General features: G+C 36.1%; 47 protein-coding genes, 1 tRNA gene and 1 pseudogene (2 of these 49 only partly in view). 31 read left to right on the top strand and 18 right to left on the bottom strand.

Going from position 1 to position 57,671, the window contains the following annotated elements:
• The 3 genes from IW18_RS01270 to dinB form a co-directional block, all read right to left on the bottom strand.
• Positions 1-221: the beginning of an SOS response-associated peptidase gene (locus IW18_RS01270; protein ID WP_041515750.1), read on the bottom strand. 403 nt of this gene lie to the left of the window's left edge; 221 of the gene's 624 nt are visible here — the first part of the coding sequence; the start codon lies at positions 219-221; the stop codon falls past the left edge of the window.
• 292 nt (positions 222-513) lie between these two features.
• Positions 514-3,567 (bottom strand): DNA polymerase III subunit alpha, encoded by a 3,054-nt coding sequence (locus IW18_RS01280; protein ID WP_041515752.1) that lies wholly within the window; start codon positions 3,565-3,567, stop codon positions 514-516.
• Positions 3,568-3,570: 3 nt separating this feature from the next.
• Positions 3,571-4,752, bottom strand: a complete 1,182-nt coding sequence (gene dinB / locus IW18_RS22855; protein ID WP_084607889.1) for a DNA polymerase IV — start codon at positions 4,750-4,752, stop codon at positions 3,571-3,573.
• A gap of 433 nt (positions 4,753-5,185) precedes the next feature.
• On the opposite strand from dinB, the gene IW18_RS01290 reads away from it, so the two are divergent.
• The gene (locus IW18_RS01290) at positions 5,186-5,635 is read left to right on the top strand and encodes a response regulator (protein WP_041515754.1); all 450 of its coding nucleotides are present in this window, start codon (positions 5,186-5,188) and stop codon (positions 5,633-5,635) included.
• Positions 5,636-5,711: 76 nt separating this feature from the next.
• Here IW18_RS01290 and IW18_RS01295 read toward each other — a convergent pair whose 3' ends face one another.
• Entirely contained in the window at positions 5,712-6,005 is a 294-nt protein-coding gene (locus tag IW18_RS01295) for a DUF6965 family protein (RefSeq protein ID WP_041515755.1), read from the bottom strand.
• 369 nt (positions 6,006-6,374) lie between these two features.
• Here IW18_RS01295 and IW18_RS01300 point away from each other — a divergent pair, with 369 nt between their 5' ends.
• Positions 6,375-7,889 (top strand): MauE/DoxX family redox-associated membrane protein, encoded by a 1,515-nt coding sequence (locus tag IW18_RS01300; protein ID WP_041515756.1) that lies wholly within the window; start codon positions 6,375-6,377, stop codon positions 7,887-7,889.
• 102 nt (positions 7,890-7,991) lie between these two features.
• Positions 7,992-8,267, top strand: a complete 276-nt coding sequence (locus tag IW18_RS01305) for a hypothetical protein (RefSeq protein WP_041515757.1) — start codon at positions 7,992-7,994, stop codon at positions 8,265-8,267.
• A 68-nt stretch (positions 8,268-8,335) separates the two neighbouring features.
• Here the strand turns inward: IW18_RS01305 and IW18_RS01310 are convergent, their stop codons facing one another.
• Genes IW18_RS01310 through IW18_RS01320 form a run of 3 tightly spaced genes read right to left on the bottom strand, consistent with a single transcriptional unit; the run spans position 8,336 to position 15,418 of the window.
• The gene (locus tag IW18_RS01310; RefSeq protein WP_041515758.1) at positions 8,336-10,957 is read right to left on the bottom strand and encodes an alpha/beta hydrolase family protein; all 2,622 of its coding nucleotides are present in this window, start codon (positions 10,955-10,957) and stop codon (positions 8,336-8,338) included.
• Positions 10,958-11,004: 47 nt separating this feature from the next.
• A complete protein-coding gene (locus tag IW18_RS01315; protein WP_041515759.1) occupies positions 11,005-12,384 on the bottom strand; it encodes a RagB/SusD family nutrient uptake outer membrane protein in 1,380 nt (459 codons plus the stop codon).
• A 10-nt stretch (positions 12,385-12,394) separates the two neighbouring features.
• Complete coding sequence (locus IW18_RS01320; protein WP_041515760.1) at positions 12,395-15,418, bottom strand: SusC/RagA family TonB-linked outer membrane protein; 3,024 nt, start codon at positions 15,416-15,418, stop codon at positions 12,395-12,397.
• Between the two features lie 664 nt (positions 15,419-16,082).
• Between IW18_RS01320 and IW18_RS22565 the strand changes: the two genes are divergently transcribed.
• From IW18_RS22565 to IW18_RS01350, 6 genes are all read left to right on the top strand, one after another.
• On the top strand, positions 16,083-16,403 hold the full coding sequence (locus tag IW18_RS22565; protein ID WP_052480038.1) for a helix-turn-helix domain-containing protein: 321 nt from the start codon (positions 16,083-16,085) through the stop codon (positions 16,401-16,403).
• A gap of 546 nt (positions 16,404-16,949) precedes the next feature.
• On the top strand, positions 16,950-18,098 hold the full coding sequence (locus IW18_RS01330; protein WP_041515761.1) for a hypothetical protein: 1,149 nt from the start codon (positions 16,950-16,952) through the stop codon (positions 18,096-18,098).
• A 136-nt stretch (positions 18,099-18,234) separates the two neighbouring features.
• On the top strand, positions 18,235-19,170 hold the full coding sequence (locus tag IW18_RS01335) for a phage exclusion protein Lit family protein (protein WP_041515762.1): 936 nt from the start codon (positions 18,235-18,237) through the stop codon (positions 19,168-19,170).
• Between the two features lie 34 nt (positions 19,171-19,204).
• Positions 19,205-19,879, top strand: coding sequence for a hypothetical protein (locus IW18_RS01340; protein WP_041515763.1), 675 nt, complete (start codon positions 19,205-19,207; stop codon positions 19,877-19,879).
• Positions 19,876-21,480, top strand: coding sequence for a recombinase family protein (locus IW18_RS01345; RefSeq protein ID WP_240475521.1), 1,605 nt, complete (start codon positions 19,876-19,878; stop codon positions 21,478-21,480). Before IW18_RS01340 ends, IW18_RS01345 begins: the two co-directional genes overlap by 4 nt.
• A 211-nt stretch (positions 21,481-21,691) precedes the next feature.
• The gene (locus tag IW18_RS01350; RefSeq protein WP_052480039.1) at positions 21,692-21,973 is read left to right on the top strand and encodes a hypothetical protein; all 282 of its coding nucleotides are present in this window, start codon (positions 21,692-21,694) and stop codon (positions 21,971-21,973) included.
• A gap of 348 nt (positions 21,974-22,321) precedes the next feature.
• Here the strand turns inward: IW18_RS01350 and IW18_RS01360 are convergent, their stop codons facing one another.
• From IW18_RS01360 to IW18_RS01385, 6 genes and pseudogenes are all read right to left on the bottom strand, one after another.
• On the bottom strand, positions 22,322-23,629 hold the full coding sequence (locus IW18_RS01360; protein ID WP_041515765.1) for a site-specific integrase: 1,308 nt from the start codon (positions 23,627-23,629) through the stop codon (positions 22,322-22,324).
• A 290-nt stretch (positions 23,630-23,919) separates the two neighbouring features.
• Positions 23,920-24,000, bottom strand: a tRNA-Tyr gene (locus IW18_RS01365).
• A gap of 519 nt (positions 24,001-24,519) precedes the next feature.
• Positions 24,520-24,906 (bottom strand): annotated as a pseudogene (locus IW18_RS23130) (peroxiredoxin family protein); the annotation flags it as partial.
• An 18-nt stretch (positions 24,907-24,924) separates the two neighbouring features.
• Entirely contained in the window at positions 24,925-25,686 is a 762-nt protein-coding gene (locus tag IW18_RS01375; RefSeq protein ID WP_041515767.1) for a DUF4369 domain-containing protein, read from the bottom strand.
• Positions 25,687-25,945: 259 nt separating this feature from the next.
• The gene (locus tag IW18_RS01380) at positions 25,946-26,386 is read right to left on the bottom strand and encodes a KTSC domain-containing protein (RefSeq protein WP_041515768.1); all 441 of its coding nucleotides are present in this window, start codon (positions 26,384-26,386) and stop codon (positions 25,946-25,948) included.
• 353 nt (positions 26,387-26,739) lie between these two features.
• Positions 26,740-26,991, bottom strand: a complete 252-nt coding sequence (locus IW18_RS01385) for a hypothetical protein (protein WP_041515769.1) — start codon at positions 26,989-26,991, stop codon at positions 26,740-26,742.
• A gap of 87 nt (positions 26,992-27,078) precedes the next feature.
• On the opposite strand from IW18_RS01385, the gene IW18_RS01390 reads away from it, so the two are divergent.
• From IW18_RS01390 to IW18_RS01435, 11 genes are all read left to right on the top strand, one after another.
• Positions 27,079-27,621, top strand: coding sequence for a hypothetical protein (locus IW18_RS01390; RefSeq protein ID WP_041515770.1), 543 nt, complete (start codon positions 27,079-27,081; stop codon positions 27,619-27,621).
• Positions 27,621-27,767 (top strand): hypothetical protein, encoded by a 147-nt coding sequence (locus IW18_RS23135; RefSeq protein ID WP_089075917.1) that lies wholly within the window; start codon positions 27,621-27,623, stop codon positions 27,765-27,767. The genes IW18_RS01390 and IW18_RS23135 overlap by 1 nt, the downstream gene beginning before the upstream one ends.
• Before the next feature lie 119 nt (positions 27,768-27,886).
• Positions 27,887-28,114: a hypothetical protein gene (locus IW18_RS01395; RefSeq protein ID WP_041515771.1), complete on the top strand. Its 228-nt coding sequence runs from the start codon at positions 27,887-27,889 to the stop codon at positions 28,112-28,114.
• Positions 28,104-28,484, top strand: a complete 381-nt coding sequence (locus IW18_RS01400; protein WP_041515772.1) for a YchJ family protein — start codon at positions 28,104-28,106, stop codon at positions 28,482-28,484. Before IW18_RS01395 ends, IW18_RS01400 begins: the two co-directional genes overlap by 11 nt.
• Before the next feature lie 106 nt (positions 28,485-28,590).
• A complete protein-coding gene (locus tag IW18_RS01405) occupies positions 28,591-29,709 on the top strand; it encodes a vWA domain-containing protein (protein WP_041515773.1) in 1,119 nt (372 codons plus the stop codon).
• Between the two features lie 150 nt (positions 29,710-29,859).
• Positions 29,860-31,323 (top strand): AAA family ATPase, encoded by a 1,464-nt coding sequence (locus IW18_RS01410; protein WP_041515774.1) that lies wholly within the window; start codon positions 29,860-29,862, stop codon positions 31,321-31,323.
• 323 nt (positions 31,324-31,646) lie between these two features.
• Complete coding sequence (locus IW18_RS01415; RefSeq protein WP_041515775.1) at positions 31,647-32,240, top strand: 2OG-Fe(II) oxygenase; 594 nt, start codon at positions 31,647-31,649, stop codon at positions 32,238-32,240.
• A 188-nt stretch (positions 32,241-32,428) separates the two neighbouring features.
• Positions 32,429-32,806 (top strand): hypothetical protein, encoded by a 378-nt coding sequence (locus tag IW18_RS01420; RefSeq protein WP_041515776.1) that lies wholly within the window; start codon positions 32,429-32,431, stop codon positions 32,804-32,806.
• Positions 32,807-32,853: 47 nt separating this feature from the next.
• A complete protein-coding gene (locus IW18_RS01425; RefSeq protein ID WP_041515777.1) occupies positions 32,854-33,705 on the top strand; it encodes a DMT family transporter in 852 nt (283 codons plus the stop codon).
• Between the two features lie 437 nt (positions 33,706-34,142).
• Positions 34,143-35,429, top strand: a complete 1,287-nt coding sequence (locus IW18_RS01430) for a Glu/Leu/Phe/Val family dehydrogenase (protein WP_240475522.1) — start codon at positions 34,143-34,145, stop codon at positions 35,427-35,429.
• Between the two features lie 154 nt (positions 35,430-35,583).
• On the top strand, positions 35,584-36,807 hold the full coding sequence (locus IW18_RS01435; protein WP_041515778.1) for a sterol desaturase family protein: 1,224 nt from the start codon (positions 35,584-35,586) through the stop codon (positions 36,805-36,807).
• A gap of 208 nt (positions 36,808-37,015) precedes the next feature.
• Here the strand turns inward: IW18_RS01435 and IW18_RS01440 are convergent, their stop codons facing one another.
• A complete protein-coding gene (locus IW18_RS01440; protein ID WP_041515779.1) occupies positions 37,016-38,614 on the bottom strand; it encodes a DUF6377 domain-containing protein in 1,599 nt (532 codons plus the stop codon).
• A gap of 483 nt (positions 38,615-39,097) precedes the next feature.
• On the opposite strand from IW18_RS01440, the gene IW18_RS01445 reads away from it, so the two are divergent.
• The 6 genes from IW18_RS01445 (at position 39,098) to IW18_RS01470 (ending at position 48,866) form a co-directional block, all read left to right on the top strand.
• Positions 39,098-39,622 carry a DUF5004 domain-containing protein gene (locus tag IW18_RS01445; protein WP_041515780.1) on the top strand — a complete coding sequence of 175 codons (525 nt, stop codon included), beginning with the start codon at positions 39,098-39,100 and terminating at the stop codon, positions 39,620-39,622.
• Between the two features lie 9 nt (positions 39,623-39,631).
• A complete protein-coding gene (locus IW18_RS01450) occupies positions 39,632-40,714 on the top strand; it encodes a hypothetical protein (RefSeq protein ID WP_041515781.1) in 1,083 nt (360 codons plus the stop codon).
• Between the two features lie 21 nt (positions 40,715-40,735).
• Positions 40,736-43,756, top strand: coding sequence for a SusC/RagA family TonB-linked outer membrane protein (locus IW18_RS01455; protein WP_084607894.1), 3,021 nt, complete (start codon positions 40,736-40,738; stop codon positions 43,754-43,756).
• A 25-nt stretch (positions 43,757-43,781) separates the two neighbouring features.
• Positions 43,782-45,293, top strand: coding sequence for a RagB/SusD family nutrient uptake outer membrane protein (locus IW18_RS01460; RefSeq protein ID WP_041515783.1), 1,512 nt, complete (start codon positions 43,782-43,784; stop codon positions 45,291-45,293).
• Positions 45,294-45,576: 283 nt separating this feature from the next.
• Entirely contained in the window at positions 45,577-46,821 is a 1,245-nt protein-coding gene (locus tag IW18_RS01465) for a glycoside hydrolase family 71/99-like protein (RefSeq protein WP_041515784.1), read from the top strand.
• A gap of 26 nt (positions 46,822-46,847) precedes the next feature.
• Positions 46,848-48,866, top strand: a complete 2,019-nt coding sequence (locus IW18_RS01470) for a glycoside hydrolase family 97 protein (protein ID WP_041515785.1) — start codon at positions 46,848-46,850, stop codon at positions 48,864-48,866.
• A 250-nt stretch (positions 48,867-49,116) separates the two neighbouring features.
• Here the strand turns inward: IW18_RS01470 and IW18_RS01475 are convergent, their stop codons facing one another.
• Positions 49,117-50,034: a hypothetical protein gene (locus IW18_RS01475; protein WP_041515786.1), complete on the bottom strand. Its 918-nt coding sequence runs from the start codon at positions 50,032-50,034 to the stop codon at positions 49,117-49,119.
• 171 nt (positions 50,035-50,205) lie between these two features.
• On the opposite strand from IW18_RS01475, the gene IW18_RS22570 reads away from it, so the two are divergent.
• The 3 genes from IW18_RS22570 to IW18_RS01490 all read left to right on the top strand — a co-directional run bounded on the left by IW18_RS22570 (position 50,206) and on the right by IW18_RS01490 (position 53,506).
• On the top strand, positions 50,206-50,670 hold the full coding sequence (locus IW18_RS22570) for a MarR family winged helix-turn-helix transcriptional regulator (protein ID WP_052480042.1): 465 nt from the start codon (positions 50,206-50,208) through the stop codon (positions 50,668-50,670).
• A gap of 82 nt (positions 50,671-50,752) precedes the next feature.
• Positions 50,753-52,171 (top strand): MATE family efflux transporter, encoded by a 1,419-nt coding sequence (locus IW18_RS01485; RefSeq protein WP_041515787.1) that lies wholly within the window; start codon positions 50,753-50,755, stop codon positions 52,169-52,171.
• 147 nt (positions 52,172-52,318) lie between these two features.
• Positions 52,319-53,506, top strand: a complete 1,188-nt coding sequence (locus IW18_RS01490; RefSeq protein ID WP_041515788.1) for a hypothetical protein — start codon at positions 52,319-52,321, stop codon at positions 53,504-53,506.
• 4 nt (positions 53,507-53,510) lie between these two features.
• On the opposite strand, the gene IW18_RS01495 is transcribed toward IW18_RS01490, so the two are convergent.
• Together IW18_RS01495 and IW18_RS01500 are read right to left on the bottom strand one after the other, a co-directional pair.
• A complete protein-coding gene (locus tag IW18_RS01495) occupies positions 53,511-53,945 on the bottom strand; it encodes a DUF6526 family protein (RefSeq protein ID WP_041515789.1) in 435 nt (144 codons plus the stop codon).
• A gap of 276 nt (positions 53,946-54,221) precedes the next feature.
• Entirely contained in the window at positions 54,222-54,704 is a 483-nt protein-coding gene (locus IW18_RS01500) for a DNA-deoxyinosine glycosylase (RefSeq protein ID WP_041515790.1), read from the bottom strand.
• 197 nt (positions 54,705-54,901) lie between these two features.
• Between IW18_RS01500 and IW18_RS01505 the strand changes: the two genes are divergently transcribed.
• Together IW18_RS01505 and IW18_RS01510 are read left to right on the top strand one after the other, a co-directional pair.
• Complete coding sequence (locus tag IW18_RS01505; protein ID WP_041515791.1) at positions 54,902-55,927, top strand: helix-turn-helix domain-containing protein; 1,026 nt, start codon at positions 54,902-54,904, stop codon at positions 55,925-55,927.
• A gap of 335 nt (positions 55,928-56,262) precedes the next feature.
• The gene (locus IW18_RS01510; protein WP_041515792.1) at positions 56,263-57,213 is read left to right on the top strand and encodes a bifunctional helix-turn-helix transcriptional regulator/GNAT family N-acetyltransferase; all 951 of its coding nucleotides are present in this window, start codon (positions 56,263-56,265) and stop codon (positions 57,211-57,213) included.
• A gap of 84 nt (positions 57,214-57,297) precedes the next feature.
• Here the strand turns inward: IW18_RS01510 and IW18_RS01515 are convergent, their stop codons facing one another.
• Positions 57,298-57,671, bottom strand: partial view of an NAD(P)/FAD-dependent oxidoreductase gene (locus tag IW18_RS01515; RefSeq protein ID WP_041515793.1) — the 3' portion only. It continues 826 nt past the right edge of the window; 374 of the gene's 1,200 nt are visible here — the last part of the coding sequence; its start codon lies beyond the right edge, outside the window; the stop codon is at positions 57,298-57,300.

Below are 57,671 nucleotides of genomic sequence, written 5' to 3' on the forward strand. Positions count from 1 at the left end.
TTTTTCCTGAACTCGATGTCCTTTGCCCAGGAAGGCAGCAATCCCCAGGTGTAATCCGTTGTGATCAGATGCGGAGAGGAATTTAGTATCACAGGGATATTTGGATGGGAGAACCCGTTTATAAAATCCGACTGCAGATAGGTTTCCTCATTGTCGAGTTCCGCATTAAAGCGTCTTTTGAGATCTTCTATGGAGGCATTCTGCTGGGTATAATAACACATAATATTCCGTTTTAAAGGCTGTTTTAAAAATGTCTTATCCTGATTCTAATTTGCCCTTTTAAGGGCTTTAGTCTTTTTCATACGGCTTAAGTTTGAATAAACGATCTTATGGAATCTTACCCAATAGACATTAAACGCATCGAAAGGCTTATTAAAGAAAATGAAAAGCGAAAACAAAAGCTTAGAAAAAGAAACAGCAGAAAACTGATGTACGGCATGCTTGTTTTCCTCTTTCTGTTTCTGCTTTTCTATCAAATTTAGTTCATTCTTAGGACATTGCATAACTAAATATTCAAAATTTCATTCTGTGGCGCGGCAGATTAATTTCGTGATCCTGCGGATAAGGCTGGCGGTGGGTGCTGCTGACATCCTGTTTGATATTGTGCTGTGTGGAATACCTTTTTTCCGAGTCCGAATATCTCGGATCAGGTATAAATGGCATTTTCGCCATTCTGGAAATGGTGATCGTAGGGAAATGATAGTCAACTTCCACTGTGCCCAAAAGCAGGTAGCATCCGCCTCCCTGAAAAGGATTATTTACAAGACTGTCCGGGAAATGCGCCGTATCAAAATAGGCTCCCTCATGATCGATCCATGTCCCGAAATACATATTGCCCCTTTTTGTAGGCACCTGTTTTGTCGAGATGAGATAGGCAAGCATGCGAACTTCCTTCTTATGGTATTTTAACAAATCCCGAACCATCACATCCCCTCGGTATCTGGTTTTGAGCAGATCAAAAACGGTGCAGGAAACCGGGAAATTCAAAAGCTCGATTTCATCAAAGGCATCCTCAAAAATCGAGCGCTCCAGAACAGGCAGCTTAAATTCCTTTGCAGGCTGTTCAATGAGCATAAGCCCGCGATTTGCTGGCTTGAAATTATTCATCAAAAGGCTTACCTGCACCAGAAGCTGGTTTTTGGTTTTTCCCGTAAAACGGAAAGCGCCGATAAAAATAAGTGTCTTTACATTCTCAATTCCCATCGGCACCCTGTTTATAAAATCTTCCAGCGATTTATAGATGCCGTTTCTCTCGCGCTCAGCAGCGATGAACAGCGATAGTTTGGAATCCAGGCCCTGCAGGTGCATAAATCCCAGATAGATATCGGTGCCGTAAAGAGCGGTCTCGTATCCGCTTTTATTCACGCAGGGGGTATGGATAACAGCGCCGGCCATTCTGGCTTCGTGCACATAGATTTCAGTTCTGTAGAACCCTCCCTGATTATTGATTACGGCAACCATAAATTCAATAGGGTAGTGCACCTTCAGATAAAGGCTCTGGTAGCTCTCCACGGCATAGGATGCGGAGTGGGCCTTACAGAAGGAATAGCCTGCAAAGGATTCGATCTGGCGGTAGATTTCCTGGCTCAGCGCTTCGGGATGCCCTTTTGCGGCCGCCGAAATAAAAAAATCGTCCTTCACTTTCTGGAGCGCCGCTTTAGAGCGTCCCTTGCCCGACATGGCACGCCTTAGGATATCGCCGTCCGCTGCCGACAGCCCGCCGTAATGCAGGGCAATTTTGATCACGTCTTCCTGATACACCATAATGCCGTAGGTTTCTCCGAGCTCCTTTTCAAAGACCGGGTGAAAGTATTCAAATTTTGACGGGTTGTTATGGCGGAATATGTATTCCTTCATCATTCCCGACTGCGCCACTCCTGGACGGATGATCGAAGAGGCAGCAACAAGGGTTTTATAATTATCGCATTTCAGACGGCGCAAAAGCCCCCGCATCGCAGGGCTCTCGATATAGAAGCATCCTATGGTTCTCCCTTCGGCCAGATAGACGTTTGCGGAGGGTTCGTTTTTTGAGATTCTCGTGTCGCGGATATTGATCCGGATTCCTCTGTTCTTCTCAATAATCTTCACGGTATCGTCAATATGCCCGATGCCCCGCTGGCTGAGGATGTCAAACTTGTCAAAACCGATATCCTCTGCCGTATGCATATCAAAGAGCACAATGGGGAATCCTTTCGGGGGCATTTCCAGAGGGGTGTAATTGGTCAGCGGCTCTTCGGAAATCAATATCCCGCAGGAATGCATGCTTCTCATATTGGGGTATTTTTCGAGCATCATGCCGTATTCCTGAACCAGCTTTACAATTGAGTTGGTCTGGTGGAGCTTCATTGGATTTTTCGCCAGCATATCCAGCTCGTCTTTAGGCAGGCCGAAGACCTTTCCGACCTCGCGGAAAATCGAGCGGTATTTGAATTCAACATTAGTCCCGCAGAATGCCACATAGTCGCTTCCGTATCGGTTTGAGATGTATTTCAGGATCACATCGCGCTCTTTCCACGACCAGTCGATATCGAAGTCGGGAGGGCTTTTGCGGTTCTCATTCAAAAAGCGCTCGAAATACAGGTCAAGCTCCAATGGGCAGATGTCGGTTATTCCCAGACAGTAGGCAATGATGCTGTTCGCGCCCGAGCCCCTTCCGATATGAAGGAAGCCGCAGAAGGTGCTGTAGCGTATGATGTCCCAGGTGATCAGAAAGTAGCCGCTGAATTCAAGGTCATTGATGACTTTCAGCTCTTTCTCCACACGCGCTTTTGCTTCTGCATTATGGCGCCCATATCTCCGTACCAGGCCTTCTTCGGCAAGGGTGGTCAGAAGGGCAATATCCCCTTTTTTACTTTTGGTGTAATGCCTTTTGTTTTTCGGACTTTCAAAATCGTACTGAAAATTACAGCGCTCGATGATATGCCTTGTATTCTGGATGATTTCGGGATAATCTTCATACAGTGCGATAAGTTCCGCTTCCGGAATCATCACATCCGATTTGCCGCACCAGTGGTCAGGTTCGAGTTTGGAGAGAAGCTCATTGAGGTCAACCGCGCGCAGGATCCTGTGCAGGTTGTATTCCCTTTTGGTGCGGAATACCACCGGCTGGAGGATCACCATTTCGGCGCGGCGTCTTCTCCACTGCGATACGACGAGCTTCTGCAGCTGGTCGGGACGTATGCCTATGTATTCATTATGCCGCAGCTCGTCGGGCGCATTTTCCAGAGGATAGATGATGAAAACATCCGAGAAGAACGGCGCTGTTTCGGGGAGCGGCTTCTTTTCAAAGTTATGTTCGGTCAGAAAGCGGTTCATCTGGGCGAGCCCCACGGCATTCTGCGCAAGGCCGATATAGCGCAATTTATGGCTGCAGCGGAATTCTATCCCGACAAGCGGTTTTATGCCTAGAGCCTGGCAGCCTTTTATAAAATCATAAATCCCTGTAACGGTATTGATATCGGTCAAGGCTGCCGCCGTGACACCGCAATCCGCTGCCTGCCTGATCAGATCATCCAGCGGTATGGTGCCGTAGCGCAGGGAATGGAATGAGTGGCAGTTGAGAAACATGATTTATTTTTTTCGTTTTAAAATTTCGTCTTTGTTATTGGACTTGAAAGATGCACCGGCGCATCTCATCACGGCATCAAAGCCGTAGCGGCTCTTCATTCGGTCCATTGCCTGATACAGGGCAAGCATCTCCTCGGTGTCATTGAACAGGTCGATCTGGTAGGTTCCCCTGACAAGGCCGCTGAAGCGCACACCGATTAGGCGCAGCCTCATCCTTCGCTGGTAGAGCTTCTCAAAGAGATCTGCGACTGTCTGGTTCAGGATATGGTCGGCCGAGGTATACTGCACACGGGACTGTTTGGTTTCGGTATCAAAGTTGGCATAGCGTATTTTGACGGTCACAGTCGAGGCGAGCCACTCTTCTGCGCGCAGCTGGTAGGCCAGCTTTTCGACCATTCCCTGCAGGATCCTGCTGAGTTTCAGTATATCAATCGTGTCCTGGGAGAAGGTGTGCTCGGTGGAAATGGACTTTCTTTCCGTGTAGGGCTCCACAGGGGTGTTGTCGATGCCGTTGGCTTTCTTCCAGAGTTCTGTTCCGTTTTTGCCGATCATCTGTTGCAGGGACTCGGCGGGCATTTCGGAGAGCGTGCGGATGGTGCGGATGCCGATGCGCGAAAGAAGCTCAAAGGTTTTCTGCCCCACCATGGGGATCTTGCGGATGGAGAGCGGGTTCAGGAAGGACTGCACCAGATGCTCGGGGATTTCAAGGTTCTGCTTCTGCTTGCCTTCGCCCGTGCCGATTTTCGATACGGTCTTGTTGACCGAAAGGGCAAAGGTGAGGGGCAGGCCCGTTTCCTTTGTGATTCGCTGCGCCAGCTCATCGGTCCATTTGTAGCTTCCGTAGAAACGGTCCATGCCGGTGATGTCGAGATAGAATTCATCGATGCTGGCCTTTTCCACCACGGGCGCCTTTTCCTGGATGATTTCGGTAATGTCATGGGAGAGCCTCGAGTAGAGCTCCATGTCGCCCTTCATGATTTTGGCCTGAGGGCAGAGCTTCATGGCCATGTGTATGGGCATGGCCGAACGCACCCCGAATTTACGGGCTTCGTAGGAGCAGGATGCCACAACGCCCCTGTCCCCGCCGCCTATGATCAGCGGAATGCCGTTAAGTTCTGAATTGGAAAGCCTTTCGCACGATACGAAAAAGGTGTTCATGTCGATATGCACAATTGCCCTGCTCATGGTCTGTTCATTTTTATACAGATCAAAATTAGTACAGATAATAACATTTTATAAAAGTTATCATGTTACAAATAGCAACAATTTTAAAAAAGCCTTATTTTTCAGCAGGTATTCATAAAAGAAAAAAGAGGCCGGAAAGGCTTTATTCAGAATTTACGGCATAGGGAATTCTGAAAAGAATGCTGTTTTTATTTTTAAAAGGATTAAATGACTTTAAAAAAAAACGTTATAAAGTGTTATTGCTTCTATAATTTTCAATCTTTTGCTTCAATTGCTGAAAATTATGCAGGTAAATTCCGTATATTTAAGGTCTGTTAACCGCTAAACGGATATAATTCGATTATTTATCGATTTTCAATTCTTACGTACCTGATATGTATTTTTTGCAGATTCTTAGATTCTTGTCTTCTGCAGCAGCATAAAGCATGAAACCATGTCGCAAATATATAATTCCAAAAAGATTATCTATCTGGCAGATGACGATGAGGACGACAGGCTGCTGTTCCTCGATGCCGTTCAGGAGCTCAGCCTTCCAGTGACTGTCAATACAGCCGAAGACGGGCAGCAGCTTCTGAGTGCCCTTAATCAGGCGGTCGAAGGTCTTCCTGAAATTATTTTTCTGGACATCAACATGCCCGTTAAAAACGGTTTCGAATGCCTTGAGGAAATACGGCGGGGAACGCTGCCGTTCAGCGGCGTAAAAGTGATTATGCTTTCCACCAGCAGCAATGCTGAAAACATAAACCGCTCCTATGGTCTGGGAGCCGATTATTATGCCGTGAAGCCTAGCACATTCAAGGCCCTTAAAGATCTTCTGCAGAGCATAATGGAAATGGACTGGAGCATTGCGGGAAGAAACAAAGCAGAATTCCTTCTGGTTTGAGAAGGAGTCGATCATAAAAAAATACAGCCCTGCAGTTCACACTTCAGGGCTGTTATTTTATAAATGAAAGCCGATTTTAAACAGCGGCTTCTTCTGAAAGCGCCTGATCAGAGGCATTTTCCTGAATATTATTCGCAGCTGCTTCCCGTGCCGGAGCCTGCAGCGCGGCAGTCTTTTTAATTAGAATATAAAAATCCCTGAGATGCCACCATGCCGGGCAGCGGTCCACAGGTCCGCTGAAGTTTCTGATGGTGCTGTAGCAGCTCCTGAGAAAAACCTGCGTATCGGTAATATTTGCCCATTCAGTCAGTCTTACTTCCTTCGGCGGTGGATTGCTTTCAAAATAGCGTTTTATTTCTTCGTGGTTCATGCCGCAAATTTAGGCAAAAAGCCCCGCTCATCCAAGGGCAGAAAAGAAACATGGCGCTTGATATGCTGCGGATTCATCCGGTTTTCCAGCAACGTTTTGATAGCCAATTGCATGCGGTTTGCTAAAAGTCGGCCCCATTTTAATGCCTTAAGAATATTTCTTTAAGACCTAGCAGTGAGGAGGCAGAAGAATACTTATAGGAAAAATAGACCATTTTTTATAAATAATGGATGAATTTTCATAATAATCACTCAATACATTTGATCTAATTTGGCACTTTGAAAATGTACCGCAGACTCAGCCATTTTCTGCAAGAAGCAAAATTGCTCAGAATTTAAAGGAATATGCTGTACAGCAAAAGTATTGGACATGAAAATATCAGATTCTCTTAAAGGTATTATAGTTGAAACGATCTGCCTGCTTTATATACTTCTTTTTGTGTATGCGGCCTTGAGCAAGCTGCTGGATTTTGAAAATTTCCAAGTTCAAATCGGTCAATCGCCTTTGATAAGTGCACATGCATCGTGGATAGGTTATGCTGTTCCAATAGTGGAATTAATTGCAGTGGTGATGTTAACAGTATCTCGATTAAGAAAAGCTGCTTTAAGACTATCACTGGCGCTTATGACCACGTTCACCGCTTATATATTTATAGTGCTGCACTACAGTTCATTTGTACCATGCTCATGCGGAGGGATATTAGAAAAAATGAGCTGGAATGTCCATCTGATTTTTAATATAGTGTTTATTTTATTGGCAATAGTGGCGATGCTGCTTCATGAAAAACTGGATCAGCAAATTTCTAACCGGGATTACAGCCGTAGTTTGAAATGGATTGCTGGCATTATTGCATCAGGAACCGCAATAGTAATTTTTTTATTTATCTGGTCAGAACAGATGATGCATTATGAAAATCCTTTTATTAGGCGTTACCCGCGCCATGCGGTAATGTTTAATAGCAAATTGGACTTAAAATTTAACTCTTATTATTTTGCAGGGATTACTAATGGACGTATTTATCTGGGCAATTCTACAGCACCGCTTCAGCTTTTATCTGCAGATACAAACTTGAAAAATAAAAAGGTTGAACGGATCATATTCACTGAAAAAAATGTACTATTTCAAAGGCCATTAATAAGGGTTATGGATCAATGCCTTTATTTGATAGACGGTTCTGTTCCAGCAGTTTTCAACGGAAGCTTAAAAGACTTGAACGTACCTAAAAAATTCAATGGGCTGCCTTATTTTGATCAGGCAGAACCTTTGGACAGCAGCAGAATAGTGCTTCGATCAAACAAGGGAAAGGATCTTGCCAACATCATTGGGGTCTTTGATAATGAAAAGTCCAAGTCAAACTATAATCCAAAGTTGCTGCAAAAGCAAATCGACGGTGTTTTTGATACGGATGGTAGGCTTTTGTATGACGAAACCAGCCAAAAAATAGTGTACGTCTATTTTTACCGCAATCAGTTTATCACTGCGGGAAAAAATGCTGAACTGATTTCTCGGATTCATACCATCGATACCACAAGCCATGCAAAGTTAAAAGTTTCTTATCTGAAAAATAGCACGGAAAGAAAAATGTCAGCTCCTCCTTATATAGTGAATGCGGGTGCAGCCGTGCATAATAATCTTGTTTTCATTTATTCGAAAATCAAAGGGAGATTTCAGGATGAAAAGACCTGGGATCAGGCTTTTATAATTGATGTTTATGACGTTAATAAACAGTCTTATTTAATGAGTTTTCCAATTTACAAGATCAAAAATGAAAAGCTAAAAAGCATTATGGTAACTAAAAACCAGTTGTATGCTATTATAGGCAGTTCGTTAGTGCTTTATGACTTAAAGACAATTCTTAAAAAAGAAATTAAAAGTGCTGAATAAAATAAAAGTCAGCCATTATGATATACCGGCCGGTATCAGGATATAAAGATCGAACACCTGTAGAAAAAAGTAGATCAGAGTTTTAATTTAATATTTATTATTATGAAAACGCAATTTTTAAAAAACGTTATTCCATTTGGTGTGATAGCACTTGGGCTTTCAGGAGCCTTTGTAACTACTTCAATGCAAAAAGCTTCGGCGGCTTCCCTTCAGATAGGTTATCAGCTGGATGCTTTTGGTGAATGCAGCAATAACACTGCTAACTGTGAGACCGAGGAAAATCAATTTGTCTGCCGAATCAATGGGACAACAGGAGCACAGGCCTGGGGAAAAGACAACAATGGAGACTGTGTGGTGAAACTTTACCGTCCCGAATAATCAAATTGAATTATTAACCATATAAGGATGCCGTTCCAGTGGAACGGCATTTTTTAAATTCAGTCAAATTAGAGTGTCCCTGCACGAATCCACTCAGCATCTTTTTGATCCTTCAGATAATAATCAAACCATTGCAGAAGGCGGATGGATAGATCTTTCTGATTCACTGGTTCCAGAAGGGTATGGTCTTCTCCGGGATACTGAAGAAAAATGCATTTCTTGCCCAGCCTGCGGAGTGCCAAGTAGTATTCCATACTTTGGAAAGGATCCACCTGAGTGTCTTCTTTTCCGCTCCACATAAGCAGGGGGATCTTTAAATTTGTGACTGACTCCAAAGGAGAATTGCGATCAAAATCCTGACGATGGCTGAACGGCGTTTTTTTTCCCATGCGCCATCCTCCACTGGAAAAACGCCACATTTCGGGCATGCGCATATTGACACCAAAAGTCAAAAATCTACGGGTAAGGTCAAAAATACCTCCACTGGCCACGGCGGTGGCGAACAGATCCGAATGATTGATGATAAATCCCGTCTCATACCCTCCGAATGAATGTCCAATCAGAGCTATTCTTTTGGAATCCACAAGCCCCATTTCAATTATTTTCTTTGTCCCAGATTCAACGCAGTCAAGTGCTGACAATCCCACGTTTTCATTTTCATGGACTATATCCGGGCTGAATACAAAATAGCCTTCTGAGGTAAAAATTGTAAAGTTATAACCTGGTTCATTAAGCAGTGTCGGATTGCTATACTGATGCAGTGTATGAGACTGTTTTTCATATATATGAACGATCATTGGATAATCCTCGGACGGATTATAGCCGGCAGGGTAGTATAATACCCCTTTTAGGTTCTGTTTTTTTGAATTCTGAAATCTGATCAGCTCGGTTTTTCCCCACAAATAATTTTCCTGCTGCGGGTTGCTCTGCACTACGACATGAGTTTCCCTATCATTTTTTTTAGAAATTATCCTTGGGGGCAGATTAAATTTCTGCTCAACCATAATTGCAGTTTTGGTTTTAGCATTGAAAATAAATCTATCAATATAGGAATCTGTAAAGAATATTTCTTTTTCTCCCTTATTCTGGCTCCAATGCCAGTAACCAGTCTTTCCGTCATCTCCTAATGCACTAAGGAAGAGTCCTTTGTTCAGATCAAAATCTTCATTAAGCGGAGCATCATATAGTATTCTTTTATTGTTTGGCCTATCGCTTTGAATACGGAATCTGATTTTTTTCTCTCTGCCATGGGTGAGGCGTACTGCAGAACTGCCATCAGGCTTTAGAGCCCAGATATCAAATTCATCGTACAAAAGGATTTCATTGTCCTTACTGCTCCAGCCAGGATTTCCAAAGGGACCGTCCGATGCCAGTAGATTTACTTTTCCGTAAAATGGATATTTAAGTTTTCCGCTTAAATTAGTATGTGTTTTTCTTTTAACGTCGTAAGCCCACCAGTAATTGTTTTTAAAGTAAGAAATGTACTTTCCAGTCGGCGAACTATAGATAAGGTTTAGATCAGCAGATTGTTTTAAAAGAAGCGTGTCTTTTTCAAAACTATCCAGGTCCAATAGGTAGTAATCCCTTGGACCGTGATGTTCATACTGAGGTTCATACTGCTTAGGATTTGAAAGTACCGCATAGCTCAAATCACGACCAAGCATAACTGAAGGGAAAGCCTCAGATGTTATGGGAGTTACCGATTGACTCTTAGGGTTCCAGAGCATTAATTTGGGGCTTAAGTCAAATCTGCCATAGCGCTGGTTCTGGCCGTAAACCCATTTGTCATTCCAATTCCATATTTCAACATTAGATTTATCACTGCTGGCACTTATTGTATTGTTTCCTCTAATAGTAAACAGCACTTTTTCCAGATTATCAGAAATTAATATTGGATCTAATGCCGAGGTGCTGATTTTGCTTTCTGTCTTCAGGGCGTTTTCACTGCTGAAATCAAGAACATAGAGCCTGTTGAGAGGAATTGCATAGAAAAATAAGGATTCAGAAGTTTTTGCGCTTAATCTGCTATTGAAAACCAATCCCCTGCTATCTTTATTCCACGCTAAAAACTTATAATCAGCCATTTTGCTTTCAGCCATACTTTTTATGAGCTGTCCCTTGCGAAGGTCAAAAAGCATAGCAGAATTTACTCCGTCTTTTAAAACGGAATAAGCAAGCAGTAATCCGTCTGGACTCAAGGAGAAATCTGTCGCAGCGGTTATCTCATTTTTTCTTCTTGCCAATGGGCTTGCAATTATAAGTTTTTCACTTTTGCCCTTTTCTTTAATTAGGATAATAAATTTGTTCAATTCAGAGGAGTAGTCATATCGGATTACATCTTCAAAACTCTCCCTTCTGCCCGATATGGGGTCAAGTATATTCAGCTCATTTTTGTCCATAAAAGCGAAGAAGCTTTCTTTTGTAAAAAGTGATTTTGAGCCGGAAGGAAAAGCATAATTTTTATTGCTCGAGGCATTTGTGATAAACAGTGTATCTGCACCGTTCTCATACTGGAGCCCATAGCTTATCCACTCTGAATTGGGTGAAAATTTATCTAATGCAAGCTGTCCCCATAGCCTGTAATCATCAAAGTTAAGTTTTCTTTTTTGCACAGCTTGTCCCGAAGCGGGACAGGTTACTATTAATGGCAAAATAAAAAAAACATGAGCTAAAGCTCTAAAAAAGGTCATTGTAAAACTATTTTTATCAGTGCGAATCATGATTATGACTAATTATATTAATATCCGGGATTTTGCGGAAGGAGTTTTGGATTGTTTCCCAATTCGCTCTGCGGTATTGGAAAAAGACTGTCTTCGGTATTCCATCCCGCTTTAACACTTGACAATGCGGCATCCAGCTGATCCAGTCTTTTTAGATCAAAAAAACGATGCCCGTATTCAGTAAAGAGCTCCCATCTTCTCTCACTCTGCACAGCAGCAAGCAGCTGTTCTTTCGAGGCTGCCTGGGTGTTCTGTAATCCCGAGCGCAATCTTATCTTATTTAGATCTTCTTTTGCGCCGATGAGATCACCCTGAGCAGCTCTGGCTTCCGCCCGTATTAGATACTGCTCTGCCAGCCTGAGGACTACTGAATACTCTTTAGATGCAGAAGTATTGGACTGCTCTTTATATTTATAGGGATGATACCAGATATCAGTCCCTTTAGTTATGGCTTTTAACCATTTTGATTTTCTCTGGTCACCGGCTGCAAACGAACTGGCGAGAACGGTATTGACCGCAACTGATGCGGGAGGGCCGGCCGTAAATATGAATATAGAACCTTCCTTTGTATTCTGTCCTGCAGAAGCCGATTCAAACTGCCAGATGGTTTCTTTGGAATTGATTAAAAAGACATTGTTCAGATCAGATTCGAGTCCGTATAAGTTAGTACTGTTTATAAGAGCTGATGCTTCATTTGCCGCTTCCGCATACGATTTGTTATATAAGTAAACTCGGGAGAGCAGGGCCCTACATACTAATTTATTGGCTCTTCCTCTGGCATTACTGCTGTATGACACCGGCAATAATGCAGAAGCGGTCTCAAGATCGGCAATAATGCTTCCGTATATCACCTTTCTGCCAATTTTGGTGGCTGTACTGTTCTGCTTGTAGTCGGTTGCGGTAATGTATGGCACATCGCCAAAAAGATTAGTTAGGTAAAAATGCACCACCGCCCGAAGAAATAAAGCCTCCCCTAAAAGCTGTTTCTTGTTGTCCGATGTCAGCCAGGTGTTTTTATCAAGCCCCTCAATCAATGCGTTAGCGGCATAAATCTGATTGTAGGATGCGTTCCATAAGCTTGAGATTACGGTCGAACCGGGAAGCAGTGCATTATTGTAAAATGCCATATTAGTACTTGTGGGAGTTCCGTATGCCGTCAGCTCATCGGTGTAGTTTCCCAACGCATTGGAAAGCCCGTTGCCTGTACCTGTAAGAATCCCCGTATCACGAAGTTTGGCATAAATATTCATCAGGGCCGCATTTGCAGTTTCATAGTTTTCAAAAACAGAACTGCTGGAGAGCTGTGACTTTGGAAGGTTTGTTTCGACAAAAGAATCGCAAGCGTAGAATGCCAGAAAGACAATCAGGATTGAAAGTTGTTTATTTAAAAGTCTCATGATTTTAAGTTTAAAAGGTTAGCAGGATACCGGCAGTAATTACTTTAAGGGGCGGGAGAAAACCATAACTTGAAAATTCAGGGTCACCATCTTTGAATTTTGTGAAAGTCAGCAGATTCTGCCCCTGAAAGACAATCTTACAGCTGGTCTCCGTAAACTTTAGCGGCAGCTGATAGGTTAAAGAGATATTTTTTAGCCTAATGAAAGAGGAATCTGATATTAATGCATCGCTTTCAGAGAAATAAGAATCCGCATTTACAGCCACATTGTTGACACCGGTGGTGTAGACCTGATATGGCTTGATGTCACCAGCCTGCAGCCAGGCATCGGCAGTTCTTGCCGGCTGATTGGACATTGATCCAGCAGCCCCCATTGGTACAAGGCGGTTCTGCTGTTTTGCAAACTGGAACAGAAAATCCAAATTCCAATTTTTATACGACAGCTGATTCTGCAAACCCCCATAGTATTTTGGATTTAGGTTTACTGTTTTCTGCCTGTCTAAAGGATAAGAAATTTTGCCGTCCCCATTAAGGTCTTCGAATTCGTATATTCCCGTCTGCTGGTTGACTCCTTTGAGCTGATAAACCAATGCAATATTAAGAGGCTGACCAATTCGGTATCTCTGGCTGTAGGTTGAACTTTCAAGCCCAGGGAAAGAAACGAGCCTGTTCTTGGCGAAACTAAGATTAAAATTCGTCTGCCACTGGACGTTCTTGATTTTCAGGTTCAATGACCTCAAAGTTAATTCCAGACCTGAATTTTCGACTTCTGCGTTCAGATTCGCCTGAATGGAGGCAAAACCAGTGACACCACTAAGTGGTATGCCTACGAGCTGATTTGAAGAACGGTTGGAATACCACGATACGGTAGTAAAGATTCTATCATTAAAAAAACCCGTTTCAAGAGCCAGTTCCATTTTTTTGTTTATTTCCCAGCTAAAATCGGGGTTAAACAATCTTGAAGGCTGCATTCCTACGGTTCCGTTGTAATTAATTCCTGTTGTTGTATAGGTATTAAGATACTGGTAGTCTCCGATCTGGTCATTTCCCGTCGTTCCGTAACTGCCTCTGATTTTTCCAAAACTCAGCCATGTGCTGTTCTTGAGGAATTTTTCATTGCTGAAAAGCCATGCAAATCCTGCGGCTCCAAAAGATGCGAACTGCCGGCCGGGGCCAAAGCGGCTCGATCCATCTCGCCTTGCGGTTAGATTTATAATATATCGCTGCTGATAACTGTAATTTAAACGGGCAAAGAAAGCCTGGTAGCGATACACGGTCTCATCGTCACCGAGAACAGAAACAGTCTTAGCTGCCGCAAGATTATAAATTAGGCTGTTCGAACTAAACCCTGTGCCAGACTGATATAAGGCGCTGCTGTTCTGGTTTTGGAAAGTGGCTCCAATTAGCAATCCTAACTTCCCGAAATTAGCTTCCTTGTCCCAATTAAGCTGCGGCTCAACGATCCATGAAGACCTGCCAGTGATATTGCTAAACATGGAAGAGCGCGAGCTGCTAATGTTATAAATGGGATCATAAATTGTAGATGGGGTTGTTCTGGTTTCATTCGTTCTTAGGTCAGTGTATCCAAAATTGCTTTTGACAGTTAGCTCAGGCATCAATTTATATGACAGCACCGCGTTGGCGACTAAATCTTTTGTCTTGGCCTTAAATTGTGCATTTAGCATTGCGAGAGGGTTCTGCCAGGTCTGATTTTCCCAGTTTAAACTGCCGTCCGAATTATAAAGCGATGGCGCATTCGGAGCCAGCGTCTGTGCGGCATAAGTCAGTTCATTTGCAGGAAGGCTGCTATTTTGAATGTTGTATACGCCTGAGAAATTGATGTGAAACCTGTCGTCTTTTGAAGCATGATTTAAACTGAATTGCAATCCCCCTTTTTTATATTTGAAATCTCCGCTGTAAACAGTACTTTCCTGATGATAGTTTCCGCCGATGAGAAATTGTGTCTTTTCAGATCCTCCTGAAACAGACCCCTGCAGATCGTTGAGCTGTGAGGTGCCGCCCATCAGTTCTCTCTGCCAGTCAGTATTTCGATTCTGGTTCCAAGTTCCATTTATATCATAATCCGAAGTACCGTATTGTGGGATACCGTCATTTATGAAGGCCTGTTTTCGCATAGCCAGATATTGCTCTGTGTCCATCAGTTTCATGAATTTTGTGGCTTTTCCTGCTCCCGTTGAACTTGATACAGTGAACTTTGTACGTCCTGACTTTCCTTTTTTTGTGGTAATAAGCACGACGCCATTTGCACCTCTTGATCCATAGATGGAGGTAGCATCGGCATCCTTAAGCACTTCAATGCTTTCAATGGTTTCCGGGTTGATGCTGTTTAATGGGCTAGTGCTGCTAGGGTATATAGTGGATGTCTGCGAATATCCGATGGGATCTGATGCAAAAGGAACTCCGTCTATAATATAAAGCGGGTTATTTGCCGTTGTGCGCAGGCTATTCTGCCCTCTGATTTTAATGTCAAAACCGCCTCCTGGAACACCGGTAGTCTGGATTATGTTTACTCCTGCCATGCGTCCCTGCATTGTGGCCAAAACATTTGTCACGGGCTGGGTTTCGATATCCTTAGAGGTGATTCTTGCTATGCTTCCAGTCCGTTCGCTCTCTTTTACAGTGTAATACCCTGCATTTATCCTAACTTCCTGTAGAGTAGTGGTGTCATAGTGAAGCACAATGTCAATTTTTGTTCGGCTATTAACCGGAACGTAGACGGTCTTGAAACCTAAATAGGAAACGACCAGAGTATCTTGGGCAGACGCCTGAATACTAAAATGGCCATTGTAGTCTGAAATCGCGGCAGTCATGGAATCTGCCTTTAATGAGATGGTAACGCCGGGCAGGGGACTAGAGCCATCGGAGACAGTTCCCTGTATCTGATGCTGTTGGATTAAAGAGGTGCTGCGCCGCAGACTGCTTTTGGCGAATGACTGGGAGAAAGAGAGAAGAAAGCCTGTAAAAACAAGGCAATAAAAAGCTTTCCCACCCTTGAAAAATGAAAAAATATTCATAATATTGGATTGGTTAGTTGAACTTGGTTTTGATTAGCTAAAGTCCTCTACACTAGTTTAGTCGCTGCGGTAGGGGACTGCTTTTTTGAAGCAGCATTTGATGCCGCGCTTCAAATTATGTTATAAAAAGGCTATTTCATTGGCGCATTTATTAAGATTTCAAATATTAGATTGTGATTTTGCAGCCTGTGCCAAGGCATATGCTGGACCTGCTGCGCAATGACCCAGCCCTTAAACTAATTCAATGGCAATACCGTTTCAGGCCGGGCATTACAAAAACAGGACAATTATTCCATCATTGCTGACCTTTTTAAAGGTTAAACAAATGAGTGCGTTTCTTTTTAAACTGAGGAATTTGCTTTGTGAAGATGAGATTTGTCAAAAATAAAGAGGCGTGGGTACTCATCTTATTGCATCGGAGGTACTGGTATACCCATACGCGCGAATAAGCGAGCCCACGCCCTTTAAGGCGTGAGCATTTACACTTATCTTCCCGCGCGTACAAAAATTACCAGTTTTCCGATGCGGGTTCAAAGCGAATGCTTCAAATATTTTAATTAGAAGTATCGCAAATATATATAATCAATTACAAACATACTAAAATATTATGAAACTGGCACTATCGTGACAATAATATTTGTAAAAATTATCTTCTTTTGCTATAATGACTAAGGAAAATGGAAATCACAAAAGAGATTCAGATGAAACAGGTAAAGTATTTTTACTTGATAAATTCATCTGTAATTATATTTCCAGTAACTGGATTGACCCAAAAAAATCAGTTAATAAACTTAGTAAAGAATTAGGTGTTCATAGACACATTATTACAAAGATAAGAGATGTAGATGGTTATAGAATTCCAATGTCAACTTTGGCAATTATGTGTTTTTACAAAAAGATTTCTCTTTCAGACTTTTTTAAAATTATAGAGGATAAACACGGTTCAAAAATCAATGATGATTTTGTATCGAAGGCGAAAAAATAAAAGATAAAATTAACTTAATTCCAATTAAGAGATTATGGATAGAAACAATTCAATCTTAATAATTTTTGGTGTTTTGATTTTATTGATTGGTATTATTCTTAAACTTTTTATTGGTAGAAGAAGATTCTACCGTAGAAATGCTTTTGGGGGTGAGGGTTTCAAAAATTATCGGAGTTCAATATTAACTCCTTTTTTCGAAAATCTTATAAACATCTTAGCAGTTCTTTCCATTATTCTAGGAATAATTTCACTCGCATTTGCAAAATGGATGTCATAATACACTCTGTATAGTAGAAAGTAATTTGTGAAAAATTAAACGAAATACAAATAAGGATGCTGAACAAGCATCTTTTTTTATGCTTATAAATTAGTAAAACAGGTATTTGTACTGTCACAAATTATATTACAAAACTATTATTTTGTAGATTGAAATTGCACGATTTACGGAAAACCGTAAATATAAATACAAAGAGTATTCTAGGTTTGTCCAATTAATAATTGCGATAGGGAATAATATTCTTTAGCATAAAAACATTAATAATTAATATGGAATTTCACGAAAAAACACTCGAGCTAAACATAACGCACGAACTTCTTAACCTTGCTGATAGCTATTTTTGGTTTCTAAGAGATATTCCGTTGTGGGACTACTGGAGACCAGCACATCGAATACCTTTTTTTAATGTTCCAAAGTCTACTGCGGGAGGGTTTCATATTACAACTGAAGGAAAGGATGATCCAACTGGAAATGCAGGCGGCGGATTTGATGTAAGAATAAAATCGGGCAGTGGCGGCCATCTGCTTTTTATACAATACAAAAAAGGAGATCTGCAAACTTCAAGCCCGGATCCTAAAAGTGAATTCAGCAAGACCCCACATGATCATTTTAAATTTAAGATAAATTCGACGAGCACGAATCAGCATTTTGTGCTTCGCAATCTTGCCAATGGCATAGGAGGCGATAAGGGCAATGCGGTAGTATATGCTTTTCCTCTGATCGAAGATATGGCTGATTTGGAAGCCAATGCAGGGAATTTAATTCGAAAAACAAAGTTTGTTTCTGTTGCAGATATTGATGATCAGGCAAAAAGGCAAACTCCAAAGGTGTCTTTTAAAAAAAATAAAGAACATAATTTCAGGGTAGGGAAATTTGACATGAGTCGCTGCGAAGTAAATTATTTCTATTTTTTCTTTGGAGGAATAGACAGGACTCCAGAAATAATTGCAGATGTAATAGGAGTAAAAGTTCATCAAGCTTTAGAATCCTTCTTAAAATCTATCGAAAACATTGATGGGCAAAGTGATGCCGACAAAGATTTTATAGCATTTCAGCTTAGAGAATCCTTTATTAGATATTTAAGATATCTGCTTCATTATTTTGAAGTTTCCCCAGCCAAACTATACGTGGGTTTTTTAGATAACTACGCAGATTATTTTTATCCAGGCGAATTTGCATCCTATGATAATCAGCAAAGAGATATTGATATTTTGAATGAAGTATTCAGAGGGCTAAGTGAATTCGAAAATTTCATTGCAAAATTGAATTCTAGAGAAGAAAATTTAAGCAGTAAAAATGTACCGCGATATTTTACAGAATTCTTGTTGGACACTAGAGAAAGCGATGTGCTAAATATCAGCTTTGAGGGTGAGGAATCGAAAGAGATTATCGAAGGAATCAGTTATCTTTCAATTTAGATTTGTATGATTTATCAAGAGACAGAAAAATATATGCATAAAAAACTTGCAGAATAGTTTTTAATGCGGAATTATTCTGATAACTAAAACATTGGCAGAAATTGAATCCAATAATTTTCAAAATTTTATAAACTATATGAAAACAAGTATATGGCAGAATTCGCACAGCGGAAAACAGCCAATTAGAGTCCTAAAACATAATTTAACAGCTAGACTTGAAGCTCGTAATAAAAAATACATAGAATCCCTGCAATCAGATTACCGTCTTCATCAAGAAATTCTGTACCATGCAGAGAACTTGCCTCTTCTAAATGGACAAATGCCATTCATAAATGACAATGGGTTAATAAATATACATGAAACATTTTTATCCTATGTGTGGATTAACTGCTACTATTTTTATGTGCTGCATGAAGAGAAATATGCGATTCCAAACCTGATTGCGCAGGGTAAAATGGAAAGCAGACCATATAGCGCTGAGCTTTTAAGTGAAGCAGAGGACCTTTTCAGGTATGCACTCACTTTGGTTAAGGGTTTCACAGATTGGGATAAAGATGTATTGCCTAACCCTGAATATTTTGACGAGGAAAGTCCGCAGGGCAATTACATTCTGCATGTCAACGATTTATTTGTAGAGGTATTAAATTTTATACTTTATCATGAAACCGCCCATGCGGAGTTAGAGCATATAAAAAAAGTTCAACTAAACCAATTGGAAAATGAAGAAAGGAAGCCACTAGAAATTGAAGCCGATTCACGAGCAATCCAATTAATAATGAAGAATTCCACAAGCAGGCAAAAAGCCGAAATTGCGGTTGTTATGGGGCTAGCCTCTATGCTGTTTATAAAGAATTCCTTAAAGGGAGGAAGCACCCATCCTGATGTGGACCAGCGTATAGAAAATGCTATTGAAATTCTGCAGCCATCAGCTGATAGTGAAATATGGACAACATTGTGCTTGTTTCTTAAAGCGTGGGATTTGCAGTATAACTTTGGACTAATTGAAAACTCGAATTGTAAAACCATCAAGGACGTTTTCTATGATTTACTGCAACAAGCCAAAACATTGTAATAATAATGCATTATTGACTAAATAGTTTATATAGATGATAAAATCAGATAAAGAAATTGCAGATTATTTAGGTAAAAACGGCGAAATTTTCTGCGAGGAATTACACAATCGAAGCCATCATTTTTTTCGGACTCTTCCCCATAGTTATTTTGCAATTGCCTGTGCAATTTCATTAAGCTGGACCGGACATGCAAAATATGATGATGATTTTGTATTATATGCCTCGGCATATATTGACGCGGCAATACCAAAAGATACGAAAATTGCAAAAGTATACAGTCTCAGGTTCGGTGAAGAAGGATTAGATACAGCACTTACAAATTTTAGAATATATCTGAACAGGGTAAAGGGTATTATGCCGGATTTTGATCATTGCTCTATTCAGGATATAAATGTTCTGCAGCAAAGGCTTCTAAATAAATTAAGTCAGTTGAGGGACAAAGGGGAGGTTGTAGGTATTGGTCCATGGCTGTTTTTAGGCGCGTTCAAAATTATATTGGAGGATCAGAAGCGGTTTTGGCAAAATGATGGAATTGATGCAATAGTAATGCCTACCGGATTGGAGGTAGATAGAGGCATTATGCGTTTAAAGAATGAGGGGTATTCCTTCATGAAGGATTTCGACCTGCATTGGCTGGAAGAAAATAAGGGGACACTTTCCGATAATTACGCCACGTGCATCATGGTACATTCCCATATATCAGAGTGAGCACCGATGAGCAGGCTGAGAAAGGCTTCTCGCAGCGCAATCAGGAAGAGATGCTTAGAAAGTACTGCAGCATCAACAGAATTCAGATACGCAATGTGATCTACGAAGACCATTCGGCAAAAACTTTCAACAGGCCGCAATGGAAAAAATTTCTCGCCGACATAAAAAAGCACAAAAATAAAATAAGCCTGGTTCTTTTTATGAAATGGGACAGGTTCAGCCGCAATGCGGGCGATGCTTATCAGATGATAAATCAATTAAGGGTTTTAGGGGTCGAACCGCAGGCAATTGAACAGCCGTTAGATTTAAGCGTTCCGGAAAACAAAATGATGCTCGCCTTTTATCTCGCTGCGCCTGAGGTTGAAAACGACCGCAGGGCATTAAATACGTTTCAGGGGCTAAGAAGAGGAAAAAAAGAGGGCAGGCATATGGGGATGGCGCCTTACGGTTATACAAATAAGGTAACCGAAGATGGAAAAAAGTACATTGCAGTTGTGGCGGAAAAAGCTGCGAACGTAGTTTGGGTATATGAACAGATTGCTAAGAATATTTTCAGTACCGAATCAATATATCAGACTGCCAAAGAAAAGGGCATGGGAATCTCCAAGAATAACATGTGGCTGATTATAAGAAATCCGCTGTACTGCGGAATGATAGTAGTTCCAAAGTATCGCGATGAGGAGGAAAGGCTTGTTAAGGGGCAGCATGATGCAATAATCAGCCAAGATCTGTTCTATAAAGTTCAGGATATACTCAACAGTAAAGCACGGACCTACAGGCCAAAAATCAAGACAATTGAGAATTTTCCGCTCAGGGGCTTTTTTGTCTGTCCTGAATGCGGGCAGAAATTGGGAGGCAGCAAGTGCAGGGGGAGAAGCAGAGACTACTACTATTACCACTGCGATAAATTATGCAAGTGGAGGGTAAATTCCGAAATGGCCAATAGTGTATTTAAAGGGCATTTAAATAAGTTCAAGCCTTTGGTCGAAGTAAGAAAATTATACAGTGCAGTTCTGCTTGAAGCATACAGAGAACATACAGGATTAGTTATAAATGAGAAAAAGAAATCCTTGGAACAGATTGGGGTTTACGAAAAAAAACTGGCTGTTGCCAGAAACCTGCTGGTTACCGAGAAGATAGATGCCGATGACTATCATTTAATGAAGACAGAATACAATGCTGAGATCAGCAGGCTTGAAAATGAGATTGGAAATGTGGATGAAGACAGAGCCAATATTGAATCTTTAATGAACACAGGACTGCAAAACCTAATAAAACTCGGCGAGGCCTTTGGTGACGGGTCTTTAGTGGATTCCAGAGAGATAATCGGTTTAATTTTTCCTGAAAATTTCACATTTCAAAACAATAAAATCCAAACCGGTAGGGTCAACGAAATGTTCAAGTGTATCTATCTGGTAAACAATAGATTACGGGCAAAAAAAAACGGAACAAAAGATGATATTTTTCTTTTGTCCCGAGTAGTGACCTCTACGATACAATTTACAAACCGCCATCTTTTGGACGATTTAAAAGCGCTTTCGAGTATAAATAAATTGAATGATAATGTGCTTGAATGCAGTTGCTTAAGTGTTGCGGCTTAAAAGTTTTTTCTTATTTTGGGTTTAAAATTCGCAACATAAATCGCATAAATTTCTTACAGAAATTTAAAGAGTACAATTGGGTACAATAAAAATTGTACTTGTAGAGATTTTTAGGTATTTGTTCCTTTGTTTGAAACTAAATCATAAAGTTCTGTTTCAAATTAAAAATAATATGAATACAGTAAAAGTGTATAATGAATTATAAAAATAAATGATGAGTGATGATGTAGTAACAAAAGAAGATTTAAAACAGTTTAGTCTTCTTTTATTGGATAAAATAGAAAGCCTTTTAGAGAAATCTAGTTTTGTAAAAAGCGAGACAAATGATCCTGAATGGATTAAAAGTAAGTCAGTGAGAAAATTACTTGATATTTCAGCTGGTTCGGTTCAGAATCTTAGAACTACTCAAAAAGTGCGTTTTAAGAAAGTGCTTGGTTCGTATTATTATAATAGAGTGGATCTTGAAAAACTTTTTACAGATGAAAAAAGATAGTGGATTAAAACAAAGAAATATTATGAGTTACTTATCGATGTATATTGATGATCCCCAACTTAATGTCTGGCATTTATCAATTTTGACAGCGATACTGGGGTTAGGGTATAGGCAGGGGCAGAGTAAGAGGATAAAAGTCAGTCGTAGCAAAATTATGGAGTTGTCGCACGTGAACACGTTACCGACTTATCATAAGTATTTTAAACAGCTTCAGGATTTAGGATACATTAAGTACACTCCATCTTATCATCCCGGCTATAAAAGTGAAGTAAAACTATGTAAGAAGAGGTTGTCTCTGAATATTTGAGACAGCCTCTTTTAGTTTAGAATACACTTTGAAATTATTTATCAAGAAGGAATGTTGTATTTCTTTTTAATTGCCTGAATTTCTTTTTCCAGCCTGCTGAGAACTGCTAGGTCTGGCTTGGACATTTTGGATTCAGTTTTATTTAATTTCTTGTTCAGAATTGACATTTCACGTCCAATTGTTGCCTGCTCTGTTATCGCGTATGCTTCAGTCTGTTTTACTGATGCATGGCCTAGAAGTTCTTTAACTACGTTTATAGGAACGTTATTGTTAAGTGTGACAGTACTGCCAAATGTGCGCCGGGCTATGTGAGTATTAAGTGTAAATGGAAACCCACACAAGACCGCAACCTCTTTAAGGTACTCATTCATTTTCTGATTCGATGAGACAGGCAATACAGATTTGCGCTGTATACATAACGGATGCTCTTTATATTTTTCAACTATTTGCAGTGCCTGAGGAAGAAGTGGTACATTGGTGGTGGAATTTGTTTTCTGTCTTTCAGACATAATCCATAAATTGCCGTCAATGCCCTCTTTTATATCCGTTTTCTTTAATTGATAAGCATCGATGTAGGCCAGTCCAGTGTAGCACTGGAAGACAAAAACATCCCTTACGACATTGAGCCTGTCCGTTGTGAAATAATGCCTTTCTAGTTCATGCAATTCCTGAGCGGTGAGTGGTTTTTTTACCAGTTTTGTTTTACGTCCTTTAAAGTTCTTAAAAGGATCTTTAGTGATTAATTCCTTATCGATCGCGCGGATGACAATCTTTTTGAAATTTGCAATGTATTTAAGGGTGGTGTTATTACTGCAGTCGCGCACGGTTCTAAGGTAAAACTCAAAATCCTTAACAAACTCGAGATTCAAATCCGCAAATTCAAGGTCATCTTTTTTAAGTTTGAATTTGATAAAAGCGGTTAAATGGTTTTTAGTGATTGTAAATCTGTCAAGAGTACCTTTTGCATAGCCTCTTCCAAGCAGCGCTTCCATTTCGTCATTATGCTTTTGAAATTCTTCCAGCACCTTAATCTTAGGTGCTGATCTTCCCAGAACCTCGTCCATAATTTTCTCAGCGGTTATAAATTTGCCGCTGTACATCATTTCGGTTTTGATTTCATTGATTTTTAAAGTCAGGGAATCCAAAAAGAAGTTTATCGACTTTGCATCTTCCTTTGACCCGACTGCTCTTTCAAACCTTTGATCCCATCGTGTATTATCCCATTTTCTTTTAGTTGAACTTTCCTTACGGATACCGTCAACAGTGATTCTGAAATATACGATCCATTCTTTACTTTCTATTTTGGGTCTTTTTAAAAAGAATCCCAAACCAAAACTGCTTTCCAACATAATCCTACTTTTTAAATTAATAAATGTAGAATAATATTACTGCCAAATCAAGTCGTTAACCTCGTTAACCCCTGTATTATAAGGGATTTTTGCGGTTTCTGGTGCACTTTTCTGCGTGCCTGAAAGTGCACCGATTCTGCACCTTTAATTTTGTGAGCTTTTATAAATATTGAAAAAGGTCTAAAACGAAAAAAACCTGCAAATAGTTGAATTTACAGGTCTTCAGACATTTTTTATGGCTTTTTGAAAAGATTGAAAACTTTAAGTTTTCAGGCTTTTCGGCCTTTCCGTGGGGAGAGCAGGATTCGAACCTGCGAAGTTTTCACAGCAGATTTACAGTCTGCCCTCGTTGGCCGCTTGAGTATCTCCCCGATCTCAGCGTAAGTGCGCTTTGTTGTTCTAAGCGGTTGCAAATATAGGAACGTTTTTCATGTTTACAAACAAAAAAACAGATTAATTTAAAGTTATTTTAAAGTTGTTTTTTAATTCATTGGAATTGAATAAAATAAAAAATATCGATATAGGAAGTTTTTTAGTATCGCTTTTAAAAGTAGGATTATTTTTATAGTTGTTTAGCGAGGCTAATTCCAATTTTAAATCTAAAAGCCTGAAGATTTTTTTTTTGATGAATTAAGAATAAAAATTATTAAAAACAATCAAAATAATATTCTTTATTAAGTTAGGTTTTTTGCTAATAATGAAACGACGTCATTTTCTCTTATAAGAGTATAAAACGAATTTTTAGCGGAGTAAGTAATAATAAACTGGTTAAGTGTCAATTGTACTTTTTTTTTTACTTTACGTGGCTCTGTTTTGGCTTCCTTTAAGTTATTGTATAAAACAAAAAAATCTCCACTAGGGAGATTTTTTTATTTTATTCTGAATATGGATTATTTAGCTAAAAGCTCTAATATTTTTGCTCTCAATTCAGGACCTCTTAAGTCTTGAGCAACTACTTTTCCTGATGCATCAAGAATAAAAGTTGCTGGAATAGATTCTACTCCGTATTGTTTAGCAATTGGTTCTTCCCAGAATTTCAAATTAGAAACATGTGTCCAAGTTAAACCATCTTTTGCAATTGCTTCTTTCCATTTGCTCGCGTCTTTATCTAAAGAAACTCCAATGATATTTAAACCTTTTGAATGAAGCTCTTTATAGATAGCTACAACATTAGGATTTTCTTTTCTGCATGGTCCACACCATGAAGCCCAAAAATCTACGATAGTTACTTTTCCTAAACTTTCTTTAAGTGAAACTACTTTTCCTTCTGGATTTGGAGCTGAAAACTCTGCTCTTCAGTTTGGGCTACCAACAGGAGGAGCTGTTGCACCAACTGCAGGCATTTTCAATTGACCAAGTTTAGTTTTAATTTCTTTACCAGGAGTACTGTTTTTTAAAGACTCGTCTAAAGAGTTGTATAAAGCTTCTGCTTTTTTAACGTCAGTACTTGGGTCATTAACCATACTTTGGATAATTAAAGCAGAGATATATGCTTTTGGGTGACTTTCAGCGTAAGCTAAATATTTCTTTTTAGAATTAGCTTGAACTTCAGTTTGAAGAGTCATGTATTGTTTCATCAAACCGTTGATAGTTGCAGTATCTTGAGCTTGTTGAGCTTGTTGCATTTTTTGAGTATTTTTCTTTTGAAAATCAACTAAACTTTTTTGAGTTTTAGTCATATCCTCGTTGAATTTTGTGTACTCATCATTATTGTAAGTTCCAGAAATTTTAGATTTGTGGATACTATCTTTATCAATAGCAACTTTAATTTCTCCAGTTTCTAATATAAATGGAATTGGTCCATTTGCACCTTGAAGAATTAAAGTATGAAAAGCTGGCTCAGTTACTTTACCTTTTATTTCAAATTTTCCGTTTTCAACTTTTACTGTGTCAAGAGCTAATGGCATTTTTGTAGTTGGGTCTTGACCTTGAAGAATGATAGTTTTTCCGTTTTCAATTCCAGTTGCAGTACCAGTAATTAGGTATTCTCCGTCTTTAACTTTGCTGCATGAAATAATCGCTACAGAAGCAGTTAGTAAAAAAAGTATTTTTTTCATTATAAAAAATTAATTAGTTAATTGATTTGTGCAACAAAAGTATCTAAAATTATAAAACATCAACAATTTTGTAACCTAAAATTTTGTTATAGTTTTTTAAGTTATAATTCGCATGTAATCAATGTGTTTGCTAGGTTTATTTAGTTTAAAACTCTTAAATATATTGTTATAATGAATTTAAATAGATAATTTTTTAATTTTTGAGCATAAAAAAAGCACTCTAGCGATAGAGTGCTTTTGTAAATATTTTTGAATAAATCTATTCTTGATTTGTTTTCTTTCTCCAAGTAAAAGAGTTCAAAATGTGTCTTTTTGCGAATCTTCCAGGAGAATCAGCATTTACCATTTTCACGTAAGTAGCTTTAGGAACACTAATGTATTCGTAAACGCTTCCGTTAGAAAAATCGATAATTAAACGACCTTCAACAAATTTATAATCAGTAATTGATGAAGTTGCGATAGTTTCAGTATATTCAGGTAAGTTTGCTTTAATCGTTTCAGGATTAATGCTTACCAAAAAGTGATAAGCTTCGATGATAGCTTTACTTTTTTCTTCTGCTTCTTTTAAACCAGCGTCATCACCTTGAAATTTATCAGGATGAGATTCTTTCATCGCATTACGATAGATTGTTTTTAAATCTTTTAATTCAGCAGTTTTGTCTACGTTTAGTAACTTGCGGTATTCAACTATTTTTTTCATAAATAAAGGTAACTACTTGTCTATTAGTTTGAAATTGAAATTAATTGTTCAAAAAGACAAATTTTTTGCAAAGGTACACTTTTTTTTAACTTTTTAGTTTTGATCGAAAAAATATTCATAAAAAGTTATTTGTTAAATGTTTGATGCGAGAAGTAAAATGTAATACGAAATGGTTTTTACCGCAAAGAGCGCGAAGTTATATAATTTATTGGGTTTTAATAAAAACGCAATCCCGAAGCCTCGGGACGCAAAGCTTTGTGTTGATTAGCTTTGCGAACTCTGTGTTTTCTCAATATAATATTTAGTATAATTCTTAGCGAGCTTTGCGGTAAAAATCTCATCTTAACCTAATGCTATTTATCCTCAGGTTTTTGATTCGCTTTATGAAAGTTTTTCGATTTCTTCGGGTATTTATCATAACTAATATCGCTTGGGTTTTCTATCACAGATTTAATAGTAATTAAGTCACCTACGACATGATTAGCTTGTACCATTTTATAGTCTAAAAGGTAAGCTCCACAAAAATAATTATTGTTTTCATCTTTTTCTATGATGCCGGTATAAACCCCTTTTTGCAACATTTTTTCTTGTGAATCTTTAGACATGGCTTTTTTATTTTAAAATTGAAGTTGCAAAGTTAATCAATTTATGTTTGTTTTAGGGAGTTCTTGACAATCTCAGTATATTTGCACATGCAAAAAAACTTCAAGCCACATCCTAATTCGTTTAAAAATACCTTTTGCGTATTTAATGAAGTGCTTTCAAATGAAATAGAAGGTTTAAAGAAACAGTTTGAAAGTAAAGCCGGAAGTGCCTATTATTACACCGAATCTGGTATGTATCGAGTTTCGAATCATTGGGGAAGATTAGCAAACAGCAAATGGCGTTTGATTGCGATGGAACCGGAAACACCATCGAAAACCAAAATAGGTTTTGCAAGATGGAATGAATTTTATCCTGATAATGCTGAAGAGAAGTTGTATTATATTGATGTAAATTATGATAAAAATACAGTGACTTATCAGCATAAAAAAAATCCTGAGTTCGACAATAAAGCAATACTGAGAACTAGTTTTGAAACGACAAAAAAAATTAAACAAATTAGAAATCTGCAACAATTAACTTCTTGGGCAAAGCATTTTGATTATGAAAGTATAGATGATTTACGAAAACAAATCATAACCGAATTGATTTTTACCGAGAAAACTTTAGACGAAATAAAAAGAGAAATATAATGGGACGCAACAACGAAAGGAATATCAAAAAGCACAATGACAAATTGCACAAAGCCCAGAATAAAGTGAAACAGGCTGAAATTGCAAGAAAAGAAAAGCTAAAAGAAATTATTAAAAAATTCAACGAAGACAAAAAAGAAGAATAGAAAATGTTTTGCCTCGAATTTCACGAATTAGCACGAATTATTTTTTTTAAAATTTTGTGTTCAATACAAATTAAAATTAGTGCAATTCGTGCAATTCGTGGCGAAAAAAATATATAAATATGAAATTTGAAAATTTAAAAGCAAGTGTGCAGGAAATTATAGACCTAATTGCTGCAAAAAACGATAGAGAAGCCAATAACAAATTGCTCGAAGTAAATGAAACTTTAGACGAAATGTTAGATCATGCAGAAGAAGACGAAGACTTAAGAGAAATAAGCAGATATCAGGTTTTATTGAATCAATTGCATGTTAAGATTAACGGCGAAGAGCAAGTTGATGGAGAATAAAAAATGCTTTTGTGATACAGGATTGTTATTTGATAATTGCTGTGGATTATATCTGCAAAACAATCAAAAAGCACCAACAGCATTGGCATTGATGCGTTCTCGTTACGCTGCTTACGCAACCCATAATGGTGATTATTTGTTAGAAACAACTCATGTTTCGGAAAGGCAATATTACTCGAAAGCCGAAATTTTAAAATGGGCTATTTCTAACAAATGGCAAAAATTGGAAATTTTAAGTTTTACTGAAAATACTGTTGAGTTTAAAGCCTATTTTTTAGATGCTAATCAAAAACCACAGACACATTACGAGTTTTCTACTTTTAAATTCGAAAACGGCGCTTGGTTTTACCTTGATGGAAAGTTTGAATAATTGATAAAATTATAAGGGAATTCAACCTATTTTGTTTTAATACTTTAACTAAAAATTAATAAACGTTTCTTTTTTCATAATTCTAAAATAGCGTAATTTTAGAATTATGAAAAATGAATTTAAAAAAGGTTTTTATTTTAAGACGTACGAAGCCCCATTTCAGTCTCCGTTTGAAAAACTTTTTGGCATTTTCAAAGAGTTAATCACCCATACTTCGGGCGATTTTGATGAAGCTATAGACTGGCTTCGGGAGTTGGATAAAGAATACAAACTTACCGACGAAAACTACGCAATCGATGATTTTATCGAAGATTTAAAAAAGAAAGGTTACATAAAAGACGAGGTTAAAGAAGATGGAACTGGAGGTTTTGGAATCACTGCTAAAACAGAACGCGCTATCAGACAACAAGCCTTAGATCAGATTTTTGGAAATTTAAAGCGTTCCGGAACAGGAAATCACAAAACCAAACATGCCGGAAATGGCGACGAACATACTGGAGAATTTCGTGAATTTAATTTTGGAGATGGTTTAGAGCGTATTTCGTTAACAGAAAGTCTTCGAAATGCTCAAATTAATAATGGTGTTGAAAGTTTCATGCTGACCGAAAATGATTTGGTTGTCGAGGAAACACAATACAAAGCCCAAATGAGTACGGTTTTGATGATCGATATTAGCCACAGCATGATTTTATACGGCGAAGACAGAATCACGCCTGCAAAAAAAGTGGCAATGGCGCTGGCAGAATTAATCACAACCCGTTATCCAAAAGATACGCTTGATATTTTGGTTTTTGGAAACGATGCCTGGACAATTCCCATTAAAGATTTACCGTATTTGCAAGTTGGACCATATCATACCAATACAGTTGCGGGATTGCAATTAGCAATGGACATTTTGCGTAGAAAGCGAAACACCAACAAGCAAATCTTCATGATTACTGACGGAAAACCTAGTTGCGTTCGCGAACGTGATGGTTCCTATTATATGAATAGTAACGGACTGGACGAATATATTGTAGATAAATGTTATACGCAGGCGCAACAAGCAAGAAAATTACATATTCCGATTACAACTTTTATGATTGCAAATGATCCATATTTGCAGCGTTTTGTGAATCATTTTACGGAAGCAAATCAGGGAAAAGCATTTTACACAGGACTTAAAGGTTTGGGCGAAATGATTTTTGAAGATTATGAAACGAATAGGAAGAAAAGGGTTCGTTAATTTTTTAGGTTCAAAGGTTCAGAGCGACAGAGGTTCAAAGGTTTTATCGTAGAGGCGCACAGCAGTGCGTCTTAGCAAAGGAATTCCACAATTCATTCCATCCGCAAAAAAAAATATATATATATATAAATAAATTGATATTTCAATAAAATGGAAATAAAAAACATAAACACATTAGGTCAATTAAAAGCCTCAGGATATAAAAGCATAAGTATAAAAGACGAATTGCGTAATAATCTTCGCGAGAAAATCAAATCCGGAAAACCTGTTTTTGAGGGGGTTCATGGTTTCGAAAATACCGTAATTCCAGAATTAGAACGCGCCATTTTGTCTCGTCATAATATAAATTTACTTGGACTTCGTGGTCAGGCAAAAACGCGTTTGGCACGTAAAATGGTAGAATTATTAGACGAATATATTCCGTTTGTAACGGGATCAGAAATCAATGACGATCCTTTAAATCCAATTTCGCGTTTTGCTAAAGACATTATTGCCGAAAAAGAGGATGAAACTCCAATATCGTGGTTGCATAGAAACGAACGTTTCTTCGAGAAATTAGCTACGCCAGATGTTACCGTTGCCGATTTAATTGGAGATGTTGACCCAATAAAAGCTGCGAACTTAAAATTATCATATGCAGATGATCGCGTAATACATTTTGGGATGATTCCGAGAGCGAACCGTTGTATTTTTGTAATTAACGAATTACCAGATTTACAAGCCAGAATTCAAGTAGCGTTGTTTAATATTTTGCAAGAAGGGGATATTCAAATTCGTGGATTTAAGTTGAGAATGCCGTTAGATATGCAATTTATATTTACAGCAAATCCCGAAGATTATACCAATCGTGGTAGCATTGTAACTCCTTTGAAAGATAGAATTGGTTCTCAAATTCTTACCCATTATCCTGAAAGTGTTGCAATTGCAAGAACCATTACAGAACAAGAAGCTAAGCTTGATGAAACGCAACACAGATTAGTATATGTGCCAAGTTTAGCCAAAGATATTTTGGAGCAAATAAGTTTTGAAGCTCGTGATAGCGAATACATCGACAATAAAAGCGGTGTAAGTGCGAGAATGAGTATTACTGCTTTCGAGAATTTAATGAGCACGGCAGAACGCCGAGCTTTAAAAGCCGGAGTAGATAAAACTACTTTACGTTTGTCTGATTTTATTGGTATAATTCCCGCCATTACCGGAAAAGTAGAATTGGTTTATGAAGGAGAGCAGGAGGGAGCCGCCGCCGTAGCGCAAAACCTAATTGGTTCGGCAATTCGAACATTGTTTCCAACGCTTTTACCTAAGATTGAAAAGCTGGAAAAGCAAGGTGAAAAAACACCATATTCTGATTTAATAGAATGGTTTTTTGCCGAAAGTGGTTTCGAGCTATTAGACGATGCTTCGGATAAAAAATATCAAGCTATTTTAGACGAAGTAACGCCGTTAGAAGTTTTAATTAAAAAGTATCAACCACAATTAGATAAAAACGATCAATACTTCTTCAAAGAATTTATTTTGTGGGGATTGGTTGAATATAAAAAATTAAGCAAAGACCGTTTTGCACAAGGACATCAGTTTAAAGATATGTACGGAAGTTATATTAGTAAGTTATAAATTATGAATTATTAATTATTAATTGTGAATTATAAGTTATTCTGGTCACGTTTAACCCGACAGGTTTTAAAAATCTGTCGGGTTTATTGTTTTTTGTCATTTCGACCGCAGAGAGAAATCACATTGGAAATTCCGCAATCAAAATTCTCAATCTTTGTCAAGTTAAGAGTGAGATTTCTCTCTTCGGTCGAAATGACAAGATTGTACGAAACCTGTCTGGTTTATTTTATACAATTGTTTTATTATTTCTAAAAACCCCATTACCAGTTTTATTTCATCTACCTTGCTCCGTTGGCTGTATTTGCAGTTTTCCCAAAACAAAAATGGAAAATGGTTTCGAAGATTTGATTGCAAGTTATATTGAAAATAAAGTTGGAATATCGGAGCATTTTTTAAGTCCGGAGTTAGCGAATCATTTAAAGCAAAATTTACTCAATTTAAACAAGGAAAGCTTGTTGAAGGCCGCAGGAATTGGAAATTCGGAGAAACTCTCTTACGATGGAGCGATTAGAAGCGATTCTATTTATTGGCTGGATAAGAAACATAACAATGTTTTTGAAAATGAATTCTTTGCGCAAATAGATGCTTTTATTATTTACTTAAATGAAAGTTGTTACGCCGGAATTACAGGTTATGAGTTTCATTATTCTTTATATGAAACAGGAGATTTTTATTTAAAACATTTAGATCAATTCAAAAATAATCCAAGTCGAAAATACTCCATGATTAGCTATCTAAATAGTAATTGGCAGGAAAGTGACGGTGGAGAATTGATGATTCATCAGGAAAATAACAATCAGAAAATTTCGCCTACTCAGGGTAAAACGGTCTTTTTTAAAAGCAACGAATTAGTTCACGAAGTTTTAGTAACTCAAAACACCAGAATGAGTATTACGGGTTGGTTGAAAAGTGATTGATTTTTTTAAATAAGAGTTTTACTTGATAGAATTTTACCGCAAAGCGCGCAAAGTTTTTTTATTAACACTGCTTAATAAAAAAACTTTGCGCGCTTTGCGGTAAATTTTAAAAGCATCTTATAAATATTGACTTTTTAAAAAGTATAAAAAGATAAACCTTATTTTTGATTCGCTAATAAAGAATTAAAATGGAGAAGAATTATATCCTGGAACTTGATGGCAGAAATATCGGTTATACAAAATTCGAATATGCAGATCCGCCAATGGGTGTAATTCATGGGAAAATTATATTTAACGAGATTACTTCGCCATATGATTTTTTTAAAGATCACTGTTTAAAATTTAATGTTCAGATAAATTCAGATTTCCCTGAAGACAAGTTTATTGATACTGTAATAATTCCTCAGTTAAAAGTATTTTTAGAAAATGGAGATCAGTTGCAAGGTTGGGGTGGAGCTATCGCTGGTATGGATACTGATTTTGAAATCCAATTTGGAGGTATTACTTCTGAACTAATGCAATCAGAGTTTAAGCATCATTATGTGAATTATTATGGTCACGAATGAAAACCTGAAATAGATAAACACTATTTTTGCATTCAAAATTTAATCTTATGCTGTTTCTTGTTTTAAGTATACTTTGTAGTGTAACTGTGGGTGTTATTTTTAAGATAACCCGAAAATACAATTCAAATCCAACACAAATTGTAGCTTTTAATTATGTTGCGGCTCTTGCACTTTGTTACTTTACTTATGCTCCAAATTTAAAAGAAGTAGATGCCAACGCGCCTTGGAACCTGTATATTGCCATTGGAGTCTTGCTGCCTGTTGTTTTTCTTTTTCTTGTGGCTTCTATTAAACATATGGGAATTGTAAAAACAGATGCTGCGCAACGATTATCTCTTTTTATTCCAATATTAGCGGCTTGGTTTATTTTTAAAGAAGAGTTTAATACTTATAAAATTATCGGGATCGTAATTGGTTTTATAGCGCTTTTATTCATCTTAAGAAAACAGTCCCAGAATAATGAGAATAAATGGATCTTTCCCACGATTGTTTTAATAGGTTTTGGAATCATTGATATACTTTTTAAGCAAATAGCAATTTATACTACTTTGCCTTATCCAACTTCCTTATTTGTAGTTTTTTGTATCGCTTTGACTGTTGCAATTTTAATTTCTGTTTATGAAATTGGAATAAAAAATGTAAAATTAGAATCTAAAAATATCCTTTGTGGAGCTTTAGTCGGAATCTTTAATTTTGGAAATATTCTATTTTATTTAAAAGCTCATAAGGCTTTCGCCGAAAATCCCTCCACAGTTTTTGCCGGAATGAATATGGGAGTTATCGTATTAGGAAGTCTTGTTGGTTTACTTTTCTTCAAGGAAAAATTATCCAAATTAAATTACATAGGGCTCTTTTTGGCATTAATTGCCATTGTTTTTATCGTTATGTCTCAATTTTAAGTACTTTTTTTTAGTTTGTAAAACCTTTGTTTTCAGGTGTTTTTAAATTATTTTCTTATTATCTAAAAATAAACTCGACTAATTCTATAGAATTTATAAAATATATTTATAGATTTGCAATAACAATGGAAAACTGTAGTCTATATATCATCCCGTTCATGTGCAACTTCACGATGTGTTGCATGTCGAACTATGCGATGAAATGGCGTTAATAGAGAAAGTACTTGTTAGTTATTTTTTTTTTTAGCCTTTCATGCACCATGAAAGGCTTTTTTTTAGAACTATTAAAAAATGAAGAAATGAGATCGAATAGAAATATAAATAGTATGATGCAAAGCTGTTTGATGAAAATACCGTGTTGCAGTTCTTATTTACAAGAGATTTTCAATAATTAAAAGATAAAATAAATAACCCCCAATTTTAAAAAGACATATATTATGAGTACAGAAATTATCAAACAGAATCCCTTTCAATCAATGATTGACCGTTTTAATATCGCTGCCGACATTCTTAATTTAGATGAATCGATTAGGCAGAAATTGCAACGTCCGGAAAAACAAATCGTAGTTAATTTTTCGATTACATTAGACAATGGAAAAATTCAAAACTTTGAAGGGTATCGTGTCATTCACAATACAGCTTTAGGGCCATCAAAAGGAGGAATTCGTTACGATACCGCCGTAAATCTGGATGAAGTAAAAGCATTAGCGGCCTGGATGACCTGGAAATCTGCTGTAACCGGAATCCCGTTTGGAGGTGCAAAAGGTGGAATTATTTGTGATCCAAGAAAACTTTCTAAAGCGGAATTAGAAAAAATTACAAGAGCTTACACAAAAGCTTTATCTGATATTTTTGGACCAGAAAAAGATGTTCCCGCACCAGACATGGGAACTGGCCCTGACGAAATGGGTTGGTTAATGGATGAGTTTTCATTAGTTCACGGTAAAACAATTCATGCTGTAGTAACAGGGAAACATTTGCATTCAGGAGGTTCGCTGGGTAGAGTAGAAGCAACAGGAAGAGGTGTAAGCATTATTACCTTATTAGCACTTCAAAAACTAAAACTTAGACCGGCAAAATCTACAGTAGCAATTCAGGGGTTTGGAAATGTTGGATTACATTCGGCTTTGTTTCTATACGAGAAAGGATTGAAGATTGTTGCTGTGAGCGATGTTTCTGAAGCTTTTTATAATCCGGAAGGGTTAAACATACCAGAGTTGATTTTGTATTATAATTTGAATAATAAAAACATTAAAGGATATCCAAATTCAGTTGCAATCAAACACGAGGAACTATTATTGCTAGACGTTGATGTCTTGATTCCTGCGGCAAAAGAAGATGTAATTACACAAAAAAATGCCAATGCTATTCGCGCCAAAATTATTGTAGAAGGTGCTAATGGTCCAGTTTCTTCAGATGCTGATAAAATATTGCATGACAACAATGTTTTGGTTGTTCCTGATATTTTGGCAAATGCAGGAGGGGTAACCGTTTCGTATTTTGAATGGCTTCAGAATTCACTTTTAGAATCATGGAGAATTCATCAGATTAATACTCGATTAGAAGATATTTTACAAAAAGGTTTTGAAACTGTTTTTAGAATTGCCGCTAAGCATAATGTTACACCACGTATTGCTGCTTATGTAATTGCTTTACAAAAAGTAGCCGATACTCAGGCAATAAAAGAAGTTGCCTTAGAAGCGCCAAAATTTAAGCAGAATTAAAATATAGGTTTTAAAATTAAGAGATTATTTTCATTGGTTAACGCTATCATTTTTAATCTAAAAAAGAAGTGTTAATTGATGAAAATATCTTTGTTTTTTAATTTATAATGAATTGTATTTTAGTTTTTTACAAATAAATAAAGTAATTTTTAAGATGGAACATATTAATTTTCTAGCTTTCGCAATGCCTGCCTTTTTCCTTTTCTTGTTTTTGGAATATAAATTAGCGGAACGTAAAAAAAGACCAGAAATTTTTAATTATGAAAGTTCAGTTTCAAATATTAGCATTGGAATTGCCGAACGATTAATCAACCTGTTTATTGCTGCAAGTTTCTATCAGCTCTATTATTTTATATACAACAATTATAGAATATTTGATATTCCCAGTACAATTTTTGTGTGGTTTGCCTTAATTCTGGCCACAGATTTTGTTTGGTATTGGTATCATCGATTAGGTCATGAAGTCAATTTTTTCTGGGCGGCACATATTGTACACCATCATAGTGAAGAGTTTAATTTTACGGCTGCAGCCAGAATAACTACCTTTCAGGCTATTGTTAGAACCGGATTTTGGTGCATTTTGCCCTTGATAGGATTTCATCCGTCTATGGTAATTACAATGCTTATTGTTCATGGCGCATATTCGTTTTTTACGCACACTCAACTTATTGGAAGAATAAAATGGTTGGAGTATGTTTTTGTAACACCATCTGTTCATGGTGTTCATCATGCTTCTGACGAAAAATATTTAGACAAAAATTATGGTGATATGTTTACTTTTTGGGATCGACTTTTTGGAACTTTCCAGGAGGAAGAAGAAAAACCAAAATACGGGTTAACGCATCCGCTAAAAAGCTACAGTTTTTTGTGGCAGCATTTTCATTATTACTTTGAAATTTATGAATTAATGAAACGTTCACAAGGTTTTAAAGCCAAATGGAATGCCGTTTTTGGAAGTCCCGCAAATATGGATCAGGATATTCGGCCAATATTAGAAAAGCGTTTTTTACAAGATAAAGCCAATCCGCACCAAAGACTTCGATTCAAGAATTACCTTTATATTCAGTTAGGAGTTTGTACCTTGTTTTTAACCGTTTTTACGTACTATTTTGAGTATTTAAATGCAACTGATAAAGTTTTTGTTTTGTTTTTTATTCTGATCACATTAGTAAATTGTGGTGCTTTATTAGAACAGCGAAAATGGATTTATTATATGGAATATGCACGTATTTTTATTGTAACAACCTATTTTTTATACGTAGAAAATTTGATTTCCTTTTTCTTTGTTCCGCTGGCAATTATGATTTTTGCGGAGCAATTATTTTCACTTAGTACACGATATCAAAATGTAGTACTTCAATTAGAAATTTCAGAATAATTTTTTTGCCACAGATTAAAAGGATTAAAAAGATTTATTTAGTTATGTTTTTTTGCCACGAATTGCGCAAATTTTCTCTGATTTTTATGCTGTAAATTGATAAAAAGAATTTGTAAATATTTGTGTAATTAGTGGCTACTCTTTTTAATAAAGATACTCTACATAAAAAATCTTTTTTAATCCTTTTAATCTGTGGCTATAAACTTTTTTAAATCGTTTTTATTGCCATAATTTTCTCTTCAAAAGTATCTTTAAAATCTGATTTACTTTTAATTCTGGTCTTGTATGTGTAAATTGTAGCTACAGAAAGTTCCAAAAATTCCGCCATTTGATTGCTGTCTTGAATTCCTAATCTATACAATGCAAAAATGCGTAGTTCAGTATTTAAAAGTTCTCCTTTTTTGACAATGCATTTATGATCGTTTGGGAATAAATGATTGAAATCTGTTACAAACGTTGGAAATAACTTCAGGAAGATTTCATCAAATTGATGAAACAAGTTCTCGCGTTCTTCCTTAACATTATAACGTTTTAAACTTGCAATAACTTCATCAGTTTTCTTAGTGATGATCTTATGCAAAGTGCTTTTCTGGATATGATCTATTTTATTAATAAATGCTGAAGTTGCTTTGATAAAATACGTAATATATTCTTCCTTTATTGCATTGGCTTCACTCAAACTAATATTCATTTCCTGAAGTTGAGCATACGATGAAGCCATTATTTTTCTGGCTTTATTTCTTTCCTTTAATTGTTTAAAAATTATAATCGAAAACAAAATAATAATCACCGTCAAAATCGTCAATAAAATGATGATTCTCTCCAGTTTATCATTTTTCTCTTTTACATTATTCAATTGCGCTTTTTCGATAATAGGCAAAATCGACGAAATTTCAATTTTGCGATGTCTGGCATTATAAAAAGTAGCATCGTCCATTGCAATGTTGATATATTCATTTGCTTTGTCCAAATAACCCATTTTAAAGAGCTCGTTGGCTAAGTTTCTTAGCGCAACAGTTTCTTTTGTAGCATTTTTAACATCGGCAATTGCCGCTAATGCTAAATACTGAATTGCTTTTTTTGTATATCCTCTCTCAGAATAAATATAACCTAAACTCGAAGTTGCAATACCGTAATAATCTGGAGGAAGTTTATAATTATTAATCCAATAACTAAAAGCAAATTCCGCACCGCGCCAGTCTTGTTGTTTTAATCTTTTTAAACTTTCGGCAGCCCAATATTCGTTGGTATTGGTACCAATTAAAGCTAAAGCTTTTTGCAGAAAATGATTTCCTTGTTGTATATAATGAATATTAAAACGCTGGTCTTTATTATAATCGGCTAAATCATAATAAGCGCGGGCTTTTATAGAATAATATTCGAATTTATTTTTAAGATCAAGCTTTTTGTCATCGATAACATTCAAAGTATCGATTGCTTCTTTAAAAAGTCCCGACGAAAGTAATACAAAACCCTCTTTAATTCGGCTTTGGGCTAAATATTTTGGTTCTTTTAAAACAATTGCCTTGATTTTGGCTTGTTCCAAATAATAATAAGCAGAGTCGTATTTAAAGGATTTATATTCATCAAACAACTTCATGTAGTTATCATATAGTTGCTCATTGTTTTGGCTCAAGGTAAACTTAGATACATTTTTTTTCAGTGCTTCTATTTTTCGATATTTCTGTTTTAAGTAAATATCTTTCTTAAGGAGCACATTATCTAATTCTTCTAAAACAGGATTTGTCTCTTTTGCAGCCAGAGAAAAACCAGCAATGAAAAAATATAGAATTAAGATTCTTCGCATGTTTTGATTTGGTTTAGGGGATAGAAAATATTTTGGTTCTGTTGGTTTTAATCCTTTATATAATTCAAAATTAGTTTAAGAGTTGTTGATTAGCAACTTTTAAATATTGGTTTGTTTTTGTTGTTCTATTTCTTTAAAACTTTGAAATGTAGACGGAAAGTAGTCTCTAAATGTTAAATGTAGTTTAATAACTTGCAATTATACAATAAAAAGCGATTAAATATATATATACTTAAAAAAATATGTGATTTAATTTGGATATTGTCATTTTTACCATTAAATATTTGACTTTTTAGTCTAAACAATACCTTGATTTTTACAATTTTAATAAAGTGTTAGTTTGTTGATTATAAGTTTTTTATATTTTAAATTAATCGAATTACATCTTGATTTTTCGCAGATGTTTTTTTTTAGATTTATTTAACTTCTAGTTTCGTAGTGTCCTTTTAAAGGGATAAAAAAAACTAACAAAAACCAAAATTTATGAGATGTAAAAGTATTTACTGGTTAGCTGTTATGATGTGTTTTTTTGCCATTGGCTGCGATAACACAGATGACGGAAGCTATGTTGATCCGATTACCATTTATGAGAAAGTAAATGGAAATTGGGGATTAACAAATTTAAAAATGATCGATGAATCTGCTAAGGCAAATAAGATCGAACCAAGTGAAGAAAACTTGAGTACCTATTTTAACTACGAAGATTTTAAAATCAAATTTAACGTAGACGAAAAAAACAGTCCCACAAGTTATGAAGTGTCGGGTAATGTTCCTCCTCTTTTTGCCCCAAAAGGATATTGGAAGTTAAGTTCAGATTTTCAACCAGTAAATCCAACCGGAGCTACTAAAATCTATTTGTACAGCGACGCTCAAAAAACTCAAAAAACAGACGAACTATTAATAACATCTATTCCGGGTAAAAACGGCGAGATGGAATTAAAATTGGTGCATGCTTCTGGCGGCGTTCCGTTTGTGTCTTATGTGTTTAAATTAACCACCATTAATTAAAAAAGTAACATGAAAAAAATTATATATACAATTTTACTTGCCCTTTTGATGGCTCCTAATTTTATGCAGGGACAAGAAAATGTTGGTGCAGTAGGAAGTATGTCATCATTTCCTGTGGTATACAAATATGATGAACAAGTTACGTGGTACTTTGACCTTTCGGGAACCACTTATGCTGAAAATGAAGATCTATATATGTGGATTTGGTCGCCATCAGAACCAGATGCGGGGAATTGGGAAAACTCTTCGAATTTTGCAAAACTAACACATGTTAAAGATAAAATTTGGAGTTTTACGTTAACTCCAACATTGTATTTTACTAAAACTCCGGCAGAAATTGCTGCAAGTGCAGGATTTTGGTTTCGTATAAAAAACAAAAACGGATCAAAACAAAGTGATGTGGCTAATATGCCGTACACAGATTTCTCTTCATTTTATACTGCAAATGAGCTAATCAGATCTTATCCAACAAAACCAACAATTGATAAAGGAGTAAGTATTTTATTTAATGCTAATCTGGCTCCTGGGTTTGCTGGCGCTAAAAGTGTACACATGCATAGCGGATTGAATGATTGGGATATCAAACAAGAATACCAATCTTGGCTTCCGGAAATTGTAGCCAAAACAAAATTAAAAGATTTAGGAAACGGTTTCTATAAAATGGATTTGGTACCTAAAGATTACTACAATGCGCCGGACGGTTATGAAATGAAGAATCTGGTTTTTTTAATGGTAAAAGACGATTGGGCAGGAACAACCCCGGATCAGGTTTTATTTGCAGGAGCTTATGTACCGCCACCAGCACCCGTTTTTGGATTTTTCCCTTTACAATTAAGTCAGAAAGATTTTCTTGGAATGTCCAGAAAAAACAATGAGTCTGGAGTTAACAAATTAATTTACACCATTACAGCAGGAAGCAAAGTAATAAACGGTGAGTTTACGGGGGGAACAGCAGAGATAAAAGGATTTGTGAACTTAGTTGCAGAACTAAATGGCATTCCAAATTTAACTGAAATTCATGTTGTGGTAAAAGACAACAAAAACAAAACAATTTCAGATACCAAAATGCCTCTTAAAACTTTAGACAAATAATTCACTATCAAATTAAAACATATGAATAGTAAAAATACAAAAATAGTCCTGCATCAAATGTGGACTACTAAATCGATGGTATTCATGATTTTCATGCTTTTTCTTTCGGCAGGAATGTTTGCTCAGGGAAAAAAGCATGTTACAGGAACCGTTTATGACAATACAGGTAATGTGTTGCCGGGAGCATCAGTTATCGAAACAGGAACCAAAAACGCAACCACAACAGATTTTGACGGAAAATTTATACTGGATGTAGCCGTAGGAGGTGCAATAGAAGTTTCATTTATTGGTTCAACCACTCAAAAAGTTCAGATCACCGAAGCAACAAAAGGCAATATAGACGTTCGTTTACAAAATGACGGTTATATGCTTGCCGAAGTTCAGGTAGTTTCTGTTGGATACGGAACACAAAAGAAATCAGATTTAACAGGCGCGATTTCGAGTGTAAAAGCAGATGATTTAGTAAAAGGAACAATCTCATCTACAGAACAGGTTTTACAAGGAAAAGTAGCCGGATTAAATATCATTCGTCCTTCTGGCGATCCGGCTGCGGGTTCAACAATACGTTTGCGTGGAGGAACTTCCTTAACGGCAAGTAATAGCCCGTTAATTGTTGTTGACGGTATTGCGGGAGTCGACATTAATGTTGTTCAACCTTCAGATATCAAATCTGTAGATGTATTAAAAGATGCTTCGGCAACAGCCATATACGGATCAAGGGGAGCAAACGGAGTTATTATCATTACAACCAAATCTGGAACAAAAGGAGTTTCGGTAACCTACAGCGGTTTATCTAGCGTGGGTTATGTGGCAGATAATTTAGATCTTTTATCAGCAAATCAATGGAGAGGATATGTGCGCAGTACGGGAAACAAAGATGCAGTTGATTTTGGAGGAAACACCAATTGGCAAAAAGCAGTTGAACAAACCGCTATTTCACAATCGCATACTTTAACTATTAATTCGGGTAAAACAGATGGCGGATTTAGAACTTCACTTTCTTACTTAAACAACGAAGGTGTTATAAAATCTACAGGTTTAGAAAGATTAAGCGGAAACATTACGGCTTATCAATATCTTGGAGACAACAAAGATGTAAAATTTGACATGGGTTTATTTGCCAATGTAGATAAATGGCATCCGTTAGATTATAGAATTTTTGAACGCGCTTACAATCTAAATCCAACAATTCCCGTATACGATTCTAACGGAAAATTTTCCAATGTAATTAATACGCTTTACGAAAATCCGGTTGAAGTTTTAACAGACAGAACGGCTGATAACGAAAGACACAGATTGTTAGGATATTTTAAAACAGAAGTAAAGTTCTTAAATGACTTTCTAGCTGTAGCAAATATTTCGTATGAACACAATGCGGTTCAAGGAAACTTGTATAAACCAAGTTATGCAGTTCTAGAAGGCGCTACAGAAGGTGGTTATGCCCAAAAAACATATGCGGAATTTGCCAATGCACAAGGAGAATTGTATGTGAATTATAATAAAGTAATCGACAAACATACTATTGGAGCACTTGCTGGATACTCTTATCTAGAGAATATATACGAAGGTTTTGGCGCACAACGTAGTGGTTTTGTTACAGATGCTTTTAGTTATAACAATTTAGGTGCAGGTTATAGATATCGTTTAGGAGACGTTTATTCTTATAAAGGGAAATCAAATCTAGTTTCATTTTATGCCCGTGCAAATTATTCCTATGACGGAAAGTATTTGCTAACGGCAACAGTAAGAAGAGATGGTTCAAGCCGTTTTGGAGACAATAATAAATGGGGAACATTCCCATCAGCTTCTGCAGCCTGGAAAATTTCGAGCGAAGAGTTTATGAGTTCAACAAAAGGCTGGTTAGACAATCTGAAAGTAAGAGTAGGTTATGGAGTAACAGGAAATCAGGATGGAATTGGAGAATATAAATCACTTTCGATTTTAGGAGTTGGAAAAGATAGTTACTACGACCCGGTTACAGGAACTTGGAGTTTGGCTTATTCGCCACAACAAAATCCAAACCCTGACTTAAAATGGGAATCGACAAAACAATTAAATATTGGTTTAGATTTTAGTCTTTTTAATAGAATAACAGGTTCATTCGAGTATTATTCAAAAAACACAAGCGATTTATTATATACTTACGAAGTGCCTCAACCTCCTTATTTAGTTGGAACAATGTTGGCAAACGTAGGCGAAATGTCAAACAAAGGAGTTGAACTTACGTTGAATGCTGATATAATAAAAGGCACAAAGTTTACGTGGAATGCCAATTTAACTTTAGGACATAACGTTCAAAAAATCGAAAAACTATCCAATCCAACCTATCAAACAGACGTGATTTATAGCGGATCATTACATGGTTTATCTGGTATGTCCGGACAGTATTCTCAAATTATTGCCGAGGGTTATGCTGTTGGAACTTTTTGGGGATTCAAAAATGCAGGACTTGATGCAAATGGTAAAATTCAGTACTATAATGCAGCGGGAGATATAGTTGCAGAAAATGCTTTAGTAGATGCTGATAAAAGAGATTTAGGAAATGTTCAGCCAGATTTGACTATGGGTCTTGGAATGAATTTTACTTACGGAAACTTTGATCTTGGATTTTCTGGATACGGAATGTTTGGTCAAAAAGCATTAAATGCTACAAACATGATGTTAAACGATCCAAACAGATTACCAACTTTCAATGTTCCTGATAGGTTTCTGAATAGCGGTATAACATCAGCGCCAAAATATTCAGATTATTGGATCGAAGATGCGTCATTCTTTAGACTTCAAACTGTTTCAGTTGGGTATACTATGCCATTAAAATACAAAAGTTCAAAATTGAGAATTTATCTTATGGGAGAAAATCTTGCCGTATTTACAAAATATAAAGGAGTAGATCCTGAGATTGGTTTAAATGCACAAGACGGAATTAATCAAACCGGAGTACTGGATCAAACGGGATTGGCAGCTCCGGGAATTGATAGATATAATAATTATCCTCGACCAACAACAATTTCTGTTGGATTAAATTTTACGCTAAACAATTAAGCGAATTAACTCAAAAATATAGAAAATGAAAATCAAAATAACAGCAGCGTTATTAGTAAGCATGCTTTTTACGATATCATGTACCAATTTAAATGAAGATTTATATGATAGAGTAGAAGATGGAAATTTTGGAAACACGCCAAAGGAAGTTGATGCATTAGTTGGTGGAGCTTATTCTTCTTTAAGAGGATTTTCCGATAATATATCAAACAACTTTCCAACGAGTGAGTATGTATTCTTTCTGAACGAAACCGTTTCAGACGAAGCAACGATTCCAACAAGAGGGACAAACTGGTACGATGGAGGTCAATATCAAGATGCACAAAAACATACTTGGAAAGCAGACAATCGTATGATACTTTCGGCTTGGCGTTACAATTACACCGGAATTGCAAAAATCAACTCTATTATTTATCAAGTAGATAAATCATCATTGGGAGATGCGGCAAAAGCACCAATTTATGCCGAATTAAAGGCATTAAGAGCCTATTATTACTATAATCTTTTAGATTTATTTGGAAATGTGCCAATCGTAGTCAATTTTGAAGATACCTCTTTGCCATCAAATTCTACCAGAAAACAAGTGTATGATTTTGTAGAGAAAGAATTGTTGGATGCAATTCCGCATTTAACATCAAACATCGTATACTCTAAACTGACAAAAAATGTAGCCTATTCAATATTAGCGAGATTGTATTTAAACTCAGAAGCTTTTATAGGAACAGCACGTTGGCAGGACTGTTTATCAATGTGCCAGAAAGTTACAGGATATTCTTTAACACCTGATTTCTTTGCCAATTTTGCAACACAAAACGAAAAGTCACCAGAAATAATTTTCTCAATTCCTTATGATTCAAAAGCAGGTACAGTAGGAAATTATATGAACTCAATGTCTTGTCATTATTTACACAAGTTAACCATTTCTGCAATAGCTGATTATCCTTGGAGCGCCAACGGAATGTGTGCACAACCAGGAGTTTACTCTGCTTTTGCAAATACAGACAAAAGAAAAAAATGTATGGTTGCAGGCGACCAGATTAATTTGGCAACAGGACAAGTTATTATAATGGATAATGGCGAACCTTTAACTTATACTGAAGAAGTAACAAGTGTTGCCGATGCCAAAGACAATCAAGGCGTTCGTTTAGGGAAATACGAAATGAAAGCTGGTGAAACTTGGGAACGTGATCATGATTTTGTTTTGATTCGTTATGCCGAAATTTTAATGATGCAAGCCGAATGTTACGTTCGTTTAGGATCTCCAGATTTAGCAAAACCATTTTTACAACAAGTCACAGCGCGTGCGGGAGAAGAAATGCCAGCCGTAATCGATCTTCATTTTATAGATCAGGAACTACTTAAGGAATTTACTTTTGAAGGAAGAAGAAGAACTGATAACATACGTTTTGGAACATTCTTTTTGCCATGGTGGGAAAAAGGAACTACCGAAAAATACAGAGCTATTTTCCCAATTCCAAGTACAGTTTTAACAACAAATAAAAATCTAAAACAAAATCCTGGTTATCCTGTTAACTAGGTTTAGAATGTCAGTTTTCCATGTTGGTTAGTCGTGGAAAGCTGACATATTTTAGGATAGTTTTTGCCACAGATTAAAAGGATTAAAAGGATTTTGTTTCACGCAGATTTAGCAGATATAATTTTGTCACACATCATGTCGAAATAAAAAATAATAAAAAAAATCTGCTCAATCTGCCAAATCTGTGAGAGAAAATTTTAACCATTACATATTGCTATCAGGATAAAAAATCCATTAATCCTTTTAATCTGTGGCAAAAAATAAGAACAAATAATACATCAATATGAAAAGATCTATCACATTATTGTTTTTTGGGATCATGAATATTTTGGTCGCCGCGGGTTGTAGCAGCGATGATAAAAAATCTGATACACCTACAGAACCAGAAACACTTGCACCTGTTGCGATTGAAAAAACAAATAGTACCAAAATTTACGTGCATTATATGCCTTGGTTTGAAACCAATGAAAGTAGTGCCGATAAAAAATGGGGGTATCACTGGACAATGGCCAACAAAAACCCGAACAATATAGGAGCAAACAACCGCAGAGAAATTGCATCTTATTATTATCCTCTAATTGGACCTTATCATTCAGGCGATAAAAATGTGATCGAAAATCATTTATTATTGATGAAATATTCTGGAATCGATGGAGTTTTGATCGACTGGTACGGCACTTTTGATGTCAACGATTATCGAATGGTAAAAGAAAACACAGAACAGCTTATTGCCATGTTAAACAAAGTTGGACTAGAATATGCCATTGTTTATGAAGACAGAGTAACAAAAAATGTTGTCGATGCCGGAAAAGCAATTTCAGTAACTGGAGCGGCCAAAACAGATTTAGCGTACATACAAACCAATTATTTTAAAGATGCTAATTACATCAAAGTAAACGGAAAGCCATTGTTGCTAAATTTTGGGCCAATTGTTTTGCAAACGCCAGCCGAGTGGACAAATGTTTTTAATACCTTAACCATAAAACCTACTTTTCTAACACTTTGGGATCAATCTGTAGAAGCAGGACAAAATGCTTCGGGAGAATATGCTTGGGTATATAAAAACAGTACCTATCTAACTAATTTTTACACCAATACAAAACCAAAATCATCAGTTGCAATAGGAAGCGCCTATCCAGGTTTTAAAGATTTTTATGCCGAAGGTGGTGGTGGAGCTGCTATTGGCTGGACTATAGAACCAAATAATGGAGCAACACTCGACGAAACACTTTCTTTGGCTAAAAACGCCAACTTAAACTACCTGCAATTGATTACATGGAATGACTTTGGAGAAGGAACAATGTTCGAACCAACTGTAGAATTTGGTTACACTTACATCGAAAAAGTAAAAGCATTTGCAGGAGTCAAGAATACCGAAACAGTTTTTCCTGATATCAGTAAAATGTACAATTTACGAATAGATAAAAAAGGCAATGCCGACGCCCAGAAAAAACTAGATCAGGCTTTTAATTATTTTGTTTCAATGCAACCCGTAAAAGCAAAACAGTTACTAAACGAAATTAAATAAAGAGTTGTAATTAATACAATTAAATAATGAAAAACATAAAATATAGATACTGTTTCATCGCCTTAGCATCGATGCTGATATTTGCCTGCAGTACTAAAAAAACATACAAAATAAGTTCTCCGGATAAAAAAGCAGCATTAGTTTTTGAATTAACGCCTTCTGGTCAGCCTCAATATAGTTTTACGTCAAACGGAAAATCGGTTATAGAGCCATCGTTATTAGGATTTGAGTTTCAGGGAATCCAAAAAATGACGGATGGTTTTGAAGTGGTTTCCACCGAAGAAAAATCTGCCGATGAAACTTGGGAACAACCTTGGGGAGAATTTAAAAAAGTTCGCGATCATCATAACGAATTAATTGTTCATTTAAAAGAAGCAAAGGGAGAAGAGCGTTTGGTAGATATTATTTTCAGAGTTTTTGATGATGGTTTAGGATTTCGATATTCATTTCCAAAACAACCTCATTTAGACAAAGTAAAAATCTCAAATGAAATCACGCAATTTACTTTTAAATCAGATAATGATGTTTGGTGGATTCCTGTGCATCGCGAAAACAGTTATTACGAAAGTACATATCGCAAAACACCAATAAGTAAAACAGATACCATTAACACACCTGCAACTTTTGAAACCAAAGAAAAATTATTTGTGGCTATTCATGAAGCTAATTTAACTGATTTTGCCTCAATGACGTTATTAAAAACAAATGACAAACAATACAAAAGCGAATTAGTGCCTTGGGCAGATGGTGTAAAAGTTTATGCCGAAACACCTTTTAAAACACCTTGGCGAACAATTGTTGTGGGCAAAACAGCGGGAGAAGTTGCAACATCGACTATTATGCTAAATTTAAATGAACCTTCAAAAATTGAAGATCTATCATGGATAAGACCTTCAAAATATATTGGAATTTGGTGGGGAATGCATTTAGAAAAATATACTTGGGGACAAGGACCAAAACATGGTGCAACGACCAAGAATACAAAAGAATACATTGATTTTGCTGCCAAAAATAATTTTGATGGCGTTCTGGTCGAAGGCTGGAACGAAGGTTGGGATGGCGACTGGACTGCCGATGGTTCTGCATTTAGTTTTACAAAAGCATATCCTGATTTTAATTTAGATGAAATTACAAAATATGCAGCTATTAAAAATGTTCGTTTAATAGGACATCATGAAACTGCGGGCGCTACAAAACATTACGAAAGTCAATTAGAAGATGCTTTCAAACTGTATCAAAAAATGGGCGTTAATACCGTAAAAACGGGTTATGTAAATAAATATTTAGACAAAAAAGAATGGCACGACAGCCAGTATGGAGCACGTCATTACAGAAAAGTAATGGAAACGGCGGCTAAATATCATATTATGATCGATAATCACGAGCCAATAAAAGGAACAGGACTACAGAGAACATATCCAAACTTTATGTCGCAAGAAGGAGGAAGAGGACAGGAATATAATGCATGGTCTGTAGATGGAGGAAATACTCCGGAACATTTAACGACTTTACCTTTTACCAGAATGCTTTCTGGACCTTTTGATTATACTCCAGGGAATTTCAATTTTGATTACAAAACACCTTCGGGAGCAAGAGTCCAAACTACTTTGGCAAATCAATTGGCATTGTATGTAATTATTTATAGTCCGTTGCAAATGGCTTCAGACCTTCCGGAGAATTATGAAGGAAAGCCAGAGTTTCAGTTCATTAAAGATGTTCCTTGCAATTGGTCAGATACCAAAGTGTTAGATTCTAAAATAGGAGAGTACACCACAATTGCACGTAAAGATTGGGAAGATAAAAATTGGTATTTAGGTTCTATCACAAATAGTTATGCGAGGAATCTTAAAGTAGACTTGTCGTTTTTAGATAAAGACAAAGAATATGAAGCCGAAATTTATGCAGATGGAACGGGAACAAATTATAAAACAAATCCATATCCCGTAACAATTTCAAAACAAAAAGTAAATAGTAAAACAGTATTAGATATCAAATTGGCAGCTGGCGGAGGAACAGCAATAAAATTTAGTCCAATTGAAAGATAAGTTAGTTGAGTTTTTTTGAATTAAGTTTGTGTTTGAGCAATGAACCCGATACCTTTCTTGGAAGATATCGGGTTTGTTATTTTTGGTTTTAAGTTTCAGATTTCAAGTTTCAGGTTTCAAGTTTCAAGTTTCAGGTTTCAAGTTTAAGGTTTCAAGTTTAAGGTTTTAATTTCAACACTTTTTCCCTTTGTATCTTTGTGTCTCTGCACCTTTGCACCTATTTCCTCATTACCTTAGAACCTTAAAAAAACTAGTGTTTATACAATTTAACATGTTTGCCAAACGTATAAACAGCTGTTATAGTTGGTCCGTTGTAGCCCCATTTTAGGTATCCGTTTAGTCTTTCCTTAACAGCATCTACTTTAAAATTTAAACCAGTGTATCCTGCAGTAAGACTTAGATTTTGGTATACATTGTATGAAACAGCTAAATTATAACTAACAATTCGGCCATCGATATTGTCGATCTTTATGGCCAAATAATTTGCATTTACATATAACCCCCAGCGTTTTGCCAAAACAAATTCTCCCCAAACTCCAATATCTGGCAGCGGAGCAGTAAAATTGAAACTATCTCTATATTCTAAACTAGTTTGATTGGCGTCAACTCGTAAACCCAAATCTGCAAAAAGTACGTGAGTACCAATTAACAAACCAGCTTCGTATTTTGGTTTAGACAAAAAAGCATAACCATAAGCAATTCTTGCAATCTGAACATCAAACATAGCGGTTACTCTCGTATTTATATTGTAAGTGTGTTCGCCAAAATCAATTTGTTTTTCTAAAGTTTTGGATGAGCTTCTATCAAGAGCAAAAAACTCAAATCCCAATCTAGATCTTCTTGAAATTCGCCAGTCAAAAGTTCCCATAAAAGAGCTGCTGGATTTAGAAAAACCTAAATCATTTTCAAGATCTATTTCTGTTCCGTGATTTCCGTTATTAGTACCAACCTGAATTTGAGTATTATTGACTGGAAAAAACGCGCCTGCAGTTACTTTAAAACGTCTGGCATACCAAGGTAAATCTGCTACATCATAATCTTGAGAAGGAGTGTCAATATTACTTTGCAGAACAGTTAGAGGATTTTCTACAGGTATTTCGGCGGTGGTTTGTGCCTGAATTGTAGAGAAGAAAAGAGGAACTATCAAAAAACAAAATAACTTTTTCATCTGACTTATTTTTAGATTTTATTGATAAAATTTTAACAATTAAAGTTAACAAAAAAAATCATTCAATTCAGTTTTTTGATCTTATTATTTTAATGATTTATCTGAATATCAGTATGATAGATTATTTGTTAAAATTAGTTGACATGTCACTCTTTTTTGTAAATTTGCTTTATGGAAAATAATAAAACAGATTTTGATGCATTTAAAGACGAAATTTCGAATAGTTTTTTCTTTCAGATTCACCGAATTAAACGAACTATTTTTCGTCATACAAATACACTTATGAATGAAGCTGGAATAAGTTTACAGCAAGAACAACTTCCGCTAATCATGATTTTGCAGCGTAAAAGCATGTCTCAAAGAGAACTTTCAGACATTACCATGCGCGATAAGTCGTCTATTCTAAGAAGCGTAAATGCTTTGGAAAAGAAAAGCTTGGTTGAAATTCAAAAAGATGAAGAGGACAAGAGAAAAAATATAGTAAGTCTTACGGCCGAAGGATTTAGTATGGCAAAAAGTATTCGGTTGTTAATGAGAAAGTCAGAAGATGAGGTTCTTGCCGTTTTCTCTGATAAGGAAAGAACAGAAGCCTTAGCAGCAATTAGAGGTTTTGCAGATAAGCTTGATGCGCTTTAGTGGAATAAAAAGTTCGCGACGAATTAGACGAATTTCTAATATAGCAATGCAAAAAAAATAATATAAATACAGAAAACTAAAAATGAACAAAAGCGAATTATTAGAAGGGCCAATACTTTCTTCATTATTAAAATTAGCAGTTCCAATAATGATTGCCAATTTACTGCAAGCCGCATATCAATTAGTTGATGCATTTTGGGTTGGACGTTTGGGCGGAGATGCCGTTGCAGCTGTATCTGTAAGTACACCAGTAATTTTTCTGATGATTGCATTAGGAACCGGTTTGGCCATTGCAGGATCAATACTTATAGCACAATATTTTGGTGCAGGACAGCAGGAAATGGTCAATCATGTAGCAGCCCAAACATTACTAATGGTAATTTCGGCGTCGATTGTTTTATCAATTATAGGGTATTGGTTAAGTCCGTACTTTTTGTATTTACTTAAAGTAACACCACAGGTTTATACAAACGCATTGGGTTTTATGCGAATTGCCTTTATAGGATTGGTTTTTAGTTTTAGTTTTATGATTTTTCAATCGGTTATGCGTGGTGTTGGTCGAGTTACTTTGCCCGTTTACATTGTATTAGGAACTGTAATTCTAAATTTTGCCTTAGATCCGTTATTTATTTTTGGATGGAATTTTATTCCTGCAATGGGCGTAAAAGGAGCGGCTTTGGCAACTTTATCGACACAAAGTTTAGCAATCATTATTGGGTTTGCTATTTTGTTTAGAGGAAAACACGGAATTCATTTACAGTTAAAGGATTTTAAACCAGATTACAAACACATCAAGAAAGCCTTTAAAATTGGTTTTCCGTCGTCAATAGAACAATCTATGCGCGCAATTGGGCTCACAGCGATTACGTTTCTAATTGTACATTTTGGAACAACAACCGTAGCTTCATATGGAGCAGGTTCAAACTTAATTCAGCTTATAATGATTCCGGCATTAGGACTTTCAATGGCAGTAGCTACTTTGGTGGGGCAAAATATTGGTGCGGGAAATATGCTTCGTGCAGGTAAAATCGCAAAACTAGGTGCTTATTTAGGTTTTGGCTTATTAACCGGAATTGGCATAATAGCGTTTCTTTTAGCGCCTCATTTAATTGCTTTTTTTGTACCAAACGATCCGCAAGTTATATCTGGCGGAACTGTATTTTTAAGAATAACATGTCTTTCTTGGGGATTTCTTGGGCTTCAAATGTGTTTGTTAGGCGTGTTTAGAGCCGTTGGAAACACAACACTTCCTATGATCTTGACTTTGGTTTCGCAATGGGTTTTACAATTTCCGTTGGCTTACATTTTGTCACACAATACACCACTTGGAGCAATTGGAATTTGGTGGGCTTTTCCTATATCGACTGTAGTTACAGCAATTGTAACAATGCTTATTTATGCTAAAGGCGATTGGAAAAAAGAAAGATTAAGCGGAAAAACCAATAAACTTATCGATAAGGTTGAGAGAGAAATTGTAAAGGAGGGATTTGAGGTTAAGTAGAGGTTCTGAGTTGCTGAGGTTCAAAGGTTCAAAGGTTTTAATATAGGGACGCACTACGGTGCGTCTTTTTTTGTTTGACATTTTTGACTCCCATTTGTAATTAGAAAATTGATTATCTATATTTGAGAGTAAATTCTCAACTTTATTATGGACAAAAAATTAAAACAATACTTTATAAAATCTTTCTTAGTACTATTATTAATCCATTTTGGATATTTTCTATACGGCTATTTTACGTTTGAAGGAATTGGGAAAATTGATATTTATAGCGAGTTTTATAGATTTAAGTTTTATGATGATGTTTCTATTTCTCACTTTTTTATAAGTGGTTTGTTTTTACTTTTTTTCTTAATTTTTCTAATAAAAAATCATTCAAGACAAAATTATACATTTACCAATTTGCTTAAAATTGGTGGTTTATTACTGTTGGTTTCATTTTTTACTTTTTCATTTTTTGTGAGTTATAGCTTTGGTATGAATGCAAAGTTAAAAACAGAATTGTCTGAAAAAGACCTTAATAATGACAAAACGTTATTGAATGTTTTACGTCCGTTATTGTATAATTATACCTCATATAGTTCTGAGAAATTATTTAATCCTGTCAATGTTTTATATCCAAAACCTTATCCCGTTATAGAAGTTGCAGATAGTAGTGCGATTGGTCAATATTATACCGTCGAGTATAAGTATTATAGTATTGATACTTTAAAGATGCTAACAACAGATTTAAATAAGGTTTCGGCGGCGGCAAATACAATTTTGGATAGCATTGGTTTTGGTAAAAAAGAGCTTCTGGAGCGAATAATTAAAAAAAATACGCTAAAAGACAGTACCGAAATTATTTATAAAGGTCAACAAGTTAACCCGGATTACGATTCTAATATTTGCATTTTTATTAAAAACAAAGCAATCTATAAACCAATAAAAGGAATTCCTGTAGAGAAACAACAATACGATGCAGCAGTAAAAAGATATAACTTATTGTATAAGTTTAAGCAAGATTCGTTACTGCATAGTTTTCAAAAATTGGATACATTGTTTAGAAAATACAAGATTGAAACTAGTATTGTACCTAAAGATTTAACAAAGGATGTTTTCTTTTATAAAGACCATCACGACGAACCATTAAACGGCATTAGAAATAATTTTGACAGAACAGCTTTAAAAGATAAATTATCGACTTTAGAACGCTTTTTTTACGAGCCAAATTATCTTCATTCTTCTATTATCGATATTTTTTTCAGCGTTATTGCAGCGGTTTGGTTCGTTATTTTTCTGATTTATATTTTGTTTAATTATAAAAAAAACTCCAGTAAAGTAAGAACAGATTCCTAACGGATTAAACTCTGTTATAATCTGCTTTCCAGTGTACAATAGCTTTTTTTATAGCGTCGCCACTAAGATTGTTTTTTAGAGCATCATCTAAAAGAGGCAAAAAATCGTTGTCTGGCGCAAATCGTAAAGCAAAAATCTGATCATCCGTTAATTTATACTCAAATTCTTCAAATCGCTTTCCGGTTAAAGTAAAGTAGCGATAGCGAATTTCTAACCTAACGATTCGGTTTTGCAAAGTAAGCGCATAATGTTGTCGCAACATAAATGCCAGGCAAAATAAAAAAACAAAACAAACACTAATAAACGACCAAATCAGCGCATCGTTTGTAGTGCATGCAAAGTAAATACTTGCCACCAAAAACAGGATTAAAACAGGATAAAAAACAAAATGGTGCGGTTTATAAAACCGTATGTGGTTGTAGTATGTTTGAATTTTCATAGTTATTTTGTTTTTGGTTTGTTGTTATAAAAAAACAAAGCTACCCTAAAATAGAATAGCTTTTTCTCAAAAATAAACTAACATAACCAATGTTTCTTTTATAATTAAACTTGTTACAGTTTTCTTAGTCGTATTTATATTTTAAAAAGCCGTAATCCTTAAATTCATTCTTCTTCTCAATGGCTTTAACTTGTTGGTGTAAAATTAATTCCATTGTCTTTGTAATCTGTTATAATTTAAAACAAAAATGTTATAGGATTTCAATATTTGCAGTTTTTATAATGACGAAATAATCCTCCATTCGTCTAGTTTCGACTGGAAAGATTTGCTTGCATTTGCCGGACTTGTTGATGGCAAGGTTATAAGACGATACGTTTTGTCGAGATGAACGTACTTTTTAAAAAACGCCGCCGCTTTTTGTCCGTTAAACAAAATGGTTTCAATGTTTGAATGCTGTTTTAAAAAAGTCTCAAAATCATTTGCAATCTCGTTTTTTATAGCGCTATCTAAACTTCCAATTCTTTCGCAATATTGCAAAACATCCCAAACAGCAATTTTGTTTTTAATTAAGAGCGCCTTTTTTGTTTCATAATCATTAGAGAAATCTTCTTGAAAAATGGTAAACATAAATTTCCAGAAATTATTCTGATTGTGACCATAATATTGGTTCATTTCCAGTGATTTTGTTCCGGGCATTGTGCCCAAAATCAGAATATTAGCATTATTTGAACTTATGGGTAAGAAAGAGAAACTTTTCATCTTTTTTGAATTAAAAAACGTTTTGTTTGAGTTAAAATAATCATTTATAAGTAATTATAAAAGAAAAGTAAGAAATTATGTAACACTCTAAAAGTACATTTAGATGAACTTTGGTGTTCAGGTTTTGTAATACAAGAATACTAATTCTGTGAAAAAAAACTATTAATTGATTTGTAAAATTTTAAATCCAAAACAAAATGAAAACAGTTACGATACATACAGAAAAAATTCAGAATTTATTTGAAGACTTGAATACTAATATTGGCGGAACTGTGACTTTTGATTTGGATGAGCATATACTCGAAGTGGAGAATGATTTTGCAAAGGGAATAATCACGGCCGTTTCATTTAGCGACAATATTTCGTATGTTCAGTTTGATATGATTTTTTCGGAAGATTTATGTCTGAATATATCAAATGAGGAATCACAACCTTTATATCTTGCATATTGTTCTAAAGGAAGTTTATCACATAGTTTTGACCTTTCTACCGATAGTAAAAAGATTAATGCTTTTCAGACTGCAATTGTAAATACAAAGCAAAATCAGAATAATATTTTATTTTTTCAGAAAGACATAAGAACCAAATGCACATTGATTATTATAGGAAATGAGATTGCTGAAGTAAATCAAGGTTATTCTTTAAATAGTCAGGTAAGAAAAACATTTGTTGAAGGTAATACTGCATCAAATTTCTTTTATTTAAGTTCTTATAATTTAAAAATTGACAGAAAGATTGACCAATTAAGCGTTATTACTGAAACCGGAATTGCTAAGAATATAATGAAAGAAGGAATTTTGAGAATTATTCTAGCCATGGAAATTCAACAATATTCTGATGATCAAAAAGCTTTGTCCCACGATACAAATTGTCTTACTTTAAAAGAATTGGAAGAAATTAAAGAACTCTCTCAAGCTATTGAAGCAAATCCTGAAGAAGCTTTTAGCATTAAATCATTGTGTAAACAAGCTGGTTTGTCGCCAAATAAACTACAGGAAGGTTTTAAACTAATTCATAACAGAACTGTAAATGATCATATAACACATATGAGAGTTTTAAAAGCCGAAATCTTAATTCGTACTTCAGATTTAAACATCTCCGAAATTGTTTATTGTATTGGTTTTACCAGTCGAAGCTACTTCTCAAAAATATTCAAACAAAAATTCAATTGCAGTCCAAAAGATTATAAGTACAATTTGAATCCTTTGGCGATTACAGCGTAAAAGGGGGCAAAGTGGCAAAAGTCCAAAGTGGCAAAGGTTCAGAAGTTGTTTAGAAAAAAACTCACTCTTAACATTCTGGATAGCATATTTTTAAAAAATACGCGCCATCATTATCATCCCGTGGAACGAGCGATCTCCATAATTAGCTTGCTAATTTGTTAAAAATTACTTTGCGTTAGTTTCTTGCGCAGTTTCTTCGTCCCTCGGGATGACAAAAATGCGTATAGCAATTTCAAGGCATCTTATTGAGGAAAAAATTAAAATCTTACCATCTTTTAGTCTTTGTATTTAAAAAATAGATACATTTGCATAACTAGTTATGTAATTGATTATATATGGAATTTTTTAATAAAGTTGGCAAAGTGGCTTTGGGGAGTCGCTTGCGTTTAATGACAGCTATTATAACAGATGATGCTGCCAAGATATATGAGTCGTACGGAATGCATTTTTCTCCAAAATGGTTTCCGGTTTTTTATACACTTATGAACGAGAAAGAAATCACGATTACTGAAATTGCTACTGAAATTGGACATTCGCAACCGTCTGTGAGCAAAATTATCCAGGAAATGATTGCTACTGGATTAGTTGAAGAAAGCTTGAAAAGCAGTGATAAACGTAGAAATATTGTAGGTTTGACTGCACAAGGTTGGGAGTTTTCTAAGGAATTAAAATTGCAATTAAATGATGTTGAAGCTGCTGTAGATGGTTTAATTTCAGAATCAAGTCATAATTTGTGGGCTGCGCTTGAAGAATGGGAACATTTGCTAGAACAAAAAACGTTGTTTAAAAGAGTTAACGAACAAAAGAAATTACGCGAAAGCAAAGATGTAAAAATTGTACCCTTTGAATCGCAATATCTTGAAGCTTTTAAAACATTGAATGTTGAATGGATTTCGACGTACTTCGAAATGGAAGAAGCAGATTACAAAGCATTAGACAATCCAAAGGAATATATTCTGGACAAAGGCGGTAAAATTTTCGTTGCATTATATCAAAATGAGCCACTTGGAGTTTGTGCACTTATCAAAATGAATGATTCTGAGTTTGATTTTGAAATGGCAAAAATGGCAGTTTCTCCCAAAGCCCAAGGTAAAAATATTGGTTTTCTATTAGGGCAAGCAATTGTTAATAGCGCCAGAGAACAAGGTGCAAAAAAGATCTATCTGGAAAGTAATACAATCCTAAAACCCGCAATTAACTTGTATTACAAACTCGGTTTTCAGAAAGTTTTTGGTTTGCCGACACCTTATAAACGTTGTAATATTCAGATGGAGTTGAAAATTTAGGTTCAAAGTTACAAAGGCTCATAGGCACAAAGTTTTAAACCTCTGAGCCTTTGTAACTTTGAACCTAAAAAAGCTTCAGCTTTTTTACCTCCCAAACCTGTAATACTCTAAATCCTCATTTTCAGTATCATTAATCGAATCTAGAATAGAGTTCATTCCGATAACGCTAAAGGTAATTCCGTTTCCTCCAAAACCAAGAACATAATGTTCATTTTTTTTAGGGTTAGGTTTTCCAAAGTAAGGAAGACCATCTTTGGTTTCGCCAAAAGTTCCTGCCCAGGAATAATCTAATTTAAAATCAATTTTTGGAAATCTTCTTTCAAAATGTTTCAAAAGATATTGTTCTTTTTTCGGTAATAGTTTATCTCGTTTTATTGGATCTTTAAATTCTTCATCGCCTCCGCCCATAATAATGCGATTGTCTGAAGTTGCTCTAAAATATAAATACGGAGATGAAG

Origin of the sequence: Flavobacterium hibernum (assembly GCF_000832125.1) — a bacterium.
GTDB lineage: Bacteria > Bacteroidota > Bacteroidia > Flavobacteriales > Flavobacteriaceae > Flavobacterium > Flavobacterium hibernum.

Bases quoted from the DNA above. Each gene is read 5' to 3' on its own strand.
- IW18_RS01280 (WP_041515752.1), bottom strand. From the start codon at position 3,567: ATGTTTCTCAACTGCCACTCATTCCATTCCCTGCGCTACGGCACCATA.
- dinB (WP_084607889.1), bottom strand. From the start codon at position 4,752: ATGAGCAGGGCAATTGTGCATATCGACATGAACACCTTTTTCGTATCG.
- IW18_RS01290 (WP_041515754.1), top strand. From the start codon at position 5,186: ATGTCGCAAATATATAATTCCAAAAAGATTATCTATCTGGCAGATGAC.
- IW18_RS01295 (WP_041515755.1), bottom strand. From the start codon at position 6,005: ATGAACCACGAAGAAATAAAACGCTATTTTGAAAGCAATCCACCGCCG.
- IW18_RS01300 (WP_041515756.1), top strand. From the start codon at position 6,375: ATGAAAATATCAGATTCTCTTAAAGGTATTATAGTTGAAACGATCTGC.
- IW18_RS01305 (WP_041515757.1), top strand. From the start codon at position 7,992: ATGAAAACGCAATTTTTAAAAAACGTTATTCCATTTGGTGTGATAGCA.
- IW18_RS01310 (WP_041515758.1), bottom strand. From the start codon at position 10,957: ATGACCTTTTTTAGAGCTTTAGCTCATGTTTTTTTTATTTTGCCATTA.
- IW18_RS01315 (WP_041515759.1), bottom strand. From the start codon at position 12,384: ATGAGACTTTTAAATAAACAACTTTCAATCCTGATTGTCTTTCTGGCA.
- IW18_RS01320 (WP_041515760.1), bottom strand. From the start codon at position 15,418: ATGAATATTTTTTCATTTTTCAAGGGTGGGAAAGCTTTTTATTGCCTT.
- IW18_RS22565 (WP_052480038.1), top strand. From the start codon at position 16,083: ATGACTAAGGAAAATGGAAATCACAAAAGAGATTCAGATGAAACAGGT.
- IW18_RS01330 (WP_041515761.1), top strand. From the start codon at position 16,950: ATGGAATTTCACGAAAAAACACTCGAGCTAAACATAACGCACGAACTT.
- IW18_RS01335 (WP_041515762.1), top strand. From the start codon at position 18,235: ATGAAAACAAGTATATGGCAGAATTCGCACAGCGGAAAACAGCCAATT.
- IW18_RS01340 (WP_041515763.1), top strand. From the start codon at position 19,205: ATGATAAAATCAGATAAAGAAATTGCAGATTATTTAGGTAAAAACGGC.
- IW18_RS01350 (WP_052480039.1), top strand. From the start codon at position 21,692: ATGATGAGTGATGATGTAGTAACAAAAGAAGATTTAAAACAGTTTAGT.
- IW18_RS01360 (WP_041515765.1), bottom strand. From the start codon at position 23,629: ATGTTGGAAAGCAGTTTTGGTTTGGGATTCTTTTTAAAAAGACCCAAA.
- IW18_RS01375 (WP_041515767.1), bottom strand. From the start codon at position 25,686: ATGAAAAAAATACTTTTTTTACTAACTGCTTCTGTAGCGATTATTTCA.
- IW18_RS01380 (WP_041515768.1), bottom strand. From the start codon at position 26,386: ATGAAAAAAATAGTTGAATACCGCAAGTTACTAAACGTAGACAAAACT.
- IW18_RS01385 (WP_041515769.1), bottom strand. From the start codon at position 26,991: ATGTCTAAAGATTCACAAGAAAAAATGTTGCAAAAAGGGGTTTATACC.
- IW18_RS01390 (WP_041515770.1), top strand. From the start codon at position 27,079: ATGCAAAAAAACTTCAAGCCACATCCTAATTCGTTTAAAAATACCTTT.
- IW18_RS23135 (WP_089075917.1), top strand. From the start codon at position 27,621: ATGGGACGCAACAACGAAAGGAATATCAAAAAGCACAATGACAAATTG.
- IW18_RS01395 (WP_041515771.1), top strand. From the start codon at position 27,887: ATGAAATTTGAAAATTTAAAAGCAAGTGTGCAGGAAATTATAGACCTA.
- IW18_RS01400 (WP_041515772.1), top strand. From the start codon at position 28,104: ATGGAGAATAAAAAATGCTTTTGTGATACAGGATTGTTATTTGATAAT.
- IW18_RS01405 (WP_041515773.1), top strand. From the start codon at position 28,591: ATGAAAAATGAATTTAAAAAAGGTTTTTATTTTAAGACGTACGAAGCC.
- IW18_RS01410 (WP_041515774.1), top strand. From the start codon at position 29,860: ATGGAAATAAAAAACATAAACACATTAGGTCAATTAAAAGCCTCAGGA.
- IW18_RS01415 (WP_041515775.1), top strand. From the start codon at position 31,647: ATGGAAAATGGTTTCGAAGATTTGATTGCAAGTTATATTGAAAATAAA.
- IW18_RS01420 (WP_041515776.1), top strand. From the start codon at position 32,429: ATGGAGAAGAATTATATCCTGGAACTTGATGGCAGAAATATCGGTTAT.
- IW18_RS01425 (WP_041515777.1), top strand. From the start codon at position 32,854: ATGCTGTTTCTTGTTTTAAGTATACTTTGTAGTGTAACTGTGGGTGTT.
- IW18_RS01430 (WP_240475522.1), top strand. From the start codon at position 34,143: ATGAGTACAGAAATTATCAAACAGAATCCCTTTCAATCAATGATTGAC.
- IW18_RS01435 (WP_041515778.1), top strand. From the start codon at position 35,584: ATGGAACATATTAATTTTCTAGCTTTCGCAATGCCTGCCTTTTTCCTT.
- IW18_RS01440 (WP_041515779.1), bottom strand. From the start codon at position 38,614: ATGCGAAGAATCTTAATTCTATATTTTTTCATTGCTGGTTTTTCTCTG.
- IW18_RS01445 (WP_041515780.1), top strand. From the start codon at position 39,098: ATGAGATGTAAAAGTATTTACTGGTTAGCTGTTATGATGTGTTTTTTT.
- IW18_RS01450 (WP_041515781.1), top strand. From the start codon at position 39,632: ATGAAAAAAATTATATATACAATTTTACTTGCCCTTTTGATGGCTCCT.
- IW18_RS01455 (WP_084607894.1), top strand. From the start codon at position 40,736: ATGAATAGTAAAAATACAAAAATAGTCCTGCATCAAATGTGGACTACT.
- IW18_RS01460 (WP_041515783.1), top strand. From the start codon at position 43,782: ATGAAAATCAAAATAACAGCAGCGTTATTAGTAAGCATGCTTTTTACG.
- IW18_RS01465 (WP_041515784.1), top strand. From the start codon at position 45,577: ATGAAAAGATCTATCACATTATTGTTTTTTGGGATCATGAATATTTTG.
- IW18_RS01470 (WP_041515785.1), top strand. From the start codon at position 46,848: ATGAAAAACATAAAATATAGATACTGTTTCATCGCCTTAGCATCGATG.
- IW18_RS01475 (WP_041515786.1), bottom strand. From the start codon at position 50,034: ATGAAAAAGTTATTTTGTTTTTTGATAGTTCCTCTTTTCTTCTCTACA.
- IW18_RS22570 (WP_052480042.1), top strand. From the start codon at position 50,206: ATGGAAAATAATAAAACAGATTTTGATGCATTTAAAGACGAAATTTCG.
- IW18_RS01485 (WP_041515787.1), top strand. From the start codon at position 50,753: ATGAACAAAAGCGAATTATTAGAAGGGCCAATACTTTCTTCATTATTA.
- IW18_RS01490 (WP_041515788.1), top strand. From the start codon at position 52,319: ATGGACAAAAAATTAAAACAATACTTTATAAAATCTTTCTTAGTACTA.
- IW18_RS01495 (WP_041515789.1), bottom strand. From the start codon at position 53,945: ATGAAAATTCAAACATACTACAACCACATACGGTTTTATAAACCGCAC.
- IW18_RS01500 (WP_041515790.1), bottom strand. From the start codon at position 54,704: ATGAAAAGTTTCTCTTTCTTACCCATAAGTTCAAATAATGCTAATATT.
- IW18_RS01505 (WP_041515791.1), top strand. From the start codon at position 54,902: ATGAAAACAGTTACGATACATACAGAAAAAATTCAGAATTTATTTGAA.
- IW18_RS01510 (WP_041515792.1), top strand. From the start codon at position 56,263: ATGGAATTTTTTAATAAAGTTGGCAAAGTGGCTTTGGGGAGTCGCTTG.